A 57671-nucleotide genomic window follows, 5' to 3' on the forward strand; every position below is an offset into this window, starting at 1 on the left:
CAGGTGCAGGGCGGCCCGGAAGAGCGGGCCCGTGTAGAGGTCGACGAGGGCCGCCACCACCTCGCTCCGGTCCCCCACCGCGCCCTGCGGGAACAGGGCGCGCAGGGCACCGGAGCGTTCCTCCGCGACGTACTCGACCGCCGCCGTGAACAGGTCCTCGCGGGTCGGGAAGTGGTGCTGGGCAGCGCCCCGGGAGACTCCCGCGCGTTCGGCGACGACGGAGACCGTGGAGCCCGCCCAGCCGTGTTCGGCGAGGCAGGCCACGGCGGCCTCCAGCAGCCGCTGCCGAGTGGCCCGGCTGCGGTCCTGCTTGGGGGCGCGGTCGCGTTCGGCCGTGGTCACAGCACCCATGCGGGATCCCGTCGTTCGAGGAAGGCCGTCATCCCCTCCCGCGCCTGCGCGGAGGAGAACAGCCGGGCCGAGAGCGCGGTGAGGTCGGTCGCGTCCCGGTCGAATGCCTCCAGCACCCTAGCCGTGAGCAGCTGTTTCGTCTCGGCCAGCGCCTGCGGGGCGGCCCTGCGCAGACCGTCCAGGACGGGCGCCAGTACGTCGTCGATGTCGTCCGCGGCGTCGCCCGCCGCCGTCAGCAGGCCGATGCGGGCCGCCTCGGCGGCGTCGAGGCGTTCGCCGGTGAGGTAGTAGCGGGCGAGGGCGCGCGGGTCCGTGCGGGAGAGCAGGGTGAGCGAGATGACGGCGGGCGCCACCCCGATCCGCACCTCGGTGAACGCGAACGTGGCCTCGCTCGACGCGAGCGCGATGTCGCAGGCGCCGAGCAGGCCCAGGCCGCCCGCGCGGACGTGTCCGGTGACCCGGGCGACCACCGGTCTGGGCAGCTCGACGATCTGCCGCAGCAGGCCGACCAGCGCGTCCGGATGCGGCGGGTCGCGCAGGTCGGCGCCGGCGCAGAAGGTGTTGCCGGTGTGGGTCAGGACGACCGCGCGCACGTCGGTGTCCTTGGCGCAGTCGGTCAGGGCGTCCGCGAGTTCGCCGACGAGCGCCGCGGAGAGCGCGTTGCGGTTGGCGGTGGCGTCGAGGCTGAGCGTCTCGACGCCACGCGCGCGTGTACGGCCGACCAGTGTCACGTCCGCTCCCTCAGCTCTCGGCGCAGTATCTTCCCGGAGGCGGCCCGCGGCACCCCGTCGATGAAGGTGACCTGCCGGACGCGCTTGTAGGGGGCGACGCGTTCGGCGACGTACATCATGACCTCGGCCTCGGAGAGGTCGGCGGCGGCCTGCTGGCGGACCACGTACGCGTGCGGGACCTCGTTGCCGTCGTCGTTGTAGGCGCCGATGACGGCGGCGTCGGCGATGCCGGGGTGGGTGAGCAGCAGGGCCTCCAGTTCCGCGGGGGCGACCTGGAAGCCCTTGTACTTGATGAGTTCCTTGACCCGGTCGACGACGAACAGCCAGCCGTCGGCGTCTACATGGCCCACGTCTCCGGTGTGCAGCCAGCCGTCGGCGTCGATCATGTCGGCGGTGGCGTCGGGGCGGCCCAGGTAGCCCTTCATGACCTGGGGTCCGCGGATCAGGATCTCGCCGGGCTCGCCGATGTCGAGGTCCTTGTCGGGATCGTCGAGGGAGACGATCCGCATCTCGGTGCCGGCGATGAGCCTGCCGACGGTCCCGGCGGGCGCCTCGTGCATCGCGTCGAGGGGGACGACATGGGTGCCGGGCGACAGTTCCGTCATGCCGTAGGCCTGGCCGACGGGCGGCAGGCCCAGGCGCCGGGAGCAGGCGGCGGCGAGTTCGGCGTCCAGGGGCGCGGCGGCGCTGACGATGTACCGCAGCGACGACAGGTCGAACTGCGCGACGGCCGGGTGCTTGGCGAGGGCGAGCACGATCGGCGGCGCCACGTACAGGCCGGTGATGCGGTGGTTCTGGATCGCCGCGAGGAAGCTCTCCAGCTCGAAGCGCTGGAGGACGACGATGGTGGCGCCCTTGCGCAGCGGCGCGTTCATCAGGGCCGTCAGACCGTAGATGTGGAAGAACGGCAGCACGGCGAGGATGCGCTCGCCGGGGCCGGTGTCGACGGCCGGTTCCAGCTGGGCCAGGTTGGTGGCGATCTGGCGGTGGGTGAGCATCACCCCCTTGGGTATGCCCGTGGTCCCGGACGAGTACGGCAGGGCGGCGACGTCCTGCGCGGGGTCGATGTCGACCACCGGGTCCGGCGCCGTCGAGGCGAGCATGTCGATCAGGGAGCGGTGTCCCGGCGCGCTGTCGCAGACGAAGATCTCCTGGACGCCGCCCGCGAGTTCGGCGGCCCGGCGCGCGCTCGCCAGCAGCGGCGAGACGGTGACGATCCAGCGGGCCGCCGAGTCGCGCAGCTGCTTGGCGAACTCCTCCGGCGTGGCGAGCGGGTGCACGGTGGTGACGGAGGCCCCGGCACGCGTGGCGCCGTAGAACGCGACGGGGAAGGCGACCGTGTTGGGGCTGTGCAGGGCGAGCACGTCGCCCTTGCGCACGCCCGCCTCGGCGAGAGCGGCGGCGACCCGCCGGTGGAACCGGTCGACCTGTTCGTACGTGAGGGTGGTGCCGTCCGTGCCGTCGACGAGCGCGGGCGTGTCCCCGAACTCGGCGGCCCGGCCCAGTACCGCTTCGTGGATGGGGAGTTCGACGACAGGGACGTCTGCGTACTCGCTGCGGAACACGGTTCCTCCTCGCACAACGGTGTGCTGGATCAGTACGACTTGGGCAGACCCAGGGTCTGGTGGGAGACGTAGTTGAGAATCATCTCCCGGCTCACCGGAGCAATACGAGCCACGCGCGAGGCAGTTATCAATGTCGCGAGGCCGAATTCGCGCGTGAGGCCGTTGCCGCCGAGGGTGTGCACGGACTGGTCGACGGCCTTCACACAGGCCTCCCCCGCCGCGTACTTCGCCATGTTGGCTGCCTCGCCCGCTCCGACGTCGTCCCCCGCGTCGTACAGGTACGCGGCCTTCTGCATCATCAGCCGGGCCAGTTCGAGGTCGATGTGCGCCTGGGCGAGGGGGTGGGCGATGGCCTGGTGGGCACCGATCGGGGCCTTCCAGACGGTGCGGTCGCGCGCGTACTCGATCGCCCGGGACAGTGCGTAGCGCCCCATGCCGATGGCGAAGGCGGCCGTCATGATCCGCTCCGGGTTGAGGCCGGCGAACAGCTGGAGCAGACCGGCGTCCTCGTCGCCGACGAGGGCCTCGGCGGGCAGCCGCACCTCGTCGAGCACGAGCTCGAACTGCTTCTCCGCGCCGTGCAGTTCCATGTCGATCGGCCGCCGGGAGAAGCCCTCGGCGTCCCGCGGGACGATGAACAGGCAGGGCTTGAGGCTGCCGGTACGGGCGTCCTCGGTCCGGCCGACGATGAGGGTGGCGTCGGCGATGTCGACGCCGGAGACGAAGACCTTGCGGCCGGTGAGCAGCCAGTCCCCGCTGTCGCCGTCCCGGCGGGCGGTGGTCGTGATGCGGTGCGAGTTGGAACCGGCGTCGGGTTCGGTGATGCCGAAGGCCATCGTGCGGCTGCCGTCGGCGAGGGCGGGCAGCCAGGCCCGCTTCTGCTCCTCGGTGCCGAAGCGGGCGATGACCGTGCCGCAGATGGCCGGCGAGACGATCAGCATCAGGAGGGGGGAGCCGGCCGCGCCGAGCTCTTCGAGGACGATGGAGAGCTCGGCGATGCCGCCGCCTCCACCGCCGTACTCCTCCGGCAGGTTGACGCCGAGGTAACCGAGTTTGGCGGCCTCCTGCCAGAGCTCGGTGGGATAGCGGCCCTCCGCCACGACGGACGTGAGGTACGCGCGGCCGTAGCGGGTGCCGAAGGCGGCGACGGCCGCGCGGAGGTCCTTGTGCTCTTCGGGCTCGATGAGGGTGCTCATGGTGCTCCTTCGAGTGCGGGTTCGTCGGGGCTGGTCGCGCTCGGGCCGCGGGGCCGCGTTCGGATGCGGCGCCGCGCCCTCAGTCGGGCTGTACCACTGCCAGCAACGTGCCTACCTGCACCTGCCGGCCCACGGTCACGGGGAGGGCGGTGAGGGTCCCGTCGGCGGGTGCCGAGATGTGGTGCTGCATCTTCATCGCCTCCAGCCACAGCAAGGACTCACCGGCTCGCACCGCCGCCCCTACGGTCAGCCCCTCGGCGATCCGCACGACCGTGCCCGGCATCGGGGCGAGGAGGGAGCCGGGGGCCTGTTGCGCGGTCGGGTCGGGGAAGCGGGGCAGGACGGTCAGGGTCGTGGCGTTGACGTGGATCTGGTCGCCGTAGCGGGAGACCTCGAACCTGCGCCGCACGCCGTCCACTTCGAGGACGACCAGACGCGCGTCGGCGTGTACGACGCGCACACCGTCCGCGGCCAGGCCGTCCCGGGTGTGGCTGTAGTGGACCTCGTGTTCCTCGCCCGCCATCGCGTAGCGCTTGGTCTGGGGCTGTGCGGGCAGGTTGCGCCAGCCGCCGAAGCGGGAGCGGCCGTGGGCGTCCGCGAGGGCGGCGGCCAGCGGGGCGTGCGGGTCGGCCGGCCCGGCGGCGGTGAGCGCGGCGAGGTGGCGGTCGTAGAAGCCGGTGTCCATGCGTCCGGCGGTGAACTCCTCGTGGCGCAGGGAGCGGACGAGGAGGTCGCGGTTGGTGGCGGGGCCGTGGACCGCGGCCCGTTCCAGGGCGCCGGCGAGGCCGCGGACCGCCTCCGCGCGGGTGGGGGCGTGGGCGACGACCTTGGCGAGCATGGGGTCGTAGTGGACGCCGATCTCGTCGCCGTCGGTGTAGCCGGTGTCGAGGCGGACGCCGTCGGGGACGGCGAGACGGTGCAGGGTGCCGGTCTGCGGGGCCCAGTCACGGGCGGGGTCCTCGGCGTAGAGCCGGGCCTCGACGGCGTGACCACGCGCGCGTGGCGGGTCCATCGCCAGGGCCTGCCCCTCGGCGATCCTGATCTGCTCGGCGACCAGGTCGACACCGAACACGGCCTCGGTGACCGGGTGTTCGACCTGGAGGCGGGTGTTCATCTCCAGGAAGTGCGCCGTGCCGTCGGCGACCAGGAACTCGACCGTACCCGCGCCCACGTAGTCGACGGCGCGTGCGGCGCGCACGGCGAGGGTGTGCAGTTCCCGCTCCAGCTCCTCGGGGAGCCCGGGCGCCGGCGCCTCCTCGATCACCTTCTGGTGGCGGCGCTGGAGGGAGCAGTCGCGGGTGCCGAGCGCCCACACCGTGCCGTGGGTGTCGGCGAGGATCTGCACCTCGACATGGCGCCCGTTCTCGACGTACGGCTCGACGAAGACCTCGCCGTCCCCGAAGGCGCTCGCGGCCTCGGCCCGCGCGCCCGCCAGCGCGGCGTCGAGGTCGTCCAGTCGGCGCACGATCCGCATCCCGCGCCCCCCGCCGCCCGCCGCCGCCTTCACCAGCACCGGCAGGTCGGACGCGGTGACCTCGCGCAGCGGGGCGAGGCCCATCAGTTCCTTGGCGCGGGTCTTGGACGCCATGGCCTCGATCGCCTCGGGGGGCGGCCCGATCCAGGCCAGCCCCGCGGCGAGGACGGCGCGCGCGAAGTCGGCGTTCTCGGAGAGGAAGCCGTAGCCGGGGTGCACGGCGTCCGCGCCGGCGGCGACGGCCGCCTTCACGATCAGGTCGCCGCGCAGGTACGTCTCGGCCGGGGTCGCCCCCGGCAGCCGTACCGCCGCGTCCGCCACGCGCGCGTGGAGGGCGTGCTCGTCGGCGTCCGAGTGCACGGCGACCGTCCGGATCCCGGCCGCACGGCAGGTGCGGAAGACACGGCAGGCGATCTCGCCGCGGTTGGCGACGAGGACGGAAGAAATCACGTTCGGGACCTCACATCCGGAAGACGCCGAAGCCGCCGCGCGCGCCCTCGTAGGGCGCGGTGTGGACGGCCGACAGGCACATGCCGAGGACGGTGCGGGTGTCGCGCGGGTCGATGACGCCGTCGTCGTACAAGCGCCCGGACAGGAACATCGGCAGCGACTCGGACTCGATCTGCTGCTCGACCATGGCGCGCAGGGCCGCGTCGGCGTCGTCGTCGTAGGGCTGCCCCTTCGCGGCGGCCGACTGCCGGGCGACGATCGAGAGCACACCGGCCAGCTGCTGCGGGCCCATCACCGCCGACTTCGCGCTGGGCCAGGAGAACAGGAAGCGCGGGTCGTACGCCCGTCCGCACATGCCGTAGTGCCCGGCGCCGTAGGAGGCGCCCATGAGGACGGACAGATGGGGCACCTTCGAGTTGCTGACCGCGTTGATCATCATCGCGCCGTGCTTGATGATGCCGCCCTGCTCGTACTCCCGGCCGACCATGTAGCCGGTGGTGTTGTGCAGGAACAGCAGCGGGATGTCGCGCTGGTTGGCCAGCTGGATGAACTGGGCGGCTTTCTGGGACTCCGCGCTGAACAACACGCCCTGGGCGTTCGCCAGGATCCCGACGGGATAGCCGTGCAGGGTGGCCCAGCCGGTGGCGAGGCTCGTCCCGTACAGCGGCTTGAACTCGTCGAAGTCGGAGCCGTCGACGATCCGGGCGATGACCTCGCGCGGGTCGAAGGGGATCTTGAGGTCGCCGGGGACGATCCCGAGGAGTTCCTCCGGGTCGTACTTGGGCGGAGTCACCGGGCCCGGATCGCCGTACGCCTTGCGGTGGTTGAGCCGGGCCACGACACGGCGCGCCTGGCGCAGCGCGTCCCGCTCGTCGACGGCGAAGTAGTCCGCGAGACCGGACACGCGCGCGTGCATCTCGGCACCGCCGAGCGACTCGTCGTCGCTCTCCTCCCCGGTGGCCATCTTCACCAGCGGCGGACCGCCGAGGAAGACCTTCGCCCGCTCCCTGACCATGATCACGTGGTCGGACATGCCGGGGACGTAGGCGCCGCCCGCGGTCGAGTTGCCGAAGACGACGGCGAGGGTGGGGATCCCGGCGGCCGACAGCCGGGTCAGATCCCGGAAGATCGCGCCCCCGGGAATGAAGATCTCCTTCTGGGACGGCAGATCGGCGCCGCCCGACTCGACGAGGCTGATGCAGGGCAGCCGGTTGGCGAGCGCGATGTCGTTGGCGCGCAGGGCCTTCCTCAGGCTCCACGGGTTGCTGGCGCCGCCGCGCACGGTGGGGTCGTTGGCGGTGATCAGGCACTCCACGCCCTCGACCACTCCGATGCCGGTGACCAGCGAGGCACCCACCGTGTACTCGCTGCCCCAGGCGGCCAGCGGCGACAGCTCCAGGAACGGCGTGTCGGGGTCGAGGAGCAACTCGATGCGCTCCCGGGCGAGCAGCTTGCCGCGGCCGCGGTGCCGGTCGACGTACTTCGGGCCGCCCCCGGCCAGCGCCTTCGCGTGTTCGGCGTCGAGGTCGGCGAGCTTGGCGAGCATGGTCTCGCGGTGGGCCCGGTGGTCCGGGCCGTCGACGTCCAGCGCGGACGGAAGGACCGTCACAGCAGAGCCTCCGGTATGTCCAGGTGACGGGAGCGCAGCCACTCGCCCAGGGCCTTGGCCTGCGGGTCGAAACGATGCTGGGCGGCGACTCCGGCGCCGAGGATGCCCTCGACGACGAAGTTGAGGGCGCGCAGGTTGGGCAGGACGTGCCGGACGACGGCCAGCCCGGCGGTCTCCGGCAGCAGCTCGCGCAGCCGTTCGACGGTGAGGGTGTGCGCCAGCCACCGCCAGGCGTCGTCGGTCCGGACCCAGACGCCGACGTTGGCGTTGCCGCCCTTGTCGCCGCTGCGGGCCCCGGCGACGAGCCCGAGCGGGGCCCGCCGGGTCGGAGCCGTCGCCGGCCACGGCTCGGGCAGGGGTGGTTCCGGTACGTCGTCCAGTACGAGGGTGTCGTGGGCGGCGGGCACCGGGATCCGGCGTCCGTCGGGCAGGACCGCCAGGTGGCCGACGGTGTCCTGGGGCACGTGGTCGGCCTCGAAGACCCCGTAGGGCGCGCCCTTCCCGGGCGGTGCCAGCACATGGAAGCCCGGGTAGCTGGCGAGCGCGAGCTCCACCGCCGCCGCGCTCAGGGCCCGTCCGACGGCCGTCTGGTCCGGGTCGCGCACGACGAGCCGCAGCAGCGCGCTTGCGGTCTCCTCGGTGTCGGCGTCCGGCCGGTCGGTGCGGACCAGGTCCCAACGGATCTCTGCGGGAGGTGCCTTGGCGAACGCGTCCGCCATCTGCTCCCGCACCAGCGCGGCCTTCGCCTCGATGTCGAGGCCGGTGAGCACGAAGACGACCTCGTTGCGGAAGCCGCCGAGGGTGTTGAGGCCGACCTTGAGGGTCGGCGGCGGGGCCTCCCCGGTCACGCCCTCGACGCGCACCCGGTCGGGTCCGTCCTGGGTGAGCCGTACGGTGTCCAGCCGGGCGGTGACGTCGGGGCCCGCGTACCGGGCGGGCCCGGTCTCGTAGAGGAGCTGGGCGGTGACCGTGCCGACGTCGACGAAGCCGCCGGTGCCGGGGTGCTTGGTGATCACGCAGCTGCCGTCGGCGTGGAGTTCGGCGAGCGGGAACCCCGGGCGGCGGATATCGCCGCCGCCCAGGCCGCCTTGTTCGGGCCGGGCGCCGTGGTCTGCACGGGCGCCGTGGTCGGCGTTGTCGGTGCCCCGGTGGAAGAAGGCGTAGTTGCCGCCGGTGGCCTGTGTCCCGCACTCCAGGATGTGCCCGGCGACGACGGCTCCGGCCAGTTGGTCGTGGTCGTCCGCCGTCCAGCCGAAGTGGGCGGCGGCGGGTCCCGTGACCAGGGCCGCGTCCGTCACCCGGCCGGTGACCACGATGTCGGCGCCCTCCCGCAGGCAGGCGGCGACACCGAAGCCGCCGAGGTAGGCGTGGGCGGCGAGGCGGTCGGGATAGCGGGCCCGCAGATCGTCGCCCTCGACATGGGCGACGCGGACCGGGATGCCGAGCCGGTCGGCCAGCCGGCGAACGGCGTCCGCCAGTCCGGCCGGGTTCAGCCCGCCCGCGTTGGTCACCACGCGTACGCCCCGCTCGTGGGCGAGACCGAGGCACTCCTCCAGCTGCCGCAGGAAGGTGCGGGCGTAGCCGGCCGCCGGGTCCTTCAGACGGTCGCGGCCCAGGATGAGCATGGTCAGTTCGGCGAGGTAGTCGCCGGTCAGTACGTCGAGTTCGCCACCGGTGAGCATCTCGCGCAGGGCGTCGAAGCGGTCGCCGTAGAAGCCGGACGCGTTGCCGATGCGCAGGGTCGTCACCGGGCGGCCGCCTCGCCCGTCGGCGGACGGCCGGCGCCGGGCGGGCCCGCGAAGGCCTGCGCGATGTCCAGCCAGCGGTCGGCGTCGGGGCCCTCGGCGCGCAGCGCCAGGTCGAAGCGGTGGGCGCGCTGGGTGACGAGGAGGCAGAAGTCGAGGGCGGGGCCGGTGACGCGCTGCGGGGCGTCCTCGGGGCCGTACGTCCACAGCTCGCCGGAGGGCGAGACGAGTTCGACGCGGAAGGCGTCGGCGGGCGGGGTGACTCCGTGGACGCCGAAGGCGAAGTCCCGGGTGCGCACCCCGAGCCACACCACCTGCCGGATCCGGTCGGTGAGCGGGCGCGCCGCGCCGAGGGCGTCCGCCACGTCCTGGCTGTGGGCCCAGGTCTCCATGAGCCGGGCGGTGGCCATGGAGGCGGCCGACATGGGTGGGCCGTACCAGGGGAAGCGGGCGCCGGGCGGGGCGGCGCGCAGCGCCTTGTCGAGTGCGGCGCGGCCGTCCCGCCACTGTTCCAGCAGTTCGGCGGGCGGGACGAGGGCTCCCTCCCGCGCCCCCTCGTCGACGAACGACTCCGGCGCGGCGAGCGCCTTCTCGACGAGCCTGCGGAAGCCGTCCTCGTCGGTGACGGACAGCAGGGCCGAGCGGTCGGTCCAGGCGAGGTGGGCGATCTGGTGGGCGACGGTCCAGCCGGGCGCGGGGGTCGGGAGCGCCCACTCGCGCGGGCTCAACCCGGCCACGAGCCGGTCGAGTTCCTCGCTCTCCTCGCGCAGGTCGTCGATCACGGGCGTCGGGTCGGACACGATGGCGCTCCCCTCGGGCACGGCGGTGTGCGGCGCGGTGTGGTGAGGAGCATGGCAGCGTGCCAATAAACAATCAAGCACGCTTGCATGAATTGAGCCGGACCCTGTCGGCGGGCGTCCGGGCCGTCCGGTCTGCTCGGTCTGCCCGGCCCGTCAGGTCCGTCAGGCCCGTCGCATGGTCGGGCGCGGTGGGTGGGGGATCTGCCGCGCGCCGACGGGCTGCACGGCGACCGCACTCAGGCGGCCGTGCTCAGGCGACCGTGCTCAGGCGACCGGCTCCAGCCGCTTCGGCCGCGCGCGTCCCACCTGTGTGCGCACCGCGCCCATGCTCGCCGCGACGACCAGGGCGATCGCCGCCGCCTGCAGGGCGGAGAGGGCCTGATCCAGGACGAGGAAGCCGGCCGTGGCCGCGATGGCCGGTTCCAGGCTCATGAGGATCGCGAAGGTGGAGGCGGGCAGGCGGCGCAGGGCGAGGAGTTCGAGGGTGTAGGGGAGGACGGAGGAGAGCACGGCCACGCCGGCGCCGAGGCCGAGGATCACCGGATCGAGAAGCTTCGTGCCCGACTCGGCGAGCCCCAGCGGCAGGAACAGCAACGCGCCGACCGCCATCGCGAGGGCGAGTCCGTCGGCCTGCGGGAAGCGGCGGCCCGTACGCGCGCTGAAGACGATGTACGCCGCCCACATCGCGCCCGCGCCCAGGGCGAAGGCGACACCCGCGCGGTCGAGGTCACCGAAGCCTCCGCCGCCGAGCAGGAAGACGCCCGCGAGGGCCAGTCCCGCCCAGACGACGTTGATCGCACGCCGGGAGGCGAAGACCGAGAGGGCGAGCGGCCCGAGGACTTCGAGGGTGACGGCGGGGCCCAGCGGGATGCGGTCGACCGCCTGATAGAAGAGGCCGTTCATCGCCGCCATCGTGACGCCGAAGACGACGACCGTGCCCCAGTCGGTACGTGAGTGCCCGCGCAGCCGAGGCCGGCAGACCAGGAGCAGGACCACCGCCGCCACCAGCAGGCGCAGGCTCACCACACCGAGCGCGCCGGCCCGCGGCATCAGGGTCACCGCCAGGGCTCCGCCGAACTGCACGGAGACCCCGCCGGCGAACACCAGCCCGACAGGGCCGAGGGAGCCCCCGCGACGCACGGAGGAGGCGACCCTGGTCGGGGACGGGGTCGACGTCGGGGCGGGGGTCGGGCTCACGGGCGGTCCAGGTGCTTGACTCGGGGGTTTGTTCATCGTGGTGTACTACCGAGTCCAGGGTAATGGACTCGGTCAGGCGTGTGAACCCTGTGTGGGGCTGTCCTGGAAGCCCGGCCGGATGCCGGGCGAGGACGGTGGCGCTGTGCGTGATGCTGCCCGTGGTGCTCGTGGTGCGCATGTCGCTCGCGGGCCTGGGAGTTGGTCCGAGGACCTGAGAATCCGATGCCGAACGCCCTCAGCGGCGGGCCAGATACAGTTCCAGCGCCTTGTGCAGCAGCCGGTTGAGCGGGAAGTCCCACTCGCCGAGGTATTCCACGGCCTGGCCGCCGGTGCCCACCTTGAAGCGGAGCAGACCGAGCAGGTGGTTGGACTCCTCCAGGGTGTCGGTGATTCCCCGCAGGTCGTAGACGGCGGCCCCCAGTCGGTGGGCGTCGCTCATCATGCGCCACTGCATGGCGTTGCTGGGCTGCACCTCGCGCCTGCGGACCGTGGAGGCGCCGTAGGAGTACCAGACATGGTCACCGACGGTGAGCATGGTGGCCGCGGCGAGCACCTCGCCGTCGTGGTGGGCGAGGTAGAGCCGCATCCGGTCGGGGTCCTCGGCGGTGAGCGCGCTCCACATGCGCTGGAAGTAGGACAGCGGGCGCGGGACGAAGCGGTCGCGCTCGGCGGTCTCGGTGTACAGCCCGTAGAACACCGGCAGGTCCTCGGGGCCGCCGCGCACGACCTTCACGCCGGCCTTCTCCGCCTTCTTGACGTTGCGCCGCCACTGCTGGTTGAGACCGGCGTGGATGTCCTCCAGCGACCGTCCGGCGAACGGCACCTGGAAGACATGGCGGGGCTGCCCGACCGCGAACCCGTCCTCGCCGCCGGGTTCGGTCCGCCGCCAGCCCATACGGCGCAGCCGGTCCGCGAGGTCACGGGCGCGCGGTTCGTCCGACGTCGCCCGCGCGTCCCCCAGCCGCCGCGCGCCCGGATCCGCGATCGCCGCCTTCACCGCGTCCGCGCTCCAGCGGCGTACGACGACGGGCGGGCCCATCTTGACCGAGAACGCGCCCCGCGCCTTGAGATGGGCGAGCATCGGCTCCAGCCACCGCTCCAGGTCGGGCGCGAACCAGTCGATCACCGGCCCCTCCGGCAGATACGCGAGATACCGCTTCAGCCTCGGCAGCGGCCGCAGCAGCACCAGGCCCGCCCCGACCGGCCGCCCGCTCTCGTCGAACCAGCCCAGGCTCTCCGCCCGCCAGTCCTGCTTCACCTCGCCCCAGGCGGGGATCTGCATATGGCTGACGGAGGGGCGGGCCGCGACGAACGCCAGGTGCTCGGCGCGGGTGATGGGCTGGACGCGGATGGTCATGCGCGGGGCTCCCTCGGGCGTTCTGGTAGGTGATCGACCAGCCTAGGAGGGCTTGCCCACACAACCCGGCACCACGCGGCCGACCCACTCCGCCGGTCCGGACACCAAGCTCTCCGCCGCTCCGAACGCCGCCTCTCCCCCCGAGCCGGTCCGGGCATCGCCCGCTCCCGCCGCCGGTCCGGCGTCGTCCCCTGTCGCTCAGCCGGGCCGCCCCTCCTCCAGTCCCTCCGCGAGCACCTCCGCGAGCACCTCCGCCAGATGCCTCCCCCGCACCCCCGCCAGTTGCTCCAGCTGTGTCCGGCAGGAGAAGCCGTCCGCCAGGACCACCGCTCCGGGCTCCGCGGCGCGCACCGAAGGCAGCAGTCGCTCCTCCGCACAGGCCGTCGACACCTCGTGATGCCCCTTCTCGAAACCGAAGTTGCCGGCCAGACCGCAGCAGCCGCCGCTGAGTTCGCCCTCCAGGCCGGCGGCCGCGCGCAGCCGGCGGTCCGGGGCGTCGCCGAGGACCGCGTGCTGGTGGCAGTGGGTCTGACCGACGGCGGGACGGTTCACGCGGGGCGGCCTCCAGTCGGGGGCATGGCGTTCGAGGACCTCCGCGAAGGTCAGGACGCGGGCGGCGAGACGGGCCGCGCGCGGATCGTCGTGCAGCAGCTCGGGCAGGTCGCCGCGGAGAGCCGCGGCGCAGCTCGGCTCCAGGACCACGACCGGGGCGGCGGTCTCCAGGACCGGCGCCATGAGGTCGAGGGTGTCCCGCAGGACTCGGCGGGCGCGGTCGAGCTGGCCCGTGGAGAGGTACGTCAGACCGCAGCAGACGCGGCCGTGACGAGCCGTCAGCAGGGCGGTCGGCGCCTTCGACCTGCCGTCCCCGACCGGGCTCCGGCGCAGCCGCAGCGTCGGCGGCAGCGCCACCCGCAGCCCGGCCGCCTCCAGCACCCGCACGGCCGCCTGTCCCACCGTCGGCGAGAGGTGCTCGGTGAAGGTGTCCGGCCACAGGACGACGAGATCACCGGCGGCGCCGGGCGCCGACGAGGTCCCGCCTGCCGCGGCGGGCCGTGCCCGGCGCCGCCACCACCGGCTGAACGTCAGCGGGGCCAGCCGCGGGATCTCCCGTTCCGGCGCGATCCCGCCCAGCCGCTTCGCCGTCCACGCCAGCGGCCGTACCGAGGCGAGGGCGTTCACCACCCGCACCGCGCGCGTACGGGACGCCCAGCGCAGCCACACCGGGAGCCGTCCCATCGTGTAGTGGGCGGCGGGACGGCGCCGGCCGGCGTAGTGGTGGTGCAGGAACTCCGCCTTGTACGTGGCCATGTCGACCTCGACCGGGCAGTCCGAGCGGCACCCCTTGCAGGACAGGCACAGGTCGAGCGCGTCCCGGACCTCCGTCGACCGCCAGCCGTCCGTCACCACCTCGCCGGCCAGCATCTCGTGCAGCAGGCGGGCGCGCCCGCGCGTGGAGTGCGCCTCCTCGCCGGTCGCCCGGAAGGACGGGCACATCACGGCGGACCCGGACGCCTCCGTCGTACGGCACTTCGCGACCCCCACGCACCGCCGCACCGCCGCCGAGAAGTCGCCGCCGTCCGCCGGGTAGCCGAAGGCCACGTCCACGGGGGTGCGGGGCAGGACGGAGAAGCGGAGGTTGGTGTCCAGAGGGGCGGGGCGCACCAGCATCCCGGGGTTGAGCAGGTCGTCCGGGTCCCACACCGCTTTGGCCCGCTCGAACAGCGCCACCGTCTGCGCGCCGTACATCCTCGGCAGCAGCTCGGCACGGGCCTGCCCGTCCCCGTGCTCCCCGGACAGCGAGCCGCCGTGCGCCACGACCACGTCCGCCAGTTCCTCGGAGAACCGCCGGAACCGGCCGACCCCCGCCTCGGTCAGCAGGTCGAAGTCGATACGGACGTGGATACAGCCGTCCCCGAAGTGTCCGTACGGCGTGCCGCGCAGACCGTGCGCGGTCAACAACCGCCGGAAGTCGCGCAGATACGCGCCGAGCCGGGCGGGCGGCACCGCGCAGTCCTCCCAGCCGGGCCACGCCTCGGAGCCGTCCGGCATCCGGGTCGCCGTACCGCTCGCGTCCTCCCGGATCCGCCACAGCGTCCGCTGCCCGGCCGGGTCGGTGACGACCCGGGCGTCGACCACGTCCGCGCCCCGCACGACGGCCTGCGCACGCGCGCGTGCCTCCGACGCCGTCTCCCCGCCGGTCTCCACGAACAGCCAGGCGCCGCCCCGGGGCAGGTCGGTCGTCGACGGCACCAGATCGGCCGCCATCCCCTCCACCGTGAGCGGCCCGTGGGGCAACAGGCCGGCCGCGGCCTCGGCGGCGGCGCCCTCGTCGGCGTATCCCAGCACGGCGAGCGCACGCGCGCGCGGCGCCTCGACGAGCCGGACGACCGCCTCGGTGAGAATCCCGAGGGTGCCCTCGCTCCCGCAGAAGGACCGGGCGACATCCGCGCCCCGCTCGGGCAGCAGCGCGTCCAGGGCATACCCCGAGATGCGGCGGGGCAGGTCGGGGAAGCCGGTCCGCAGCCGCGCCAACTCGCCCTCCGCCAGCGCCCGCAGGCCCTCGGGCGCCCCGGCCCATCCCGTTCCCGGCCGCAACCGCTGCCCGCGCGCGGTGATCACGTCCAGCTCCCGCACGCTGTCGGCGGTCGTCCCCCAGGCCACGCTGTGCGACCCGCACGAGTTGTTCCCGATCATCCCGCCGAGGGTGCACCGGCTGTGGGTGGACGGGTCGGGGCCGAAGCGCAGCCCGTGCGGCGCGGCGGCCTCCTGGAGGCGGTCCAGGACCAGCCCCGGCTGGACGACGGCCGTGCGCGTGTCCGGGTCCAGCGCCACGAGCCGGTTCATGTGCCGGGTGAAGTCCAGCACGACACCGGTGCCGGTGGCCTGGCCCGCGATGGAGGTCCCCCCGCCGCGGGCGACGACCGGCACGCCCCGCTCACGGCAGACCGCGAGGGTCGCGGCCACGTCGTCGGCGTCTCTCGGCGCCACGACCCCGAGCGGGACACGCCGGTAGTTGGACGCGTCCATGGTCACCAGCGCCCGGGAGGTGACGTCGAAACCGACCTCCCCCCGGACGACCCGGCGCAGTTCCGCCTCCGTACCCGCGAGCGCATCGAGATCCGTCATGCGTCCAGGATGCATCCGACCACTGACAGTGACGATCCGGCCGCCGGTCCTGTAGGTACTCACAGGTCCAAAAGCCGGAGAAGTCGTCTCATCGAACGGACACGTGCCCGTCCGGTTTCGCCGAGGGGATACCCTCCGGCTCGTGGCTGAGATCCAGATTCCTGCTGACATGAAGCCCGCGGACGGTCGTTTCGGCGCGGGTCCCTCCAAGGTGCGGGTGGAGGCGCTGGACGCCCTGGCCGCCACCGGCGCGTCCCTGCTCGGCACCTCCCACCGCCAGGCCCCGGTGAAGAACCTGGTCGGCGAGGTGCGCACGGGCATCGCCGAACTGTTCCGGCTCCCGGACGGCTACGAGGTCGTCCTCGGCAACGGCGGCTCCACCGCGTTCTGGGACATCGCGACCCATGGCCTGATCGAGAACAAGTCGCAGCACCTCACCTTCGGCGAGTTCAGCTCCAAGTTCGCCAAGGCCGCCAAGCTGGCCCCCTGGCTGGCCGAGCCGACCGTGATCTCCTCCGACCCGGGCACGCACCCCGAGCCCGAGGCCGAGGCGGGCGTCGACGTCTACGCCTTCACCCACAACGAGACCTCCACCGGTGTCGCCGCGCCCCTCAAGCGTGTGCCGGGCGCCGACGAGGGCTCCCTCGTCCTGGTGGACGCCACCTCCGGCGCCGGCGGCCTCCCGGTCGACATCGCCGAGACCGACGTCTACTACTTCGCCCCGCAGAAGTCCTTCGCCTCCGACGGCGGCCTGTGGATCGGCATCTTCTCCCCGGCCGCCATCGAGCGCGCCGAGCGCGTCCACGCGTCCGGGCGGCACGTCCCGGAGTTCTTCTCGCTCCCGACGGCGATCGACAACTCCCGCAAGAACCAGACGTACAACACCCCGGCCCTCGCCACCCTCTTCCTGCTCAACCAGCAACTGGAGTGGTTCAACGGCCAGGGCGGCCTGGACTGGTCGACGGCCCGCACCAAGGACTCCTCGACCCGGCTGTACACCTGGGCCGAGGACTCCAAGTACGCCACGCCGTTCGTCACCGACCCGGCCAAGCGCTCCCAGGTCATCGGCACGATCGACTTCGCGGACGAGATCGACGCGGCCGCCGTCGCCAAGGTGCTGCGCGCCAACGGCATCGTCGACACCGAGCCCTACCGCAAACTGGGCCGCAACCAGCTGCGCGTCGCGATGTTCCCGGCGATCGACCCGGCGGACGTCGAAGCGCTCACGAAGTGCATCGACCACGTGATCGAGAAGCTGTAACGGCTTCCGCCACGACGACGAGGGGCGCCCGGTGTTCGCCGGGCGCCCCTCGCGCGTCCCAGGCGCCCGGCGTCACGCCCGGGCGTCCTCGTCACGTCTCAGGTCACCGTGCAGCTCACGCTCGGTACACCCCCGCCTCCGGGTACGCCCCCGAAGCCGAAGCTGCTCGAACCGCCCACCGGGACGGCGCCGTCGTGGCCGGCGTCGACGGCGGTCACCGTCGCGCCGGTCTGGGTGAACGACGCGTTCCACATGTTCGTGACCTGCTGCGAGCCGGTCCAGCACGTCGGTCCCGGGCGCCACCTCAGCCCCGCCGCCGCAGCCTCCGTACGCCGAACAGCGCGGCACAGACGACGGCGACGGCGAGGGCGCCCACCTTGAATCCGCTGCCGCCGGACCCGCCGCTCGCCGTGGAGTCCGCCGAACCGCTGCTTCCGGTGGGCGACTTGGACGCTGAGGCCCCCTCGGGCGCGTCCTCCGCCTTCACGGAGCTGCCGGCGCCCTCGCTGCCGTACATGAGCTTGGTGCCGTCGGCGGAATAGGTGACGGACTCCCCCTGCCCCTGCAACGGCACGTCGAGGCGGCCCAGCCGCTTGATCCTCCCGCCGTTCCAGTCGTAGGCGATCCCGCCGAAGTAGCCGCGCACGGCGAGCTGTTCGCCGTTCGGGGAGAAGGCCGCGTCGGTGGCCCAGAGGTCGACGGTCGCGACGGGCTTGAACAGGTTCGTGCCGGAGGAGGAGAGCTCGGCCGGTCCCGCGTAGAGGTGCCCGCCGTCCTCGTTCTTGTCGATGATGTAGACCCGCCCGGTCCTGGGGTGCACGACGAGCGACTCGGCGTCCCGCGACCCGCCCTCGTACTTCACGACGTACTGCGTGGCCCGGATCGTCCGGTCCTCGAGCACCTTGGGCTCGGGCAGGCGGTAGACCCAGACGTAGGGCCACGCGACGCCGTCGTTGTCGCCGATGTCGCCGACGTAGATCTGGTTGTCGGGGCCGATGGAGACGGCCTCGACGTCGCGGGGCGCGCCGACCCCGCTCATGGTGATCCGGGCGACCGTCTTCCCGGTGGCGCTGTCGACGGCGTACAGGTAGGGGCCGTCGTCGCTGTCGTTGTGCGTCCAGTAGACGCCGGGGTGCAGGCGGGAGGCGGCGAGGCCGCTGGACTCGGTGATGCGCGGGTCCTTCAGGGTGAACCCCTCGTCACCGTCGGCGGCGGAGGCGGGCACGGTGAACACACCTACGAGCAGGGCCCCGGCGAGGAGGGCGAACGGTCGACGCATGCCCCCAAGACTGCCATCCCCGACCGGGTGGCACGCGCGCGTGGCGGGCCTCACACCCCGCTCGTTCCGCCGATCGTCCGCCGATCGTCCATCATGAGCGGATGCTCAGGTTCATGCCCGTCGGCGACTCCCAGACGATCGGAAGCGCCGGCGAACACACATGGCGTTACCGGATGTGGCAGCACCTGCGCATGACGTACGGCCGCCCGTTCGCCATCGTCGGGCCGCGCGAGACGCTCTACGACAAGGCGATGGACGCGCCCACCTCGTACGAGTACGCCGACCCGGACTTCCCGCGCGCCCATCTGGCCGGCTGGGGCGAGGGCTGGCAGCACATGGCGCCGCTGATCGGCGAGGCGGTCCGCGCGCACCGGGCCGACGTGCTCCTCGTCGCCCTCGGCCTGATCGACCTGGGCTTCTACACGAACGCGGAACAGACCGCGGCCAACGTACGGTCCTTCGTGGCCGAGGCGCGACAGGCGAACCCGCGCGTGCGGATGGTCGCGCTGCCGGTGATCCCGAACTCCCGCGCGCTGTCGGACCCCGGCTTCGCCGCCGAGGTCGCCGCTTTCAACGAACTCCTGGCCAAGGCCGTCGCCGACCTCGACGAGCCCCGCTCCCCGCTGCTGCTGGCCTCGCCCCCGCCGGCGTACGACATCAACCTCGACACCTACGACGGCACGCACCCGAACGCGAGCGGCGAACACCGGATCGCGGAGGCGTTCGCGGAGGCGATGCACCAGGGGTGGGGGCTGGGCGGGGAGTACGAACGGGACTGAGACCCGCCCGCTCCGGCATGTTCTTCTCCTCCCGAGACCCGGTCACCGTGCGTGTCGTTGCACCGCGCGGCGGCACTGGCCCCTGGGGCCGCCGGGCAGGAGCGCCACGATGACCGTCCTCGAAGACAGGATCGCGAGGGCCGAGAGCGACAACACGGGCACGCTCGGACATCGACCTCACCGCGACCCCCGTCGGCCTCACCCTCAACACCGAAGAGTTCCCCGGCGGCTGATTCCCCTTGCCTAGAACGCACTCCAAGCCGTTGGCTTGGAAACCATGAAGTACACGCAGCTCGGACGCACCGGACTCCAGGTCAGCCGACTCGTCCTCGGCACCATGAACTTCGGCCCGCTGACGGACGAACCCGACAGCCACTCGATCATGGACGCGGCACTGGACGCGGGTATCAACTTCTTCGACACGGCGAACGTGTACGGCTGGGGCGAGAACAAGGGCCGTACGGAATCGATCATCGGAAGCTGGTTCGCCAAGGGCGGTGAGCGGCGCGACAAGGTCGTCCTCGCCACCAAGGTCTACGGCAACATGGCTGGGGACGGCGACGCCTGGCCCAACCACCACAAGCTCTCCGCGCTCAACATCCGGCGGGCGGTGGACGCGTCGCTGAAGCGGCTCCAGACCGACTACATCGACGTCTACCAGTTCCACCACATCGACCGGAACACCCCGTTCGAGGAGATCTGGCAGGCGATCGACGTCCTGGTCCAGCAGGGCAAGATCCTTTACGTCGGGTCCTCCAACTTCCCCGGCTACAAGATCGCCCAGGCCAACGAGATCGCCGCCCGCCGCGGCGGCACGATCGGGCTGGTCAGCGAGCAGTGCCTCTACAACCTCGCCGAGCGCCGCGCCGAGATGGAGGTCATCCCGGCCGCGCAGGAGTACGGCCTCGGGGTCATCCCCTGGTCGCCGCTCCAGGGCGGTCTGCTGGGCGGGGTCATCAAGAAGGAGGTCCAGGGCGGACGCCGCGCGTCCGGCCGGGCCGCCGACACGCTCGCCCAGCCCGCCGCGCGCGCGCAGGTCCAGGCGTACGAGGACCTGCTCGACAAGCACGGCGTGGAGCCCGGCGAGGCCGCGCTGGCCTGGCTGCTCACCCGGCCCGGCGTGACCGGCCCGATCGTCGGTCCGCGCACCGCCGAGCAGCTCGACTCCGCCCTGCGCGCGGTCGAGCTGGAGCTGAGCGACGAGCTGCTGGAAGGACTCGACGAGATCTTCCCGGGCCCGGGGCCGTCGCCGGAGGCCTTCGCCTGGTAATCACCCGGTCACCGGGTGTCGGGGCAGGTGTCGCTGCCTGGCGGCCGTGCTCACCTGCCGAGCGCGGCCGCCAGGGCGACGACGACGAACAACATCACAAGCGCACCGGCCATGATCCGGTTCCGGGTTTTCGGGTCCACGCCTCCGAGCCTAACCGGCGTCGTCGCCGGCCTCGGAACCGGTCCGCCCGCCGGGCCCCAGCGGCCAGCGGCCGACGGTCTCGTAGCGGGGCTGCTCGCCCGGCACACCCGACCTCGGCAGGCTGCTGCGCACCAGGCACAGGTCCGTCACCGTCCAGGTGCCGCTGGTGAAGCCGGCGAGGGCGTCGACGTACGGGCGGGCGTCGATCGCGTCGCGGCTGCGGGCCACCGTCAGGTGGGCCTTGTAGCGGCGGTGCTCCCCCGTCGGCACCCCGGCCTTGCGCGCGGCCGCCTCGCTGCGGTCGGCCAGCAGCCGCAGCGCCTCCAGGTCACCGGCCGCGCCCGCCCACAGCGCCCGCCCGTGCCCGAACTGACCCCCGCCGCGCACCGCCAGCGGGAAGGGCGCCGCACGATGTGCCGCGCGCTCCAGACGGACGGACAGCTCCGGTACGAGGTCGTCGTCGACCTCGCCGTAGAACGCGAGCGTGAAGTGCCAGCCGGGGCGGCCCGTCCAGCGCAGGCCCTGCGCACCGGGCAGCTCCTTCAACACGGCGACCTCGGCGGCCAGTTCGCGGGTGACGTGCTCCGGGGGAAGCACGGCGGCGAAGAGTCTCATGAACGTCACCCTTGCAGGGAACGGAGCGTCCGGCGAGCGGCCCGCTCACGCTCGCCCCGTCGCCCACCACAAGGCGAACGGCTTCACCCCGGCCGAGGCCTTCACGGCCGGCGGGACGAAGCGGCCGGGGCGGGGGCCGACCCGGCGGGTGCGGGGACGGGAAACGGGCAGGGGCCCGGTGGACGTGTGTCCACCGGGCCCCTGCCCGGCACGTTCCCTGAACGTCCTCGGGCGCGGACGTCCTCAGGCACGGCTCACGCCGCCGCGGCCAGTTCCTCCTGGCGTTCCCGCGGGACGAAGCCCACCCGGGGGTGGCCGTGGTTCCAGCCGACCGACAGGCGCAGACCGCCGATGCGAGCCACGACCAGGCCGATGGTCACGGCCGCGGCGGCCGCGATCGCGCCGCCCACCGCCAGGCCCGCCCGGACGCCGTACGTGTCCGTGATCCAGCCGGCGATCGGCGCGCCCACCGGCGAGCCGCCCATGAACACCATCATGTACAGGGCCATCACCCGGCCTCGCATGGCCGGGTCGGTGGCCATCTGGACGCTGGTGTTGGCGGTGACGTTGACCGTCATGCCGAACATCCCGATCGGGGCCATGAGCAGGGCGAACAGCCACAGGGAGGGAGCGAGGGCCGCCACGATCTCGACCGCGCCGAAGACCACCGCCGCCGCGACCAGCACCCGCATCCGGGCCGTGCCCCGGCGGGCCGCGAGCAGCGCGCCGGCCAGGGAGCCGACCGCCATCAGCGTGTTGAAGAGGCTGTACGAGCCCGCTCCGGCGTGGAAGACGTCGTCGGCGAAGGCCGAGAGGTACACGGGGAAGTTGAAGCCGAAGGTGCCGACGAACCCGATCAGGACGATCGTCCAGATCAGCTCGGGGCGCCCGGCGACGTAGTGCAGGCCCTCGCGCAGCTGGCCCTTGCCGCGCGGCGCGCGCTCGACGACGTGCAGCTCGCGGGCGCGCATCAGCAGCAGGCTCGCGATGGGCGCGACGAAGGACAGGCCATTGGCGAGGAACGCCCAGCCGGTGCCCACGCCGGTGATCATCAGGCCCGCGACGGCGGGGCCGACCAGGCGCGCGGACTGGAAGTTGGCGGAGTTCAGGCTGACCGCGTTCTGGAGCTGGTCGCGGCCGACCATCTCGGTGACGAAGGACTGGCGGGCCGGGTTGTCGACCACCGTGGCGAGGCCGGCGGCGAACGCGGCGAGGTAGACGTGCCAGACCTGGACGTGGCCGGAGAGGGTGAGGAAGGCGAGCGCGAGGCCGGTGACGGCCATCGCGGACTGGGTGACGAGCAGCGTGCCGCGCTTGGGCAGACGGTCGACGAGGACGCCGCCGAAGAGACCGAAGAGCAGCATCGGCAGGAATTGCAGAGCCGTCGTGACACCGACGGCCGTGGAGGAGCCGGTGAGGCTGAGTACGAGCCAGTCCTGGGCGATGCGCTGCATCCAGGTGCCGGTGTTGGAGACGACCTGGCCGACGAAGAACAGGCGGTAGTTCCGGACCTTGAGGGAGCTGAACATCGAGGATCTGCGGGTCCTCCCGGGGGAGGTGTCGTGGGTGGTCGGTGCGGGGGCGGAAGGTGCTCCGGATCCCGTACTCAAAAGGGGTCGCCTCCTTGCGGCTGTGCTTACAGGTGTGCGAGCTTCTCCAGCACGGGGGCGGCGGCGCGCAGTTTCGCCCACTCGTCCTCGTCGAGGCCCTCGACCAGGGAGGCCAGGAAGGCGTTCCGCTTGCGGCGGCTCTCCTCGAGCATCTCCATGGCCTGTTCGGTCTGGGTGACGACCTTCTGGCGCCGGTCCTCGGCGTGCGGCTCCAGTCGGACCAGTCCCTTGGCCTCCAGCAGCGCGACGATGCGGGTCATCGACGGCGGCTGGACGTGCTCCTTACGGGCGAGCTCGCCCGGGGTCGCGCTTCCGCACTGGGACAGGGTGCCCAGCACCGACATCTCGGTCGGGCTGAGCGACTCGTCGACTCGCTGGTGCTTGAGCCGACGGGACAGCCGCATGACGGCAGATCGCAGGGAGTTCACGGCGGCAACATCGTCGCCATGGGTAAGGTCCGACATGTTCTTTAGCGTAACTCATTACCCTCGCTAAAGACCACTTGGGACACGCAGAGATGCCCGTGAGCCGGGCCACTCAACCCGGATGTCACTCATATGGGTGATGCCCCTGCGGAACGTCACGCCCCGCACGGCAGCGTGCCGCGACTCTCGTGCACATGGGGACCAGCGTGCTCAGCCTGCGGATAGACGGGGAGCTGCTCGAACGGCTCCGGCATCACGCGGCGAAAAGGGGAATGAGCGTCCAGGACTATGTCGTCCGGACGCTCATTCGGGATGACTTCGACGAGCGGTTCCAGACCGCCGTCGACGAGACGGAGAAGTTCTACGGGGTCACGTGACGACCCCGGGCATCAGACCGGACCGGACAGCGGCAGCACCGGCAGCGGACCAACCCGACCGGGACCACCGGCATCAGGTCAGACCGAGCGCCGGCATCAGGTAGTAGAAGGCGAACACCGCCGACACGACGTACATCGCGACCGGCACCTCCTTGGCCCGGCCGGCCGCCAGCCGCAGCACCACGAAGGTGATGAAGCCCATGCCGATGCCGTTGGTGATCGAGTAGGTGAACGGCATCATCACCATCGTGATGAAGGCGGGGATGGCGATGGTGTGGTCGGCCCAGTCGATCTCCTTGACGGAGCCGGCCAGGATCAGGAAGCCGACCGCGAGCAGGGCCGGGGTGGCCGCCTGGGACGGGACCATCGTGGCGACGGGGGTCAGGAACAGGGCCACGGCGAACAGCGCGCCGGTGATGACGTTCGCGAAGCCGGTGCGGGCGCCCTCGCCGACGCCGGCCGTCGACTCCACGAAGCAGGTGGTGGCCGAGGAGGAGCTGGCGCCGCCCGCGGCGACCGCGATGCCGTCGACGAAGAGGACCTTGTTGATACCGGGCATCTGGCCCTGCGCGTCGGTCAGCTTGGCCTCGTCGCCGACACCCATGATCGTGCCCATCGCGTCGAAGAAGCACGACAGCAGGACCGTGAAGACGAACAGGACGCCGGTCAGCACGCCGACCTTGTCGAAACCGCCGAACAGGCTGAACTTGCCGATCAGGCCGAAGTCGGGGGTGCCGACCGGGTTGCCCGGCCACTTGGGCGTGGTCAGACCCCAGGACGGCACCTTCGCGACCGCGTCGATGATCAGCCCGAGGACGGTCATGGCGACGATCGAGATCAGGATCGCGCCGGGGACCTTGCGCACGATGAGCGCCAGCGTGAGCAGGGCACCCAGGACGAAGACCAGCACCGGCCAGCCGTTGAGGTGACCGTCGGCGCCCAGCTGGAGCGGGACGGTGGTCTGGGCGGCGTCCGGGATCCGGGAGACGAAGCCGGAGTCGACCAGGCCGATCAGCATGATGAACAGGCCGATACCGATGGAGATGGACTTGCGCAGGCCGTAGGGGACGGCGTTCATGACGCGCTCGCGCAGACCGGTGGCGACGAGCAGCATCACGATGAAGCCGGCCAGGACGACCATGCCCATGGCGTCCGGCCAGGTCATCCGCGGGGCGAGCTGGAGCGCGACCACGGAGTTCACGCCGAGACCGGCGGCGAGCGCGATGGGCACGTTGCCGATCACACCCATGAGCAGCGTGGTGAACGCGGCCGTGACCGCCGTGGCCGTGACCAGCTGGCCGTTGTCGAGCTGGTGCCCGTACATGTCCTTCGCGCTGCCCAGAATGATCGGGTTCAGCACGATGATGTAGGCCATCGCGAAGAAGGTGGCGAAACCGCCGCGGATCTCGCGGGACAGCGTGCTGCCGCGCTCGGAGATCTTGAAGTAGCGGTCGAGGGCACCGTACGCGGGCGTGCCGCTCGGCTGTTCGGGCGCGGGGACCTTGGCGGGAGCCGAGGTGGACATGCGGGACCTCAGAGGATGCAGGGGGTGGGGAACATGATCGAGCCTCGCCGCCTCCAGGTCACCAACAGGTCTCCCCCACGTCGCTGTTGGAGTTTCCTACGACTGGAAGTAGCCAGACTCGGACCGTTTCAGTATGAACATATGAAGTCGAATTGGCCATCTCCGCGCGTAGACCACTGGTACGCAAGGGATCCACGGGCGCGGGCGGGGACCGGCCGCGCGCCTCGTAAGCTGTGCACATGGCCAAGTGGACCCCCAAGCACGAGGCGCCCGAGCCCCTGGAGGGCCCCGTGGTCGCCACCATCACCGGCGGCACGATCATCTGGTTCGCCCTGTTCCTCGTGCAGCTCCCGTTCTACGGCTGGTTCGAGGACCGCGGTCAGGCGTGGTGGGTCTGGACCTGCCTGGCCGGCGGCGGACTGGGCCTCATCGGCATCTGGTACGTACGGAAGCGGGACGCGGCGATCAAGAGGGCGGCCGCGGCGGCCACCGACCCGGTACGGTCGGCCGAGCGGTAGCGGACGAGGGACCGCCGGCACGACCGGACCGTAGACGCGCGGAGGACCGGTGAGGGCGACCTGGCCGTGGACGTACGGGGGACACGGACGCGCCGGACCTGCGACCACGGCATCATCCCCCCACCCACCTCGTCCCCTGGTCGGATCCTCCGCCCGCCCGACGGGTGAAGCCCCAGAACCGCACGTACCGTCGAATGCATGACGCACATCGACGCCGGCGCCGAGCTCGATCCCGTGCACCCCGTCCCCATGCCCTCGCCTCCGGCGATCGGCCTGAGCACGGCCCAGGTCGCGGAGCGCGTGGCACGCGGTGAGGTCAACGACGTCCCGGTGCGCAGCAGCCGCTCCCTGTCCGAGATCGCCCGTGCCAACGTCTTCACCCGGTTCAACGCGATCATCGGCGCGCTGTGGCTGGTCATGCTGTTCGTCGCGCCGTTCCAGGACAGCCTGTTCGGATACGTGATCATCGCCAACACCGGGATCGGCATCATCCAGGAGTGGCGGGCGAAGAAGACCCTGGACTCGCTCGCCGTGATCGGGGAGTCCCGGCCGACCGTACGGCGGGACGGCGCGGCCGTCGAGATCGGCACCTCGGAGATCGTGCTCGACGACCTCATCGAGATAGGGCCGGGCGACAAGGTGGTCGTCGACGGCGTCTGTGCCGAGGCCGACGGACTGGAGATCGACGAGTCGCTGCTCACCGGTGAGGCCGACCCGGTCGTCAAACGGCCGGGCGACAAGGTCATGTCCGGCAGCTTCGTGGTGGCCGGCGGCGGGGCCTTCAAGGTCACCAGAGTGGGGCGCGAGGCCTACGCGGCCCAGCTCGCCGAGGAGGCCTCACGCTTCACGCTCGTCCACTCCGAGCTGCGCTCCGGCATCTCCACGATCCTCAAGTACGTGACGTGGATGATGATCCCGACCGCGATCGGCCTGATCATCAGCCAACTCGTCGTCAAGCAGTACGGGCTCAAGGACGCCATCGCCCGCACGGTCGGCGGCATCGTCCCGATGGTCCCGGAGGGGCTCGTGCTCCTCACCTCCGTCGCCTTCGCCATCGGCGTCATCCGGCTCGGCCGAAAACAGTGCCTCGTCCAGGAGCTGCCCGCCATCGAGGGCCTCGCCCGCGTCGACACCGTCTGCCTCGACAAGACCGGCACCCTCACCGAGGGCGGCATGGACGTCACGGAGCTGCGGACCCTCGACGGCCACGACGAGACCTACGTACGCCAGGTGCTCGGCGCGCTCGGGGAGTCCGACCCGCGGCCCAACGCCTCCCTCCAGGCCGTCATCGACGCCTTCCCGGACACCGAGGAGTGGCGCTGCACCGAGTCGCTGCCCTTCTCCTCCGCCCGCAAGTACAGCGGCGCCTCCTTCAGCGAGGGCAACGGGGAGTCCAGCACCTGGCTGCTGGGGGCGCCCGACGTCCTGCTGACCGACGGCGACCCGGCCCTCGAGGAGACCGGGCGGCTCAACGAGGAGGGCTTGCGGGTGCTGCTGCTCGCCCGGGCCGCGCGCGACCTCGACGGTCCCGACGTGGCCAAGGGCGCCCGGCCCGCCGCCCTCGTCGTCCTGGAACAGCGGCTGCGCCCGGACGCGGCCGACACCCTGCACTACTTCGCCGAGCAGAACGTCCACGCGAAGGTCATCTCCGGCGACAACGCGGTGTCCGTCGGGGCGGTCGCGGGCAAGCTCGGGCTCACCGGCGTCACCGTCGACGCCCGCCGGCTGCCCGCCGCCAAGGAGGACATGGCGCGCGCCCTGGACGAGGCCACGGTGTTCGGGCGGGTCACCCCGCAGCAGAAGCGGGACATGGTGGGCGCTCTCCAGTCCCGCGGCCACACGGTCGCGATGACCGGCGACGGCGTGAACGACGTGCTCGCCCTCAAGGACGCCGACATCGGCGTGTCCATGGGGTCGGGCTCCGAGGCCACCCGGGCCGTGGCCCAGATCGTGCTGCTGAACAACAGCTTCGCCACGCTGCCCTCGGTGGTCGCGGAGGGCCGGCGGGTGATCGGCAACATCACCCGCGTGGCCACGCTGTTCCTGGTCAAGACCGTCTACTCGGTCCTGCTGGCCGTGCTGGTGGTGTGCTGGCAGGTCGAGTACCCGTTCCTGCCCCGCCATCTGACCCTGCTGTCCACCCTGACCATCGGCATCCCGGCGTTCTTCCTCGCCCTCGCCCCCAACAAGGAGCGCGCCAGACCACACTTCGTCCGGCGGGTGATGCGGTACTCGATCCCGGGCGGGGTGGTGGCCGGGGTGGCGACCTTCGTGACCTACCTGATCGCCCGCCACCACTACACCGGAGCGGGGTCGCTGGACGCCGAGACCAGCGTGGCGACCCTGACGCTGTTCCTGATCTCGATGTGGGTGCTGGCGATCGTCGCCCGCCCCTACACCTGGTGGCGGGTCGTCCTGGTGGCCTCGATGGGCGCGGCGTTCGTCCTGGTCCTGGTCGTGCCGTGGCTCCAGCACTTCTTCGCGCTGAAGCTGGTGGGGATGCAGATGCCGTGGATCGCGGTCGGCATCGCGGCGGTGGCGGCGGTCGCCCTGGAATTCCTGTGGAGATGGGTCGGCCGCCGCTTCCCCGCGTAGCGGTACCGCCGCCGCGGTACCGCTGCGTCCGGCTTACTTCACGTCGACGAAGTCACCCATGGCGTTGACCGCCGGGGTGGTCGTGCTGCCCGCGAAGACGTAGCGGAAGTAGCCGTCGACGGAGGCCTTGACCGTGGTGCTCAGGTTGCCCACGGAGCTGGTCTTGACGGTCTTGACCGTGGTGTAGGTGGTGGAGCCCTTCTTGCGGAACTGGAGCTTCACCGGCTGGGCGGCGTAGCCCGTGTAGTTCTTGCCGTCCCAGTTCGCGCGGGTCAGCTTGCCGGTGACCGTGATGGTCTTGCCCTTCTTCACGGGCTCCGGCGCGGCGTTCACCGTCAGCTTCGACAGGCGCTGGACCTTCTGGGCGCCGAGGTCGCCCTGCCACTTGATGTTGCTGCCGTCGCCGACCGCGAGGGCGCCGACCTTCCAGGCACCGGCCTGGACGTTGCTCAGGTCGTCGAACTCGTCGGTGGCCGCAGGACGGAACTGGATCTTGGCCGTGCAGTGCAGCACGGTCGTGGAGGCGGCGGTGCAGGTGCCCGCGTCGTCGCCGCCGAGGAGGTCGGTCGGCGCGGTGATCTTGGTGCCGCGGTAGAGCAGCGGGCCGGTATCGAAGGTGCTCGCGCCGACGTTCGCGGGGTGCGTCACGGTGTAGGTCGCGGTGACGGTGACCTGCCCGGTCGGGCCGACCACGATGTTCTTGCCGCTGTTGACCTTGACGTTCGAGAAGGTGACGCCGGACAGCGGGTTGTCGACGGCCTGCGCGGCCGGGACGGCGAAGGCGGAGAGGGCCAGGGCGCCGGTGACGGCGGCCACGGTGGCACGTATACGCATGGATTCCCCAGATGGGAGAAAGGGGGTCCCGGCGGTGGTCGTTCCTCACGGCTCGTCGTCGGCTCGGGACCCGAAGTGATCAGTGAGCCTGCTGGCTCGACGAGTGAGATTCGTGAAGGGTGCGATTGGTTGTACGGGTGATGCGGGAGAGTCGCAAATTTTATGCGTTCATGACCCGCCGGTGACCGGCCGGGGCGAAGCGGGGCACGGGGCCCGGGGCCCGGGGGCACGACGAGAACGCCCGGCCCCGGGATGATCCGGGACCGGGCGCACGCGTGCACGGCTGTCGCCTACTTCACCTCGACTACCTCACGTCGACGAAGTCACCCGCGGCACTGACCGCCGGCGTGGTCGTGCTGCCCGCGAAGACGTAACGGAAGTAGCCGTCGACGGACGCCTTGACCGTGGTCTTGAGGTTGCCCGTCGTGTTGGTCTTGACGGTCTTGACCGTGGTGTAGGTGGTGGAGCCCTTCTTGCGGAACTGGAGCTTCACCGGCTGGGTGGAGTAGCCCGCGTACTTGAAGGTGTCCCAGTTGGCGCGGGCCAGCTTGCCCGTGACCGTGATCGTCTTGCCCTTCTTCACCGGCTCCGGTGCCGCGTTCACCGTGAGCGTCGAGGCGCGCTGGACCCGGTGGGTGGTCTGGTAGTCGTTCCAGTACATGTCGACGTCGTCGCGGGCGAGCACACCGACCGACACGTGCCAGGTGCCGGCCAGCAGGCTGGTGGACAGGTCCCGGCCGGGAGCGGCCGTGATGGTGAGCTTGCAGGTCGACGTGGTGGCGCTCGCGGCGGTGCAACTGGCCGCGTCCTCGTTCGGCAGCAGCAGACCGTCGAGGCCCGACTCGAAGTTCGTGCCGTGCCACAGGCTGACGAAGGCGTCCGCGATGCCGGTGGAGTGGCTCGCGGTCACCGACACGGTGAACTTCTTGGCGGCCGTGGTGCCGACGACGATGTCCTTGCCGGAGTTGACCGTGACCTTGGAGACCTTCGGCAGCTCGCCCGCGGCGGCCGTGGCCCGCAGTCCCGATCGGGCCGACGGGACCCCGAAGCGCTCGGCGGCGGTCGGCCGGGACAGACCCCCGTCACCCTGTGGTCCGGCCTGCGCGGCGGGCACGGCGAGAGCGGACAGGGCGAGGGCGCCGGACACGGCGGCCACGGTGACTCGGATGCGCATGCGCTCCTCCGATGAGGTCAGGAAGCGATCACTGAACCTGTTGGTTCATGTGATCAGAGCTGTGACAGGTGTGCATGGTTGCATGAACCGAGGAAATTCTCCGACGGGTTCGCCGAAAGGGAGATCTCTTCGCCCGCGCGTGCGGGCACGTACACGCGGACGAGGCCTGTACGCGCCCTGCCGGCAGGGGTCGGGTCGTCGTCGGGGTCAGTCGAACCAGCGGTCCCGGGCCAGTTCCTCGGTACGAGACGGGTCTTCGAGAAGGGCCGCGACCTCGAAGCGGCGGGGCCACTGGCCGGCCGCCCACGACAGGCCCGCGGCCACGCCCTCCAGGGTCGAGGCGTGCAGGACCCCGTCGTCGGTGAGACGCCAGTCGATCTCCACGCCGTCGACGAGGAGTTCCTCGTGCTCGACGTACGACCGCGGGGTGCGCGGCCCGAGCAGGATGCGTACCGACTCCGGTACGTCGTGTTCGGCGCCCTCGGAGCCGACCTCGCCGGTGACGGACTCGCTCAGCCGCCGCACCTGGAACAGCTCGGCGAGCTGGGCGGCCAGCGCCGGACGCACCGGCAGCAGCGGGACGCCTTCGGTGAAGGGCAGCAGGTCGGGTGAGTCGACCACCACGGCGTCGGCCGCGTCCACGACCTCCACCCGGCCGTCGACGACCGCCCGCAGCTCGTCGGGCAGCGTCACCTGCTCGGGGTCCAGTTCGCCCAACGCGCTGTACAGACCGTTCAGTTGGGCGGCAGTGACGGGGCGCTCCGGGTCGGCGAGCCGGTCGAGCAGCTCGGCGGCGCCGCCCGGCTCGTCGAGCAGCGCGGCCACGGAGGTGCGTACGCCCAGCGCCCGCAGCACCTGCTCGTCGTCGAATCCGGTCGCGTCGGCCTCGTCGTACAGTCCGCGCAGCAGCGGGTCGCCGCCGGCGGAGAGCAGGCCGGCCGGGCGGCGGCCGTCGATCACCGGATGCCCTCGCAGCCACCAGGCCGTGTACGGCCGTACGACCTCGTGGGTGCCGTCGGGCAGCAGGATCCGCAGCGGCTGGATCAGCGCGTCGCGCAGCGGGGGCCGGGCGAGCAGGGCGAGGGCCTGCGGCCAGCGGTCCTCGTCGACGAGGTCGAGATCGCGTACGGCGACGAGTTCGGTGGCGACGGGCGGCACCGGCGTGTCCGGGAACCGGTCGAGGATGTCCTCGCACCACACGTCCACGGCGTCCAGCAGCCCGGCGTCGTCGGGTTCGGCGAAGTCCCCTTCGCGAGGCTCCAGTTCGTCGGGGTCGAGGACCACGTCCGTGGCCCGGACCAGGGCGAAACCGGCGAGCACGCCACAGGCGGCCAGCGGCTGTTCGCCCCACTTCTGGGCCAGTTCGGCGTCGACGAAGGCCAGTTCGTCCTCGCGCATCACCTGCGCGAAGGCGCTGCCGGACAGCACCAGCTCGCCGGCGGGAGCCAGTTCGCCGTCCTCGTCGGGCAGGGCCAGCGCGCCGAGCCAGGGTTCTTCGCCGGGGTCGAGACCGGCGTCCCGGACCAGGGCGAGGACGATGTCGGCGAGTTCCTCGGCGTCCGGGGTGTCCTCCTCCCAGGCCCCGCCCTCGTCGTCGAGGGAGGCGGCGACGGCGGCCCGGACCTGAGGCGTGGTCAGGACGGCGCGGGAGGTGGCGGGCAGGGCGCCGAGCTTCTCCAGCAGCGGGTGGGCGGCGTCCGGGTGGGCGACCTTGAGGCCGAGCCGGGCGAGCACCTCGGGGTCGATCCGGGCGCCGTCCGGGGTGGGCAGCAGCACCTGCCGGGGGCCCACGGTCGTGCGGCCGTCGGCCAGCGGCACGGGCAGCCCGGACAGCCGGTCGGGGTCGACGCCGGCCAGGCTGTCGTACAGCCGCCGCCACCAGTCGGCCTCCTTCTCCAGCCCGGCCAGCCGGTCGACCGCGTCGGCGAGCGGCACCCGGGCCACGCCCAGCGTGCGCAGTTCGACACGGCGTTCGAGGCCGGCGGGCAGCAGGGTGGGGAGCACCTCGGCGAGGACCTGGACGGTCTCGCCGCCGGCGCTCTCGACCACTTCGGCGTCGCGCGGGCGCAGGGCTTCCGGAAGGTCGGAGTCGGGGGTGCCGTCCGGTGCGAGAGCGGGCGGCAGGAAGGCCGTGCGGGGCAGCCGTTCGAGGATCGCCTGGCGCAGGGCGCCGTCGAGTTCGCCCTGGCCGAGCGGTCCGGGCACGAGGTCGATGACGCCGTCGCTCACCGGGCGCCAGCCGGCGAGGAGTTCGGTGTACGCGTCGGCCGCGCGCTGCACGAGGTAGTCGGTCAGCGGGCCGGGGGCCGCGTGGCGCCGGGTGGTGTCCAGCGGGAAGGAGGCGATGAGCAGGGCGGGGACGCCCAGGGGCTCGTCGCTGGGGGTGGGGGCGTGGACGTAGGGGCTGGTGCGGGGGCGGGCGGGAGTGCCGTCGCCGTCCACGGGCACGGCCCAGGTGACCGACCACTGGGGGCGCAGCCGCTCCTCCACGGGACGGTCGGCGAGCAGGTCCGGGGTGAGCGGGCCGTGGGCGGCGACGGTGCGCCAGCGGGTGGTGCCGTCACGGGAGTCCGCCACGACGGTGTGGTCGCCGTCGGTGCGGCGCTCCAGGGTGCGGGGGCTGCCGTCGCCGATCTCGACCACGACCTCCGCCAGGCCGGGCAGGGCGAGGAGGAGGGCGTCGTCGACGGCGTCGAGGAGGCGTTCGGCGAGGTCGGCGGCGGCCGTGTCGCGCAGCGGGAGGACGACGACCGTGTCGTAGGGGTCGGGGGCGGTGCCCTCGGCGGGGAACGGCAGGCGCAGCAGGGGGACGTGACCGTCCCGGCGGCGGATCTCGTCGCCGAGGCCGGGGCTGTGCCGGGCCACGTCGGAGGCCAGCTCGCGGGCCTCGGCCAGGGACCAGCGGACCCCGCCGTGGCGGGCGAGGACCGCGGGTTCGTCGGTGACGGCGAGGACGGCGGCGAAGCCGACGCCGAAGCGGCCCACCGCGGTGTCGTGGGCGCCGCGCTTCGCGGAGGCGCGCAGCGTCGACAACGACTCGGCGCCGGCCGCGTCCAGGGGCGCGCCGGTGTTGGCGGCGGCGAGGACGCCGTCGCGGAGGGTGAGCCGGAGGCGGCCGGGGACGCCCGCGCGGGCCGCGGCGTCCGCGGCGTTCTGGGCGAGCTCGACGACGAGCCGGTCGCGGTAGCCGCCGAGGACCAGGTCCTCCTCGGCGTTGGCGTCCTCACGGAAGCGGGCGGGGCTGGTGGCCCAGGCGTCGAGTACACCGCGGCGCAGACGGGCCGTTCCGAAGGGGTCCGCGCCCTCGGGTGCCGGCCGCACGAACTTGCTCACGTTCACACTCTCCTCATCGGCGTGGGGTCGAAGGTACCGCGAGGTCGAGGGCGCTCCCGCCGTGCCGACGAGCGTCGCTGAGCCAGTCCGGACCGATTCAGCCGGTCCGGGACTCATTCGGCCCCTCCGGGGCTCACCCAGGCGGTCCGGGACTCGTCCGGCCTGCTCCGGACTCATGCGGCCGGTCGGGGACACATCCGGCCCGGCCGTCGTTCGAGGACGAGGCCTTCGGGCCGAAGCGGGGGTCCGGGGGCGGCAGCCCCGCCCCAGGGGCGGGAAGGAGCGGCGGGGGCGAAGAACCCCCGCGCCCACGGCAACCCTACGAGTGCCCCAGCTCCGCCGTCTCCTCGTCCGCCGTCACCGCCGGCACCGATCCCGAATCCGGGGCCGGCCGCAGCGGGAAGGGGTCCACCCGGGTCTCGTCGATCACCGGCTCCGCCGGGCGCGGCGGTGTCGGCATGACCGCGGCTTCGGAGTGACCGCCGCAGCCGTAGGCGAAGGAGACGACCCGGCCGTCGGCCGGGGAGAACTCGTTGGCGCAGACACCGAACGCCTGCCCGAGGGAGCCACCGATGGGCAGCAGGAAGCCACAGCTCACACAGGGCGCGGGAGCCGCCTGGGCCATGGGGGTCTTCGGGCCGAACGAATCCTCCCAGCGGTCGGCGCCGATGTGCAGGCCGTAGCGGGACAGCACCCGCGCCCGGCGCATGCCGAGCTCCTCGGCCACCGAGGCGAGGGAGCCGCGGGAGGGCGCGGTGGGCAGCGTGGCCGGGGTGCCCGCGGTGACCTCCGCGTCCTCGGCCTCGGCCAGTTCGGCCATCTCCTCGGAGACGGGCGCGTTCGGCGGGAGCTCGTCCTCGCCGGTGTAGCCCGGCTCCAGCCGGAGGTCGTCGGCGTCGGTCGGCAGGAGGTCGCCGGGGCCCATGTCCCCGGGGCGCAGCCGCTCGCTCCACGGCACCCACTCCGGTGCCAGCACCGCGTCGGGTCCGGGCAGCAGGACCACCTCGTCGAGGGTGACGATCTTGGCGCGCGACGCGCGGGCCACCGTCACCGCCCAGCGCCAGCCCCGGTACCCGAGTTCCTTGGACCCGAAGAAGTGCGTGACAACGCGGTCGCCCTCGGACTCCAGCCCCACGTGCTCGCCGACCACCCCCGGTGCGGCGGCCTCCTCGGCGGCGGCACGGGCGAGGTCGACCGCCTCGGCGCACAGACGGTCGGGGGTGCGGCTTCGCGTTGTCGCTGCGCTCACAGGTATCGCTTCTCTCCTACGCCGTCTCTCGGGTGCGCCGGCCTGAAGGCGGCAGGGCGAACGGAGCGGACCGAAGGGCCGCGTCGACGTCCGCGCCCGACGCGCTCGGGCGCACCTACGTCATCCATTCTGCGGGATGTCCGAGAGGCGCGCGGCCGAGAACGTTCGCCACGGCGCGCTACGCACGCTACCTGTTCGCGTGCGCTTGGCCTACACCGACGGGACTGTTCGCCGCTTCACGATGATGTTTCGTGCTGTTTCCCGGCCGCCCGACCGTGCCGTCCGGCCACAAAGTGCGCGCCCATACGCGCGGTAACCGCACTACGCACGGCTTTATCGGGGCACTATGACGTACGTGGCAGCCGCGAGGTCGTCCCAGGGCGCCACCGGGACCGGTGGGGTGAAGGGCAGCAGTCGAGGTGGCGGTTCGGGCCGGGTCAGCGGGTCCGTCCGCGCGGTCGGCCGTGCCCTGCATCTCCCCTTCACCGGAACCGCCCGCGGCATCCGCAAGGCCACGCACGCGCACGGCGCGGGCGAGTCCGGCCTCGGCAAGCTGATCGAGCTGCACGGCGTGAACGGCGCCGGCGACGTCATGATCACCATCGCCCTCGCCTCCACCGTGTTCTTCTCGGTGCCGACCGACGAGGCGCGCGGGCGGGTCGCGCTCTACCTCGCGATCACCATGGCGCCCTTCACGGTCCTGGCGCCCGTGATCGGGCCCCTCCTGGACCGGCTGCCGCACGGCCGCCGCGCGGCCATGGCGGGCGCGATGCTCGCCCGCGCGCTGCTGGCCCTGGTGCTGTCGGGGGCGGTGATCACCGGCAGCATCGGGTTGTACCCGGCCGCGCTCGGCGTGCTCGTCGCGTCGAAGGCGTACGGGGTGGTCAGGAGCGCGGTCGTGCCACGGCTGCTGCCGCCGGGGTTCTCCCTGGTGAAGGCGAACTCCCGGGTCACCCTGGGCGGACTGCTGGCGACCGGTGTCGCCGCGCCGATCGGGGCCGGGCTCCAGGCGGTGGGCCCGCGCTGGCCGCTCTACGGCGCCTTCGCGATCTTCGTCGCGGGGACCTTCCTGTCCTTCTCCCTGCCGCCGAAGGTCGACTCGGCGAAGGGCGAGGACACCGCGCTGCTGGCCTCCGGCGAGGAGCAGCTGTACGGGCCGTACCGCAAGCCGGTCAAGCGCCCCGGCCTGCGGACCGTCGGACCGGCCGTCACCCACGCGCTGGGCGCCAACGCCACGTTGCGCTGCCTGACCGGCTTCCTGATCTTCTTCCTGGCCTTCCTGCTGCGCGAGCATCCGCTGACCGGTCAGAGCGCGGCCGTGTCGCTGGGGACGGTCGGTGTCGCGGCGGGCGCGGGCAACGCGCTCGGCACGGCGGTCGGGGCCTGGCTCAGATCACGGGCGCCGGAGATCATCATCCTCACGGTGGTCGCGTTCGTGCTGGGCGTGGCGATCACCGCGGCGGTGTTCTTCGGGGCGTTCCTCGTGGCCTGTCTGGCCGCGGTCGCCGGGTTCGCGCAGGCCTTGGCCAAGCTGTCGCTGGACGCGCTGATCCAGCGGGACGTGCCCGAGCCGGTGCGTACGTCGGCGTTCGCGCGCTCCGAGACGCTGCTCCAGGTGTCCTGGGTGTTCGGCGGCGCGGTGGGGATCGTGATGCCGCTGAACGGCTCGCTGGGCCTCGCGGTGGGCGCCTGCATCGTGGCCGTCGGCTGGCTGGCGACCGTACGGGGACTGCTGTCCTCGGCGCGGCGCGGGGGCCACACCCGGTCGCGAGTGGCGTAACCCCCGGCCACGCCGCACCCCACATGGGGGGAGCGTCGGAGGTGCCCGATAGCCTTCGCCCATGAAGACGCTGCAATCCGTTGTGCGACGCCGCCGCGCCGTCGCAGCCGCCGGCGCCGTTTCCGCCGGACTGCTCGTTCTGTCCGCCTGCGACAAGCCGACCCCCATCTCCACGATCACCGTCGGCACCAGCTCGGTCAACGCCCAGGCCACCTGCTACAACGACGGCAAGACCCTGGACACCAAGACGCTGGCGACCTGCCTGAAGGACTCCGGCATCAAGTCCATCAAGGTCGATCCCGACGAGACCGTGCGCTTCGGTGTCGACCCGGAGATCGCGGACAAGGGCTGGACGATCCTGATGAACGGTCAGCCGCTGACCGACTCCAGCACCAAGACCTACCGCACGATCCCCGGCAGCGTGTTCTTCAACGCCCAGTACGGCGCCAGCGGCAACTCCACGCTGGTGTCGATCAAGGAGGGCGAGAAGGACGTGACGGGCCTGTGGTCCTTCAAGCTCAAGAAGGACGCCTGACCACGTCTTCCGTACGTGTCCTCGTGACCACCGCGGTTCCCGCCGAACGGGACGCGGTGGCACAGGCGTTCGCCGGAGCCGTCCGTGAGGAGCGCCTTCCCGGGGTGACCCTTCGGCAGGTGGCCGGAGGGTACGACCTGCTGGCCGCCGGGGTCGGCCCCGCCCTCGCCGCCGCCTCCACCGCGACCGCCCTCACCGCCGCCGCCCTGCGCGGCGCCCCCTACGCTCTCGTCGTCTGCGCCGGTATCGGCGGCGGCTTCCAGCCCGCGGCACCGGTCGGCTCGCTCGTCGTCGCCGACGAGATCACCGCCGCCGACCTGGGCGCCGAGACCGCCGACGGATTCCTGCCGGTCACCGAACTCGGCTTCGGCACCGTCACCCACCGTCCGCCGGAAACACTCGTACGAGCCCTCACGGCGGCGCTGGGCGCCCGCTCGGGGGCCGTCCTGACCGTCTCGACGGTGACCGGGACCGCCGAGCGCGCGGCGGGACTCCGCGCCCGGCACCCCCGGGCGCTCGCCGAGGCCATGGAGGGGTTCGGGGTCGCCGAGGCGGCCGCCGCGCACGACACGCCCGTGCTGGAGATACGCGCCGTCTCCAACCCCGTCGGTCCGCGCGACCGCGCCGCCTGGCGCATCGGCGACGCCCTCGCGGCCCTCACCGAGGGTTTCGGGAAGCTCGCACCCGTTCTGGAGAGGTGGAACCCACATGACCGGTGAGCCCGCGCAGCCCTCGCTGCGGATCGCGTACTCCCCCTGTCCGAACGACACGTTCGTCTTCGACGCCCTCGCCCACGAGCGCGTCCCCGGCGCCCCCTCCCTCGACGTGACCTTCGCGGACATCGACATCACCAACGGCATGGCCGAGCGCGGCGAGTCCGACGTGCTGAAGGTGTCGTACGCCGTGCTGCCGTACGTCCTCGACGAGTACGCGCTGCTGCCCTGCGGCGGCGCGCTGGGACGGGGCTGCGGGCCGCTGGTGCTCACCCGGGAGGCGGGCACCGACCTGACCGGCCTTACCGTCGCCGTGCCGAGCGAGAGGTCGACGGCCTACCTGCTGTTCCGGCTGTGGGCCGCGGACACCGTTCCCGGCGGGGTCGGGGAGATCGTCGTGATGCCTTTCCACGAGATCATGCCCGCCGTGCGGGACGGGAAGGTCGACGCGGGACTCGTCATCCACGAGGCGCGTTTCACCTACCAGAACTACGGGCTGCACAAGCTCGCGGACATGGGCGAGCACTGGGAGAACACCACCGGGCTGCCGATTCCGCTGGGCGCGATCATCGCGAAGCGTTCGCTGGGCGCGGAGACGCTGACACTGCTCGCGGAATCAATTCGCACATCCGTACGTGCGGCCTGGGACGAACCCGAGGTCTCCCGCCCGTACGTCATGGAACACGCCCAGGAAATGGACCCGGCCGTCGCCGACCAGCACATCGGGCTGTATGTGAACGAGTTCACCGCCGGACTCGGCGAGGACGGCTATGCGGCGGTGCGAGGACTGCTGACGCGTGCGGCGGCCGAGGGACTGGTGCCGCCCCTCGGCCCGGACGCGCTCGTCTTTCCCTAGCGGAGGTCTCACTCCTCGGGAGGTCTTACTCCTCGGGGAGGTCTTTCTCCCGGTGGACGTCACACATCCAACTGGTCGGCGACCGCGCGGAGCAGGCCGGCGACCTTCTTGCCCGCGGTCTTCTCGGGGTAGCGGCCGCGCTCCAGGGTCTGGGTGACGTTCTCCAGGAGGGTCGTCAGATCCTGGACGATGGAGGCCAGTTCGTCCGGCTTCTTTCGCTGCGCCGCCGCGACGGACGGGGTCGGGTCCAGGATGACGACCGAGAGGGCCTGGTCGCCGCGCTGTCCCGCGACGACTCCGAACTCCACGCGCTGTCCCGGCTTGAGTGCCTCGACTCCGTCGGGGAGGACCGAGGAATGGACGAAGACGTCACCGCCGTCGTCACGGGAGAGAAAGCCGAAGCCCTTCTCGCTGTTGAACCACTTGACCTTGCCGGTAGGCACGTCTGTCCTCGTCCTCGTACTCGTCGGAAAACTGCTTCTGGAAACGGCTCTTGATAGCACTGGGGCGGGTCGTCGGGACCCGCCGGTACCAAGGCTAATGGTCTTCAGGCCGGTGACAAGACGTCGCCCGGTTGTTCCTTCGGGCTGGGAACTACCCTGGTCGGGTGCGTGACAAAACCCAAACGAATTCCGCCGTGCCCGGCGACCGTCTGATCCGTGCCGGTGCCATCGTCTTCTTCGTCGGCGCCGTGGCCACTCTGGTCACGGTGGCCCCGTTCCTGCTCGGAACGACGCCTTTTCCGACGTACATGTTCGGATTGAGCATGCTGATGGGCGTCGGGTTCCTGATCGCCGGAGCGGGGGTGTTCCAGTCGGTCGCGGCCGGGCGCCGTCAGGCGCGGGCCGCCGGGCGATAGGCCGAAAGCCACCGCGGGAAGTGCGTGAGGTCCGGCAGGACGACGTCCGCGCCGGCCTCCCGCAGTTCCTCCGTGCCGCACGGTCCGGTGACGACCGCGACCGACAGCGCGCCGGCGGTACGGGCGCCGCGTACGTCTCCGACGTGGTCGCCGACGTAGACGCCCGCGCCGTGCGCGCGCAGCGCCCGCGCCTTCTGCTCGGCCCACAGGTCGCCGATCACCTCGTCGGCGTCGATGCGCAGGTGCTCCAGGTGCAGCAGGGCGTTGGGCTCGTACTTCGCCGTGACCACGATCGCCCGCCCGCCGGCCGCCCGTACGGCCTCGATCGCCTCACGGGCGCCGGGCAGCGCGGGCGTCGCGCCGACCGCGATGGCCGGATACATCTCCCGGTACAGGTCCGCCATGGCCGGCACCTCCGCCGCCGGGAACCAGTTGACCAGCTCCTCCGCCAACGGCGGCCCGAGCCGGGTGACCGCCAGATCGGCGTCGATGTACGTCCCCGTCCGCTCGGCCAGCGCCGTGTAGCAGGCCCGGATCCCGGGCCTGGAGTCGATCAGCGTCATGTCCAGGTCGAATCCGACGGTCAGCACGGGCGCGGTGGTAAGGGCCATGCGGCCCATTGTGCCGAGACCGGGCCGGCGGCCGGGGGCGGGGGCGCCGCCGGGCGCAGCGGAGGGCGGAGTGGCGACGGGCCAGGGCCGGGGCGGCCATGAGGCAGGGCCGCCATGAGGCAGGGCGGCCACGGGGCTGTCGCCGGGTGCGTCGGTGGGCACAGGTCCGGCGAGTGGAGGTCCGGGGGCAGGGGGACCGGTCGGGGCAGAGGGGTCGAGGGAAAGGGGGACTATCGGGGCAGAGGGGCAGAGGGGTCAGCGTTGGCGTTGGGAGCGCCAGACCAGGAACAGGGCCGAGGTGACGGCCGCGCCGCGGACCACCCAGGGCCAGGTCTGGGCGAGGGCGTCGTTCATGTGGCCGTCGGCGATGGGGGCGCCCCAGCGGCCGTCGGTCCTGCCCCACAGCCAGACGACACCGGCCGCGACCGCGAGGCCGGGCAGGCCCATGACCGCCCACTTCGTCTCCGCCTGGGACAGCCGGCGCGAGGCGTAGGCGATCAGCCAGCCGAGCAGCAGCACGAACCAGTTGCCGAGCACCGCGCCGACGACGAGACAGCAGGCGGCGACCAGCAGGAGCGGGTTGCTCCAGCCGCCGGTGGGCAGGGACGGCAGACGGCGGCGGGCGGGCGCCGGTTCGTCCACGGTCCGCGCCGCCGGATCCTCGGCCTCGACCGGCCCGGCCGGCTCGAGACGCTCCTGCGGGTCCCTGCGCGGCGGCGGCTTGAGCAGCTCCGGGATCTCCACCCCGCCGACGAAGCCGGGCACGTCCTCGCCGACCCCGAAGGGGCTGCTGTCCGTCCGCCACCAGTCGGGCTGCGTCGCGCTGTCGCCGAGCTCGTGCGCCGACGCGAGATGCGGCGGCGACGGGGCGTCCGGCGCGGCGGGGTGGTCCGTCCGGGGGCGCGGTACGACCCGGCGCAGCCTCTTGGACCGGCCGTCGCCCTGCGGCGCCAGCCGGTCGCGCTGGACGGGCAGGGAGGTCTCCGGTGCCTGCGGGGCACCCCCGCCGCCGTCCCCGGCGGCCGCGACGACGTCGTCCGGGCTGCCGAGGCGGTCCAGGATGCGGCGCACGGCGGCGGGACTGTCGACCGGGGTTCTGGCGCGCCGCCGGTCGATCTCGTTGCGCAGCTCCGACACGAGCCGCATCCGCGCGGACGACGGCAACTGCCGCCGGTGCGCCACGTCTCCGACACGGCTCAGATACTCGTAGACGACCTGGTCGCTCTCGATCCCCACGAAGTCCCCTCCGGGGCGGGTGTGTTGGCTGACCCCGTGGTGGGAGACGTTACCGCTCCCGACACGGGCCGGGCATCTCCCGCCCCGCGGGGGCGTCGGCCACAACCGGCCCGCACCCGGGTCTACCGCCGCAGGTGACCCGCTACCGTGGGTCAGATGAGCACCGCGGACCACCCGGCCCCCCGCTCCCTCGCGGAAGCGCTCCGCGTCAGGGACGACTCCTCCCTGGCCGCCCTCCTGCGCAGCCGCCCCGACCTCATCACCCCCGTGCCCACCGATCTCACCCAGCTCGCGACCAGGGCGGGCACCCGCGCCTCCGTGGTGCGCGCGCTGGAACGGCTGGACCGGTTCGCACTCCAGACGGCGGAGGCGCTCGCCGTCGCGCAGGACCCGGCGTCGTACGACGAACTGCTCGGTCTGATGGCCGGCGACGACGGCGACCCGGCCGTCGCCACGGCCCTGCCCGGTGCCGTGGCCGTCCTGCGCGAACAGGCCCTCGTATGGGGCGACGACGACCGGCTGCGACTGGTGCGCACCGCCCGTGAGCTGCTCGCGCCCTCCCCGCAGCACCCGTCCCCGACCGGGCTGGGCCCGACCGTGCAGGAGGCGACCGCGGCCATGTCGCCGGGCCGCATCCAGGAGATCGTCGCCGCCGCCGGGCTGGCGTCGACGCACGACGCCGTGTCGGCTGCCGCCGCGCTCACCGGCCTGTTCACGGACCGCGCCCGGATGGACGCCCTGCTCGGCGAGGCGCCGGCCGACTCGCTCGACGTACTGGACCGCCTGGTGTGGGGGCCACCGTACGGGCAGGTCACGGCCGACCCGGCGGCGCGGCTGCGGTGGCTGCTGGACCGCGGGCTGCTGCTGCCGACCGCGCCGGGGACGGTGGTCCTGCCCCGTGAGGTCGCGCTGCATCTGCGCGCCGGGCGGGCGCACCACGCGCCGGAGCCGGTGCCGCCCGCCGTCGAGCCGGCCGCCGCGCACGCCCCGGCGGTGGTGGACGCGACCGCGGCCGGACAGGCGTACACCGCGCTGACGACCGTGGAGGAGCTGCTGAAGGACTGGGACGAGGGCGGGCCCACGGTGCTGCGGGCGGGCGGCCTGAGCGTGCGCGACCTCAAGCGCACCGCCGTCGCCCTCGACGTGGCCGAGCCGGTGGCCGCGTTCTGGGTCGAACTGGCGTACGCGGCCGGACTGCTGGCCTCCGACGGCGAGGCCGACGAGCGGTACGCGGCCACCCCGGCCTACGACGAGTGGGTGGAGCGGCCCCCCGCCGAGCGCTGGGCACGGCTCGCCGAGGCGTGGCTGTCGGCGACCCGCACGTCCGGTGTGGTCGGCGGGCGGGACATGAAGGAACGGGCGCTGTCCGCGCTGGGGCCGGGCCTCGACCGGTCCGCCGCGCCCGAGGTGCGGCACCGGGTGCTGACGCTGCTGGCGGGGCTCCCGGAGGGCGCCGCGCCGACCCCCGGCACGGTCCTCGCCCGGCTGCGCTGGGAACGTCCGCTGCGCGGCCGCGGCACCGCGGGCACCCCGCGCGCGAGCGACACCGAGGGCGAGGGGGACGACCTGCGGTCCCGGCTGGCGCAGTGGACGCTGTCCGAGGCGGAGACGCTGGGCGTGACCGGCCGGGGCGCGCTGTCTGCGCACGGGCGGGCGCTGCTGGGGGCGCCCGAGCCGAAGGCGGCCCCCGCCGACGCCTCCGCGGGCCCGGGCGGCAGGCTGCCCTTCCCCCACCACCGGGCCGCCCCCCTCGAACCCCTCTCCCCCGCCGCGCAGGCCGTCGCCACCGCGGCCGCCACCCGGCTGCTCGCCCCGCTCCTTCCCGAGCCGCTGGACCACGTCCTGCTCCAGGCCGACCTGACGGCGGTGGCGCCCGGCCCGCTGCGACGCCCGCTCGCCGACACGCTGGGCGTGCTCGCGGACGTCGAGTCGAAGGGCGGGGCGACGGTGTACCGGTTCACGCCCGGCTCGGTGCGGCGCGCGCTGGACGCCGGCCGGACCGCGTCCGACCTGCACGCCTTCCTCGCCACCCACTCCCGTACGCCGGTCCCGCAGCCGCTCGCCTACCTGATCGACGACGTGGCCCGCAGACACGGCCATCTGCGCGTCGGCGCCGCCTCGGCGTACGTCCGCTGCGACGACGACGCCCTGCTGAACGAGATCGTCGCCGACAAGCGTGCCGCCGGCCTGCGGCTGCGCCGTCTCGCGCCGACCGTGCTGGCCACCCAGGCCGATCCGGCGACCCTGCTGGAGGGCCTGCGGGCGATGGGCTACGCGCCGGCCGCCGAGTCCGCCGAGGGCGATGTGCTGATCGCCCGCGCGCACGCCCACCGCACCCCGCCGCGCACGGCCCCCGAGCCGGTCCCCGACGGCCCGCCGGTGCCCGACGGGACACTCCTCACAGCGGCGATCCGCGCGATCCGGGCGGGCGACCTGGCCTCCACGGCCCCCCGCAAGCCCACGGCCGCCGGCGCCCCGCTGCCCGGCGGCGCGCTCCCCCGCACCGGTTCCGCCGAGACGCTCGCCACCATGCAGGCCGCCGTCCTCACCGGCGAGTCCGTGTGGATCGGCTACGTCAACGCCGAGGGCGCCGCGAGCCAGCGGGTGATCGCGCCGGTCCGGGTCGAGGGCGGCTACGTCACGGCCTACGACCACACGGCGGACGAGGTCCGTACGTATCCGCTGCACCGGATCACGGGGGTGGCGGAGCTGGCGGACGACGAGCGGTGACCGCCGGGCGGCCCGGTCAGCAGTCCTGGACGGGAGCGTTCGCGGGCAGCCCGAAGCTCTCGCGGGCCGCGGCCTCCAGAGCGGCGGCCGGGGCGTCGTCGTCGAGCTCGGCCCGGCTGAGGAAGCCGAAGCGGCTCTTTGCCCACTCCGCGTACCCGGCGCCGTCCGGCGGCTGGTCCCGGGAGAGGACGCGGTAGCCGCCGTCGGTGTCCCGCTCCAGCCTCACCACCTGCGGAATCCGCGCTCCGCCGCACTCCACCAGGGCGCCGTCGCGCACCCCGTACTCCACGCAGAGCGTGTCGACGCCCGCCCGTATCCGGCCCCCGCTCTCCTCCAGGTCGAGCGCACGGGCCCGGCAGAACCACCGCGCGCCGAGTCCGGGCACGCTCTCCCCGTATCCGCTCCCCCGAGAGTCCGCGACCAGCCGGGCCTCGATCACCGGCCGTACCTCGCCCCACAGCCGGGCGTCGACGCCCGCCGGCCACATCACCCAGGTGCCCGTCGCGACCAGCACCACCACGGCTCCCACGCCGGTTCCCCACCTGTGTGCCGACATACCGTGCGCTCCTCACCGCGCCGCGCGGGCTGCGCCGCTCCCCTCCCGGTCAGACTCGCGGCGGGGGCACACGGTTGCCCGCGAGACCGGGAGAACGCGCGGACCGCCCGCGCCGACGGGTTCGGACGCGTCCGCCGGCCGCCAGCGGGAGCGGCCGACGGCCCACCCGGTGCCGACCGCTCCCGCGGGAACACCACCGTCGGCTCCCGCCGGGAGACATCGACCACCGTCAGCTCCCGCCGAGCGCCACCGGCCGCGGCCGCCCGCCCGGCCGCTCCCGCCGAGCGCCACCCGCGGCCGCCCGCCCGACCGGCCGCTCCCGCCGAGCGCCACCCGCGGCCGCCCGCCCGACCGGCCGCTCCCGCCGAGCACGACCGGCCACTCGGGCGGCCGGTAGGGCACACTGGACGTTTGGCCATGCAGCGCCATCCAGAAAGGCAGCCCCGAGTGAACGGTCCGCTGATCGTCCAGTCCGACAAGACCCTGCTCCTCGAGGTCGACCACGAGCAGGCCGACGACTGCCGCCGGGTGATCGCCCCGTTCGCCGAGCTGGAGCGGGCACCGGAGCACATCCACACCTACCGGGTGACGCCGCTCGGCCTGTGGAACGCGCGGGCGGCCGGCCATGACGCCGAGCAGGTCGTGGACGCGCTCGTGCAGTACAGCCGCTACCCCGTGCCGCACGCGCTGCTCGTCGACATCGCCGAGACGATGGACCGCTACGGACGGCTGACGCTGTCCAAGGACCCGGCGCACGGGCTCGTCCTGACGACCACCGACCGGCCCGTGCTCGAAGAGATCCTGCGCTCCAAGCGGATCGCGCCGCTGGTGGGCAACCGCATCGACCCCGACACCGTCGCCGTGCACCCGTCCGAGCGCGGGCAGATCAAGCAGACGCTGCTGAAGCTGGGCTGGCCGGCCGAGGACCTCGCCGGGTACGTCGACGGCGAGGCGCACCCGATCGACCTGGCCGAGGACGGGTGGGCGCTGCGGCCGTACCAGAAGCAGGCCGTGGAGAACTTCTGGCACGGCGGCAGCGGCGTCGTCGTCCTGCCGTGCGGCGCCGGGAAGACGCTGGTCGGGGCGGGGGCGATGGCGCAGGCCAGCTCGACCACGCTGATCCTCGTCACCAACACCGTCTCCGCCCGGCAGTGGAAGCACGAGCTGGTCAAGCGGACCTCGCTCACCGAGGACGAGATCGGCGAGTACAGCGGGACGCGCAAGGAGATCCGCCCCGTCACCATCGCCACCTACCAGGTGCTCACCACCCGGCGGAAGGGCGTCTACCCGCACCTGGAGCTGTTCGACTCCCGGGACTGGGGGCTGATCGTCTACGACGAGGTGCATCTGCTGCCCGCGCCGGTCTTCAAGTTCACCGCCGACCTCCAGGCCCGGCGGCGGCTGGGGCTCACCGCGACCCTGGTGCGCGAGGACGGCCGCGAGTCCGACGTCTTCTCGCTCATCGGGCCGAAGCGGTTCGACGCGCCGTGGAAGGAGATCGAGGCGCAGGGCTACATCGCGCCCGCGGACTGTGTCGAGGTCCGGGTGAACCTCACCGACTCCGAGCGGCTGGCGTACGCGACCGCCGAGGCCGAGGAGAAGTACCGCTTCTGCGCCACGACCGCGACGAAGCGGAAGGTGACGGAGGCGATCGTGCGGCGCTTCGCGGGCCAGCAGATCCTCGTCATCGGCCAGTACATCGACCAGCTCGACGAGCTGGGCGAGCACCTGAACGCGCCCGTGATCAAGGGCGAGACGTCGAACGCGCAGCGCGAGAAGCTCTTCGACGCCTTCCGGGAGGGCGAGATCAGCGTGCTGGTGGTGTCGAAGGTCGCCAACTTCTCGATCGACCTGCCGGAGGCGACCGTCGCCGTCCAGGTGTCGGGGACGTTCGGGTCACGTCAGGAGGAGGCGCAGCGGCTGGGGCGGGTCCTGCGGCCGAAGGCCGACGGCCACAAGGCCCACTTCTACTCCGTCGTCGCCCGCGACACGATCGACCAGGACTTCGCCGCGCACCGGCAGCGGTTCCTCGCGGAGCAGGGGTACGCCTACCGGATCGTGGACGCGGACGAGCTGCTGACGGAGGGCTGACGGGACCGCTCCCGGTCCCGACCGGGTGTCACGGGCGATCGGTCTCGGTGAGCGGGACAGGGAGCTCCGCCTCACCTCGCGGATCGTGGCGGAGCGCATGGTGGACCGGCTGCGGCTGCGGCTGCGGCTGCGGCTGCGGCTGCGGCTGCGGCTGCGGCTGCGGCTGCGGCTGCGGCTGCGGCTGCGGCTGCGGCTGATCATGCCGCGCCTCCTCGGCGACGTGGACAGCCCGCTGCCCGACGTGGACCGAGCCCACCAGCAGCGCGAGGCCCAGGAGCGGATACGGCGCCGCCAGTGGCTGCTGCCACCAGGGCAGCCGGAGGTCCAGGTCGCCCTCGTGCGGCAGCAGCCACATCGTGCGGGCGGTGAACAGCACGGCGGTCAGGACCGCGGTGCGGGAGTGGCCCTCGGCCAGCAGGACGGCGATCAGCGGGACGCACCACACCCAGTGGTGGGACCAGCTGACGGGCGACACGAGCAGCGCGGTGAACGCGGTCAGCAGGACACCGTGCCGTTCGTCGGCGGCGCGCGCGGCGAGCCACAGCCCGGCTGCGGCGACGGCGAGCGCCGGGAGCAGCCAGGCGGCGCCGGGAGCCTGATCGCCCAGGACGCGGGCGGCCAGGCCCTGGAGGGACTGGTTGTCGACGATCCACACCTTGCCGACGCGGTCGGTCTCGTAGAGGCGGCGGGTCCAGAATTCGGCGCTGGCGGCGGGCAGGGCGAGGGCGCCGAGCAGCAGGGTGCCGCCGAAGGCCGCCGTCGCGGCGGCCGCCTCCCGGCGCCTGCCGCGCAGCAGCAGGTACACGACGAAGAGCGCCGGGGTGAGTTTGATCCCGGCCGCGATCCCGAGGGCGACGCCCCTGCCGGGGGCGCCCGGCGGGCGGGCGAGGTCCCACAGCACGAGGCAGGTCACGGCGAGGTTGACCTGTCCGAACAGCAGGGTCTGGAAGACCGGCTCGAGCCAGACGGCCAGGGCCGTGGCGGTGCACAGCGCGGGCAGGGCGAGCGGGCGGCCCGCGAGGCGGGCGGAGAGCCGGACGAGACAGGCGAGCAGCAGCGCGTTGCCCGCGAGGAACACCGCCTTCAGGGCGGTCTCGGGAAGCAGTGCCGCCGGCGAGAACAGCAGGGCCGCGAACGGCGGGTAGGTGGCGGGCAGCCGCCACCGGGTGACGGTGAAGCCGTAGAGGTCGCCGCCGCGGAGGACGGCCTCGCCCTCGGCGCGATAGACCAGCGCGTCGGCCATCGGGGCGCGCTGTGCGACACACAGGGCGGCGAAGGCGGCGAAGGAGGCTGCCAGGAGAAGCAGAGGGGTCACGGAGAGTGAACGGCGGGTCACGCAGTGACCCTAGGGGGTCACCTGTGGCGGACGCCCGCCTCCTCGCCGTACTCCCCGAGGATGATCACGTCGAAGGCCGCGCCCACGAAGACCTTCACGGCGCGCAGGGCGTCGCCGAGGCGGTGGGGGTGGCTGCCGGTGACCGGGGTCGCACCGGCGGGGCGGATCGGGTGGTGGGGGTGGATGGTTGCTGCGCTCATGTCTCCATGGTCGCTCTCCTGGCGGAAAAGCCACATCGGTCCCGGGGCCGAACCCGCGGGGTCACCGGGTCCTCCCGTGGACCGACCCGCTCCCCCCAGGGCGGGAGGGGGCGTCCCCTAGGGGACGGAAAACCGTTCGCGTCCCCGCCAGCGTTCGCCTAGAATCTCCGCTCTTGCCCGCCTCCCTCACGGAGCGCAGCCGACCGGACGGAAACCGGGCGGCACCCCCGCGGCCGACCGCACGCCGCGCGCACCAGCAGTCCTTCCCGCAGCAGGCCCCCGGAGGCACCCCCTTGTCCACTCCGCCCGCCGACGATCCGCTCGCCCGTGAGCTCTCCCACCTCACCTCGTCCCGTGCCGCGCTGCGCGCGATGCGCGAGGACGTCGAATCCCTCGACATCAGCAACGTCACGGCGAACTGGGTCAACGCCGAGGTGCTCGCCCGCCAGATCGACGAGCGCATCAAGGCACTGGCCGACCTGAGCGACACCCCGCTGTTCTTCGGCCGGCTCGACTACCTGCACGCGCCCGGCGCCGAGCGGGCGGAAGGGGCGGAGGGCGAGCGGTTCTACATCGGGCGCCGGCACGTGCACGACGGTGACGGCGATCCGATGGTGATCGACTGGCGTGCGCCGGTCTCGCAGCCTTTCTACCGGGCGTCGAAGAAGGACCCGATGGACGTCGGGCTGCGCCGCCGCTTCGGGTACACGGGCGGCGACCTCACGGCGTACGAGGACGAGCACCTCTCGGACCCGGCCGAGGAGGCGCGCACCAGCAAACTGCTCCAGCGGGAGATCGAGCGCCCGCGCGTCGGTCCGATGCGGGACATCGTGGCCACCATCCAGCCCGAGCAGGACGAGATCGTCCGCAGCGGGCTGGGCGGGACGGTCTGTGTGCAGGGCGGACCGGGGACCGGGAAGACCGCCGTCGGTCTGCACCGCGTCGCCTACCTCCTGTACGCCCACCGTGAGCGGCTGGCCCGCACCGGCACCCTGGTCATCGGGCCGAACCGGTCGTTCCTGCACTACATCGAGCAGGTGCTGCCCGCGCTGGGCGAGCTGACGGTCCGGCAGGCCACGGTCGACGACCTGGTGGCCCATGTGGAGGTGCGGGGCGCGGACGAGGCGACGGCCGCGGTGGTCAAGGGTGACGCCCGGATGGCACGGGTGCTCAAGCGGGCGGTGTACGCCCACGTCACCCTGCCCACCGAGCCGGTCATGGTGGTGCGCGGCTCACGGCGCTGGCGGGTGCCCGCGTACGAGCTGGAGGGCATCGTCCGCGAGCTGCTGGACCGCGACATGCGCTACGGCGCCGCCCGCGAGGCCCTGCCGCAGCGCGTCGCGCACGCCGTGCTGGTCCAGATGGAGCGGTCGGGCGAGGCGCCGGACGACCGGGTGCAGGACGCGGTGGCCCGCAACAGCGCCGTGAAGGCGGCGGTGAAGGAGATCTGGCCGCCGGTCGATCCGGCGAAGCTGGTACTGCGGCTGCTGACCGACGCGGACTTCCTCGCCGCGCACGCGGAGGGCATCCTCACCGAGGAGGAGCAGAAGACGGTCCTGTGGGCGAAGCCCGTACGGAGCGTGAAGTCGGCCAAGTGGTCCCCGGCCGACGCCGTGTTGATCGACGAGGCGACCGACCTGGTGCAGCGCACGCACTCGCTCGGGCACGTGGTGCTGGACGAGGCGCAGGACCTCTCACCGATGCAGTACCGGGCCGTCGGCCGGCGGTGCACCACCGGCTCGGCGACCGTGCTCGGCGACCTGGCGCAGGGCACCACGCCCTGGGCGACCCGCAGTTGGGACGAGGCGCTGACCCACCTGGGCAAGTCGGACGGGGTGATCGAGGAGCTGACGGCCGGTTTCCGCGTGCCGACGGACGTCATCGGCTACGCCTCCCGGCTGCTGCCGCACATCGCGCCGGGCCTCGCCCCGGTGGCGTCGGTCCGGGAGAACCCGGGCTTCTTCGACCTGCGCCCGGTCGCCGGTTCCGCCGAAGTGGTCGCCGCCTGCGAGGAGTTGCTGCGCAACGAGGGCTCGACCGGTCTGATCGCGGCCGACGTCCGCGTCCCGGCGCTCGCGCAGGCGCTCACGGCGGCCGGGATCGCGTACCTGGCCCCGGGCGAGGAGACGACCCGGGAGACCCGGCTGACCCTGGTCCCGGCCTCGCTCGCCAAGGGCCTGGAGTACGACTACGTGGTGCTGGACGAGCCACAGGCCCTGGTGGACGGCGAACCGGACGAACGCACCGGCCTGCGCCGCCTGTACGTGGCGCTGACCCGAGCGGTGTCGGGCCTGATCGTCACCCACTCGGCTCCGCTGCCGACGCAGCTGGCCCGGTAGACCGGCAAGAGGGATTCGCTCCGGGGCGCCCCGACCGGGCGCCCTTTCCCCGGAGCCCTTTCCCCGGCGGTCACCCGCCGACGGTCACGCATCGTCGGCGGCGCACCGCCGGCCGCCCGCCCACGGTCACGCGACTTCGGTCACGCGACTTCGGTCACGCGACTTCGGTCATGCGCCGACCGTCATTCGCCCACGCCCACGGGCCACCCGCCGTCAGTCACGCGCCGGCAGAACACCCGCCCACAGGCGCCCACCGGCACTCACGTACGACGCTCACCCGCCCACAGCCACCCACCGACACTCGCGCACGACACTCACGCACGACACTCACCCGCCGTCGATCACCCGGCGCCACTCCGCGACCGCGGTCGACGACACCGGTCCCGCCCAGCCGTCCGGGCGGGCCGCGCCGCCGATGTGGAAGCCGTCGATCCCGGCGGACAGCAGCGCCGGCACATGGTCGAGGCGGAGGCCGCCGCCGACGAGGAGCCGCTGCTCGTAGCCGGGCTCCCCGCACCGCGCCGCCTCGGTGAGCAGTACGGGCAGCCCTTCGTCGACACCGGCCGGCGAGCCGGCGGTGAGATAGGTGTCCAGGCCGGGCAGGCCGTCGAGCTGCTTGCGCAGGGCGTCCCGGTCGGCGGCGCGGTCGATGGCCCGGTGGAAGGTCCAGGGAGCGCCTTCCAGTTCGGCCACGATCCGCTCGACCGCACGCAGGTCGACGCTGCCCTGCGCGTCGAGGAAGCCGAGCACGAACTCGGTGGCGCCGGCCGCCCGCATCGCGCGGGCGGCGCGCACCAGCCCCTCGACGTCGCCGGCGCCGAACCCGTCGGCGAGCCGCAGCATCACGCGCAGGTCGATGTCGACGGCGGCCCGGATCCCGGCGAGGGTCGCCGCCGACGGGGTGAGCCCGTCGGCGGCGATGTCGGTGACCACCTCGAGGCGGTCCGCGCCTCCGGCCTGGGCGGCGACCGCGTCCACGGCGTCGAGGGCGATCACCTCCAGGACTGCACGCGTGCTCATAGGACCCCTTCCCTTGGATTCCCTGGTTCCCCTGGAGTGCTACAGGTCTAGTCCAATCTCAGGGTACGCCCACGGGCCCCGGGGCCGCGAGATGGTCGGCGACCTGCGCCTACGCGCGCGTCAGCCGAAAAGGTTCAGTTCTCCCGCCTGCGCTCCGGCCAGTTCGTACCCGTCGGCCCGCACCGGACGTCCCGCGTACAGCCGTACGAGGGTGGGGGCGTCGCCGATGTAGCGCGCGGGGGGCCGGCCGGCGCGGTAGTCGCCGAGGGCCAGCGGATCGTCGAGGTCGTCGAGGTCGGCGTGCAGCGGCAGCCGGCCGCGCTCGCGGCTGATCCGGGCGAGCAGCGCGAGCGCGTACGGCAGCCCGTCCCCGGCGTAGGCCCCCGGCTCCCCGAGGGCCTCCCGCACGTCCCCGGCATGCACCCACTCGCCCAGCGCGATGCCGTCGAGCCCGCCGTCCGCCCTCGCGATCACCGGCCCCGCCTCGGTCATCCCGTACTCCAGCTCGTCGACGACCCGGGCGTTCGTCCACCCGGCCCGCTCAGCGATGTCGCGGTCGTTGGCCTCGGGCGAGAACACGCCCTCCTCGAACCTGCGCTCCACCACCCTCGTCAGCGCGGCCGAAGAGTGCGCCAGCACATCGCGCACCGTCCAGCCCGGACACGCCTCGCTGCGCAGCGCGAAGTCGTCGTCCGCCCTGGCCCGCAGCAGCGGGATCAGCGCGTCCCGCTCGATCGTCAGGAGCCGCCCGGGCAGCTCGGGGTCCCGTTCGTCAGAGGTCCGCTCAGTCATGCGCTCCACGCTAGTGCCGCAACAGGCAACAGGGGCATGGCGGCGACGGCGGGAGAATGGGGGCATGGCCGATCATGTCGATCTCGACGCGCTGCGTTCCCGCTGGCTGCGCACCCTGCTCGCGGCGCGCGAGGGCGCATGCCACCCCGACCCGTACCGGTACGCCGACGACCTGCTGCGCCGCTGGTCGGAGCCGCAGCGGCGGTACCACACGGTCGCCCACCTGGTCGCGGTCCTGGACCACGTCGACGTACTGGAGAAGGACGCGGACGACCCCCTCGCGGTGCGGCTGGCGGCGTGGTTCCACGACGCGGTCTATCTGCCGGAGCGCTCGACGAACGAGGAGCGCTCCGCCCGCCTCGCCGAACGCGCGCTGCCCGAGGCGGGGGTCGGTGCCGAGCGGACGGCCGAGGTGGCCCGCCTGGTCCGCCTCACCGTCGGGCACGACCCGGCCGACGACGACCGCAACGGGCAGGTCCTGTGCGACGCCGACCTCGCGGTGCTCGCCGGCCCGCCGTCCGCGTACGCCGCGTACACGGCCGCCGTCCGTCAGGAGTACCACTTCGTCCCCGACGACGCCTTCCGCGCGGGCCGGTCGGCGATCCTGCGCCAACTCCTCGAACTGCCAAGGCTGTTCCACACCCCGCACGCGGTCGCGGAGTGGGAGGCCACGGCCCGCTACAACCTGCGTGCCGAGCTGGAAATGCTGTCGACCTGACAACCCCGGCCCGCCTACGCTGCCCCGCATGCGTGAAATGGGCGGGGAACAGGTGGAAGAGGCCGTCGCGGGCTGTGTCGCGGCACTGCGGCCGGCGGTGGACCGGGACTGGGCCGGGGTGAAGGCCGGCCGGCTGGAATGGAGCTGCCGGGAGACGGCCGCGCACATCGCGGGCGATCTCATCGCGTACGCCGGTCAGTTGGCGGGGCGGGCGCAGCACGCGTACGTCCCCTTCGAGATCACCCTCGAAGGCAGTGGCGACGGCCTCGACGCGGCCGACAACCCGGGCATCCTGCACGTCATCGAGACGACCGGCGCCCTGCTCGCCGCCGCCGTTCGCACCACCCCGCGCGAGGTCCGCGCCTTCCACCCCTACCCGTTCCGCAGCGCGAGCCGCGAGGGTTTCGCCGCGATGGGCATCGCCGAGGTACTGCTGCACACCCACGACATCGCCGAAGGCCTCGGGCTCGCCTACGAGCCGTCCGCGGAGCTCGCCGAGAGCGTCCTCACCCGGATCTTCCCGCACGTCCAGCCGGGTCCGACCCCGTGGGCCACCCTGCTGTGGGCCACCGGCCGCGGCGACCTGCCCGGCCGCGCCCCCGTCACCGCCTGGCGCTGGAACAACAACCTCGTCCTCCCCGCCGGACGCCTCACCCTCCAGGGCGTCACCCCGGCCGCCGCCCGCGACCTGAGCCTGGGCGGCGACGGTGGGTTCGAGTGGATCGACGGCGGCCCGTTCGAGGGCACGCGGGAGGCCGCCGGGATGCTGGTGAAGGCGTACGAGGCCGGCGTGCACCGGCCCGAGTGGGGCGTGTTCGCGCTCGTCCGCACCGAGGACGGCCGCGCGGTCGGCGGCATGGGCTTCCACGGCGCACCCGACGAGGAGGGCCGCGCGGAGGTCGGCTACGACCTCGTCGAGGCCGCCCGCGGCCAGGGCTACGCGACCGAGGCGCTGCGCGCGCTGGCGCGGTGGGCGCTGGCGCGCGAGGACGTACGGTCCCTGTTCGCGACCGTCGAGCGCGACAACATCGCGTCGCAGGCCGTGGTGTCCCGGGCCGGGTTCACCCGGGTCGACACGGACGACGAGGAGTTCGCCTACGAGCTCCTCGGCTGAGGACGGCCCTTGGGCCTGCGCAGCCCCGAGGCGTGCAGCAGCCGCACCACCTCGCGGCTGCTGACCTCGACCGCCCCCGCGGCGACAGCGTCGGCGTACCGCTGCGCGGGCAGGTCGTAGTGGTCGCGTTCGAAGGCCCGCCGGGGCACCCCCAGCCCGTCGGCGAACAGATGCAGTTCGTCGTAGGAGACGTCGCTGACGACGTGCGACCACAGGCGGCCGTGGCCGGGCCAGGTGGGCGGGTCGATGTAGATCGTCACCGGAGTACCGCCGTCACGAGGACGGTGTCCCGCCGGCGGCCGAACCCAGCGCTCCCACCGGCGCGACCTTCACGCCCGCCTGGTGGCACACCCAGTGCGGGTCGGGGCCGAGCTCCGGCTCCACGTCGAGGGCGTGCGGATCGCCGGAGCCGCAGACCGGGCACAGCGGCCAGCGGCCGTGGCGCTCCAGCAGCGCGTCCTGCACGTCCTGCGCGACCAGCCCGGCCACGTACTCCGCGCCCTCCGGCCACTGCTCCACCCACCAGCGCCGCTGCACCACCGAGTCCTCGACCAGCGACACCACGTCCGCCTCGGCCACCTGTCGGGCGACCAGATCGGCGAGCACGAGGGCACGCGCGGCATGCAGAGCCTGCTCCACGGGGCTGATGGGATCCATGCACCCATTGTGCGCACTCTTGACCCCGACACCGAGCTGAAAATATCTTTCAAAGGTGACCCAGAAAGTGAAGGAAATTTTCGGCAGCCCCGGTTCGCCCGTCGGCAGCCCGCCCGCCCCCGCCGCCCTCGCGGCCAAGGTCCGCACGCTCGCCCCGTCGATGACCCGCTCCATGCAGCGCGTCGCCGAGGCCGTCGCGGGCGACCCGGCCGGCTGCGCCGCCCTCACGGTCACCGGCCTCGCCGAACTCACCGGCACCAGCGAGGCCACGGTCGTACGCACCGCCCGCCTCCTCGGCTACCCCGGCTACCGCGATCTGCGCCTCGCCCTCGCGGGCCTGGCCGCGCACCAGCAGTCGGGACGGGCGCCCGTGATCACCACCGACATCGCGGCCGACGACCCGATCGCCGACGTCGTGGCGAAACTCGCCTACGACGAGCAGCAGACCCTCGCCGACACCGCGGCCGGGCTCGACACCGCCCAGCTCGGCGCGGCGGTCGCCGCGGCCGCCACCGCCCGGCGCATCGACGTGTACGGCATCGGGGCGTCCGGCCTGGTCGCCCAGGACCTCACCCAGAAGCTGCTGCGCATAGGGCTGATAGCGCACGGGCACAGCGACCCGCACCTCGCCGTCACCAACGCGGTGCAGCTGCGCGCGGGCGACCTGGCCATCGCGATCACGCACTCCGGGTCCACCGGCGACGTCATCGAACCGCTGCGCGTCGCCTTCGAACGCGGGGCGACGACGGTGGCGATCACCGGACGGCCCACCAGTGCGGTCACCCAGTACGCCGATCATGTGCTGACCACGTCCACGGCCCGGGAGAGCGAGCTGCGGCCGGCCGCGATGTCGTCCCGCACCAGCCAACTGCTGGTGGTGGACTGTCTGTTCGTGGGCGTGGCGCAGCGGACGTACGACACGGCCGGACCGGCGCTGGCCGCCTCGTACGAGGCGCTGGCCCACCGGCACCGCTGAGCGGCCCCCCTGCGGCATGCCGCACGACCCCACGACTGGAAAGCACCCGGAAAGAGCCACCGCCCATGACCTCCGCCTCCCGTCCCCGTGATCTCCTGACCGAGCTGGAGACCCTCACCACCGAAGCCTTCCGTCCGGAACTCGCCGAGATCGACCGGCTCCCCACCCTCGAGATCGCCCGCCTCATGAACGGCGAGGACACCACCGTGCCCGCCGCGGTCACCCGGCGGCTGCCGGAGATCGCCGCGGCGATCGACGCGGTGGCGGAGCGGATGGCCCGTGGCGGGCGGCTGATCTACGCCGGAGCGGGCACGGCGGGGCGGCTGGGCGTGCTGGACGCCTCCGAGTGCCCGCCCACCTTCAACACCCGGCCCGGACAGGTCGTCGGGCTGATCGCGGGCGGCCCCGACGCCATGGTCACCTCGGTCGAGGGCGCGGAGGACTCCGGCGACCTGGCGGGGGCCGACCTGGACGCCCTCGGCCTGACCGCCCACGACACGGTGGTCGGCGTCTCGGCCTCCGGACGCACGCCCTACGCGATCGGCGCGGTGGCCCACGCCCGGACGCGCGGCGCGCTGACGATCGGGCTGGCCTGCAACGCGGACAGCGCGCTGGCCGCCGCGGCCGACCACGGCATCGAGATCGTCGTCGGGCCCGAGCTGCTCACCGGTTCCACCCGGCTGAAGGCGGGCACGGCGCAGAAGCTGGTGCTCAACATGATCTCGACGATCACGATGATCCGGCTGGGCAAGACGTACGGGAACCTGATGGTCGACGTACGCGCCTCGAACGAGAAGCTGCGCGCCCGTTCGCACCGGATCGTGGCCCTCGCCACCGGCGCGGACGACCAGGAGATCGAGGAGGCGCTGGCGGCCACCGGCGGCGAGGTGAAGCACGCGATCCTGACGATCCTGGCCGGGGTGGACGGCCCGACGGCCGCCCGCCTGCTGGAGGAGTCGGACGGCCGTCTGCGGGCCGCGCTGGCGTCGGCCGCGGGCTGATCCGCCGCCCGGCGGGAGCGCGGCCGGATCGGCCGAGACCTACGTCTTCGGCTTCACCGACCGCGCGAGGGCCCCTGCCGCAGAGGCGTCAGTTGGAGAAGTACAGGTACTTCCACGCCCCGTACGTCGTCGAGTTCACGCTGTCGCCGGACGAGCCGTTGACGTACGTCGACCGCACCCGGGCCCGGATGCCGGACTCGCCGGGCGCGCCGAGCTGCACGGCGCTCCTGCCGCTCGTACCGAGGGCGAAGTACTGCGAGTCCGCGGCGTACCAGCGGCCGCCGTAGTAGACCTCGAGGTCGAACCGGAACTGACGGCCCTTGTAGTAGGTCATGCTCGTGGTCAGCACCGGGTCGGTGTTCTTGTGGAACCAGTAGTACGACGTCGAGCCGATCTTCGCCGTCCTGTAGTGCCGGGAGACGGCCGTGGAGACCTTCACGCGGGCGTAGCCCGTGACCTTCACGGACTTCGACGCGTAGCGGGCGTCGCCCTTGAACACCGCGGTGACCGCCGTGTCCCGGGTCATGTCCAGCGTCACCGAGATGTCGCCGTGGGAGTTGACCTTGCCGGTCTTGACCAGCTTCTTCGGCTTGTCGCTGCCGAACGGGTCCGACCAGAGCTCGACCGTACGGTTCTTGTACGTCGTGCCGAGGTGCGCGGTGAACTTCACGTCGGCGCCGTAGTTGTACAGCTTGCCGTTGTTGTTGAGGGTCAGCTTGGTCGCCGCCCGGGAGACGGAGACCGCGTCGGAGGCGGAGGCCGCGGTGTGCTGGGCGTCGCCCGCGTAGGCGACCTTGTACGTGACCGTACCGCCGGCCGGCGGGGTGTCGGTGAAGGAGTACGTGCCGTCCGCCTTGACCGTGACAGCCGCGAGCGCCTTGCCGCTCGGGCTCTCCAGGTCGGTACGGGTGACCGCGATCCTGGTGCCCGCCGGGAACGGGACGGTGGCCGAGAGCCTGCCGGTG

Annotated in this window: 49 protein-coding genes and 1 pseudogene (2 of these 50 cut by a window edge); 18 read left to right on the forward strand and 32 right to left on the reverse strand. The window is 72.9% G+C overall.

The features are described from left to right. From ACFV0T_RS17630 to ACFV0T_RS17680, 11 genes are all read right to left on the reverse strand, one after another. Positions 1-351, reverse strand: the 5' portion of a protein-coding gene (locus ACFV0T_RS17630; RefSeq protein WP_385779444.1) for a TetR/AcrR family transcriptional regulator. Its footprint begins 333 nt before the window's first position; 351 of the gene's 684 nt are visible here — the first part of the coding sequence; its start codon is at positions 349-351; the stop codon falls past the left edge of the window. Next, the gene (locus ACFV0T_RS17635) at positions 339-1082 is read right to left on the reverse strand and encodes an enoyl-CoA hydratase family protein (RefSeq protein WP_385779446.1); all 744 of its coding nucleotides are present in this window, start codon (positions 1080-1082) and stop codon (positions 339-341) included. The genes ACFV0T_RS17630 and ACFV0T_RS17635 overlap by 13 nt, the downstream gene beginning before the upstream one ends. After that, entirely contained in the window at positions 1079-2647 is a 1569-nt protein-coding gene (locus ACFV0T_RS17640; RefSeq protein WP_385779448.1) for a 4-coumarate--CoA ligase family protein, read from the reverse strand. Before ACFV0T_RS17640 ends, ACFV0T_RS17635 begins: the two co-directional genes overlap by 4 nt. Before the next feature lie 29 nt (positions 2648-2676). Further along, positions 2677-3843 carry an acyl-CoA dehydrogenase family protein gene (locus ACFV0T_RS17645; protein ID WP_385779450.1) on the reverse strand — a complete coding sequence of 389 codons (1167 nt, stop codon included), beginning with the start codon at positions 3841-3843 and terminating at the stop codon, positions 2677-2679. Between the two features lie 79 nt (positions 3844-3922). After that, complete coding sequence (locus ACFV0T_RS17650; protein WP_385779452.1) at positions 3923-5767, reverse strand: biotin carboxylase N-terminal domain-containing protein; 1845 nt, start codon at positions 5765-5767, stop codon at positions 3923-3925. Positions 5768-5777: 10 nt separating this feature from the next. After that, positions 5778-7376 carry an acyl-CoA carboxylase subunit beta gene (locus ACFV0T_RS17655; RefSeq protein WP_385779454.1) on the reverse strand — a complete coding sequence of 533 codons (1599 nt, stop codon included), beginning with the start codon at positions 7374-7376 and terminating at the stop codon, positions 5778-5780. Then, positions 7373-9124, reverse strand: a complete 1752-nt coding sequence (locus tag ACFV0T_RS17660; RefSeq protein ID WP_385779456.1) for an acyclic terpene utilization AtuA family protein — start codon at positions 9122-9124, stop codon at positions 7373-7375. Before ACFV0T_RS17660 ends, ACFV0T_RS17655 begins: the two co-directional genes overlap by 4 nt. Next, complete coding sequence (locus ACFV0T_RS17665; RefSeq protein ID WP_385779458.1) at positions 9121-9921, reverse strand: TIGR03084 family metal-binding protein; 801 nt, start codon at positions 9919-9921, stop codon at positions 9121-9123. The genes ACFV0T_RS17660 and ACFV0T_RS17665 overlap by 4 nt, the downstream gene beginning before the upstream one ends. 264 nt (positions 9922-10185) lie before the next feature. After that, positions 10186-11061, reverse strand: coding sequence for a DMT family transporter (locus tag ACFV0T_RS17670; protein ID WP_385779606.1), 876 nt, complete (start codon positions 11059-11061; stop codon positions 10186-10188). 292 nt (positions 11062-11353) lie between these two features. Next, positions 11354-12475, reverse strand: coding sequence for a lipid II:glycine glycyltransferase FemX (locus ACFV0T_RS17675; RefSeq protein WP_385779460.1), 1122 nt, complete (start codon positions 12473-12475; stop codon positions 11354-11356). Between the two features lie 198 nt (positions 12476-12673). Continuing rightward, positions 12674-15601, reverse strand: a complete 2928-nt coding sequence (locus ACFV0T_RS17680; protein ID WP_385779462.1) for an FAD-binding and (Fe-S)-binding domain-containing protein — start codon at positions 15599-15601, stop codon at positions 12674-12676. Positions 15602-15743: 142 nt separating this feature from the next. On the opposite strand from ACFV0T_RS17680, the gene serC reads away from it, so the two are divergent. Next, positions 15744-16862 carry a phosphoserine transaminase gene (gene serC, locus ACFV0T_RS17685; protein WP_385779464.1) on the forward strand — a complete coding sequence of 373 codons (1119 nt, stop codon included), beginning with the start codon at positions 15744-15746 and terminating at the stop codon, positions 16860-16862. Between the two features lie 98 nt (positions 16863-16960). Here the strand turns inward: serC and ACFV0T_RS17690 are convergent. Together ACFV0T_RS17690 and ACFV0T_RS17695 are read right to left on the reverse strand one after the other, a co-directional pair. Then, positions 16961-17143: pseudogene (locus ACFV0T_RS17690) on the reverse strand (cellulose binding domain-containing protein); the annotation flags it as partial. A 23-nt stretch (positions 17144-17166) separates the two neighbouring features. Continuing rightward, positions 17167-18141, reverse strand: a complete 975-nt coding sequence (locus ACFV0T_RS17695) for a WD40 repeat domain-containing protein (RefSeq protein ID WP_385779466.1) — start codon at positions 18139-18141, stop codon at positions 17167-17169. Positions 18142-18242: 101 nt separating this feature from the next. On the opposite strand from ACFV0T_RS17695, the gene ACFV0T_RS17700 reads away from it, so the two are divergent. Both ACFV0T_RS17700 and ACFV0T_RS17705 read left to right on the forward strand, forming a co-directional pair. Beyond that, positions 18243-18920 carry an SGNH/GDSL hydrolase family protein gene (locus tag ACFV0T_RS17700; protein WP_385779468.1) on the forward strand — a complete coding sequence of 226 codons (678 nt, stop codon included), beginning with the start codon at positions 18243-18245 and terminating at the stop codon, positions 18918-18920. A gap of 277 nt (positions 18921-19197) precedes the next feature. Continuing rightward, positions 19198-20190, forward strand: coding sequence for an aldo/keto reductase (locus tag ACFV0T_RS17705; RefSeq protein ID WP_385779470.1), 993 nt, complete (start codon positions 19198-19200; stop codon positions 20188-20190). Between the two features lie 150 nt (positions 20191-20340). Here the strand turns inward: ACFV0T_RS17705 and thpR are convergent, their stop codons facing one another. The 3 genes from thpR to ACFV0T_RS17720 form a co-directional block, all read right to left on the reverse strand. After that, positions 20341-20946: an RNA 2',3'-cyclic phosphodiesterase gene (gene thpR / locus ACFV0T_RS17710; protein WP_385779472.1), complete on the reverse strand. Its 606-nt coding sequence runs from the start codon at positions 20944-20946 to the stop codon at positions 20341-20343. A gap of 254 nt (positions 20947-21200) precedes the next feature. Beyond that, entirely contained in the window at positions 21201-22475 is a 1275-nt protein-coding gene (locus ACFV0T_RS17715; protein ID WP_385779474.1) for an MFS transporter, read from the reverse strand. 107 nt (positions 22476-22582) lie between these two features. Continuing rightward, a complete protein-coding gene (locus ACFV0T_RS17720; protein ID WP_385779476.1) occupies positions 22583-23020 on the reverse strand; it encodes a MarR family winged helix-turn-helix transcriptional regulator in 438 nt (145 codons plus the stop codon). A 149-nt stretch (positions 23021-23169) separates the two neighbouring features. On the opposite strand from ACFV0T_RS17720, the gene ACFV0T_RS17725 reads away from it, so the two are divergent. Then, positions 23170-23358: a ribbon-helix-helix protein, CopG family gene (locus tag ACFV0T_RS17725; protein ID WP_385779478.1), complete on the forward strand. Its 189-nt coding sequence runs from the start codon at positions 23170-23172 to the stop codon at positions 23356-23358. Positions 23359-23431: 73 nt separating this feature from the next. On the opposite strand, the gene ACFV0T_RS17730 is transcribed toward ACFV0T_RS17725, so the two are convergent. Beyond that, complete coding sequence (locus ACFV0T_RS17730; RefSeq protein ID WP_385779480.1) at positions 23432-24883, reverse strand: NCS2 family permease; 1452 nt, start codon at positions 24881-24883, stop codon at positions 23432-23434. 239 nt (positions 24884-25122) lie between these two features. Here ACFV0T_RS17730 and ACFV0T_RS17735 point away from each other — a divergent pair, with 239 nt between their 5' ends. Next, positions 25123-25401, forward strand: a complete 279-nt coding sequence (locus ACFV0T_RS17735; RefSeq protein WP_385779482.1) for a DUF2530 domain-containing protein — start codon at positions 25123-25125, stop codon at positions 25399-25401. Positions 25402-25599: 198 nt separating this feature from the next. After that, positions 25600-27996: an HAD-IC family P-type ATPase gene (locus ACFV0T_RS17740; protein ID WP_385779484.1), complete on the forward strand. Its 2397-nt coding sequence runs from the start codon at positions 25600-25602 to the stop codon at positions 27994-27996. 33 nt (positions 27997-28029) lie between these two features. Here ACFV0T_RS17740 and ACFV0T_RS17745 read toward each other — a convergent pair whose 3' ends face one another. The 4 genes from ACFV0T_RS17745 to ACFV0T_RS17760 form a co-directional block, all read right to left on the reverse strand. Beyond that, complete coding sequence (locus ACFV0T_RS17745; protein WP_385779486.1) at positions 28030-28830, reverse strand: hypothetical protein; 801 nt, start codon at positions 28828-28830, stop codon at positions 28030-28032. Between the two features lie 304 nt (positions 28831-29134). Continuing rightward, positions 29135-30004 carry a DUF5707 domain-containing protein gene (locus ACFV0T_RS17750; RefSeq protein ID WP_385779488.1) on the reverse strand — a complete coding sequence of 290 codons (870 nt, stop codon included), beginning with the start codon at positions 30002-30004 and terminating at the stop codon, positions 29135-29137. Between the two features lie 207 nt (positions 30005-30211). After that, positions 30212-33337 carry a sacsin N-terminal ATP-binding-like domain-containing protein gene (locus tag ACFV0T_RS17755; RefSeq protein WP_385779490.1) on the reverse strand — a complete coding sequence of 1042 codons (3126 nt, stop codon included), beginning with the start codon at positions 33335-33337 and terminating at the stop codon, positions 30212-30214. 319 nt (positions 33338-33656) lie between these two features. Next, entirely contained in the window at positions 33657-34586 is a 930-nt protein-coding gene (locus tag ACFV0T_RS17760) for a DUF3027 domain-containing protein (RefSeq protein WP_385779492.1), read from the reverse strand. Positions 34587-34941: 355 nt separating this feature from the next. Here ACFV0T_RS17760 and ACFV0T_RS17765 point away from each other — a divergent pair, with 355 nt between their 5' ends. The 4 genes from ACFV0T_RS17765 (at position 34942) to ACFV0T_RS17780 (ending at position 38470) form a co-directional block, all read left to right on the forward strand. Further along, the gene (locus tag ACFV0T_RS17765) at positions 34942-36366 is read left to right on the forward strand and encodes an MFS transporter (protein WP_385779493.1); all 1425 of its coding nucleotides are present in this window, start codon (positions 34942-34944) and stop codon (positions 36364-36366) included. Positions 36367-36427: 61 nt separating this feature from the next. Next, entirely contained in the window at positions 36428-36901 is a 474-nt protein-coding gene (locus ACFV0T_RS17770) for a DUF2771 domain-containing protein (RefSeq protein ID WP_385779495.1), read from the forward strand. Continuing rightward, complete coding sequence (locus ACFV0T_RS17775; protein ID WP_385779497.1) at positions 36871-37620, forward strand: futalosine hydrolase; 750 nt, start codon at positions 36871-36873, stop codon at positions 37618-37620. The genes ACFV0T_RS17770 and ACFV0T_RS17775 overlap by 31 nt, the downstream gene beginning before the upstream one ends. Then, complete coding sequence (locus ACFV0T_RS17780) at positions 37610-38470, forward strand: 1,4-dihydroxy-6-naphthoate synthase (protein ID WP_385779498.1); 861 nt, start codon at positions 37610-37612, stop codon at positions 38468-38470. The genes ACFV0T_RS17775 and ACFV0T_RS17780 overlap by 11 nt, the downstream gene beginning before the upstream one ends. Positions 38471-38529: 59 nt before the next feature. Here ACFV0T_RS17780 and ACFV0T_RS17785 read toward each other — a convergent pair whose 3' ends face one another. Next, on the reverse strand, positions 38530-38913 hold the full coding sequence (locus tag ACFV0T_RS17785; RefSeq protein ID WP_385779500.1) for a cold-shock protein: 384 nt from the start codon (positions 38911-38913) through the stop codon (positions 38530-38532). A 164-nt stretch (positions 38914-39077) separates the two neighbouring features. Between ACFV0T_RS17785 and ACFV0T_RS17790 the strand changes: the two genes are divergently transcribed. Next, entirely contained in the window at positions 39078-39329 is a 252-nt protein-coding gene (locus ACFV0T_RS17790; RefSeq protein WP_385779502.1) for a hypothetical protein, read from the forward strand. Here the strand turns inward: ACFV0T_RS17790 and ACFV0T_RS17795 are convergent. Continuing rightward, positions 39305-39949 carry an HAD family hydrolase gene (locus tag ACFV0T_RS17795; RefSeq protein WP_385779504.1) on the reverse strand — a complete coding sequence of 215 codons (645 nt, stop codon included), beginning with the start codon at positions 39947-39949 and terminating at the stop codon, positions 39305-39307. The genes ACFV0T_RS17790 and ACFV0T_RS17795 overlap by 25 nt on opposite strands. A 246-nt stretch (positions 39950-40195) precedes the next feature. After that, positions 40196-41176: a hypothetical protein gene (locus ACFV0T_RS17800; RefSeq protein ID WP_385779506.1), complete on the reverse strand. Its 981-nt coding sequence runs from the start codon at positions 41174-41176 to the stop codon at positions 40196-40198. Between the two features lie 156 nt (positions 41177-41332). Here ACFV0T_RS17800 and ACFV0T_RS17805 point away from each other — a divergent pair, with 156 nt between their 5' ends. After that, positions 41333-43906 (forward strand): helicase C-terminal domain-containing protein, encoded by a 2574-nt coding sequence (locus ACFV0T_RS17805; protein ID WP_385779508.1) that lies wholly within the window; start codon positions 41333-41335, stop codon positions 43904-43906. 16 nt (positions 43907-43922) lie between these two features. Here ACFV0T_RS17805 and ACFV0T_RS17810 read toward each other — a convergent pair whose 3' ends face one another. Further along, a complete protein-coding gene (locus ACFV0T_RS17810; RefSeq protein WP_385779510.1) occupies positions 43923-44462 on the reverse strand; it encodes a hypothetical protein in 540 nt (179 codons plus the stop codon). Between the two features lie 447 nt (positions 44463-44909). Here ACFV0T_RS17810 and ACFV0T_RS17815 point away from each other — a divergent pair, with 447 nt between their 5' ends. After that, a complete protein-coding gene (locus ACFV0T_RS17815; protein WP_385779512.1) occupies positions 44910-46553 on the forward strand; it encodes a DNA repair helicase XPB in 1644 nt (547 codons plus the stop codon). 28 nt (positions 46554-46581) lie between these two features. Here ACFV0T_RS17815 and ACFV0T_RS17820 read toward each other — a convergent pair whose 3' ends face one another. Both ACFV0T_RS17820 and ACFV0T_RS17825 read right to left on the reverse strand, forming a co-directional pair. Continuing rightward, positions 46582-47889 carry a glycosyltransferase 87 family protein gene (locus tag ACFV0T_RS17820; protein ID WP_385779514.1) on the reverse strand — a complete coding sequence of 436 codons (1308 nt, stop codon included), beginning with the start codon at positions 47887-47889 and terminating at the stop codon, positions 46582-46584. 17 nt (positions 47890-47906) lie between these two features. Further along, the gene (locus tag ACFV0T_RS17825; RefSeq protein WP_385779516.1) at positions 47907-48089 is read right to left on the reverse strand and encodes a hypothetical protein; all 183 of its coding nucleotides are present in this window, start codon (positions 48087-48089) and stop codon (positions 47907-47909) included. 293 nt (positions 48090-48382) lie between these two features. Between ACFV0T_RS17825 and ACFV0T_RS17830 the strand changes: the two genes are divergently transcribed. Then, positions 48383-50428: a HelD family protein gene (locus ACFV0T_RS17830; protein ID WP_385779608.1), complete on the forward strand. Its 2046-nt coding sequence runs from the start codon at positions 48383-48385 to the stop codon at positions 50426-50428. 327 nt (positions 50429-50755) lie between these two features. Here the strand turns inward: ACFV0T_RS17830 and ACFV0T_RS17835 are convergent, their stop codons facing one another. Next, the gene (locus ACFV0T_RS17835; protein WP_385779518.1) at positions 50756-51448 is read right to left on the reverse strand and encodes a copper homeostasis protein CutC; all 693 of its coding nucleotides are present in this window, start codon (positions 51446-51448) and stop codon (positions 50756-50758) included. 120 nt (positions 51449-51568) lie between these two features. Further along, on the reverse strand, positions 51569-52240 hold the full coding sequence (locus ACFV0T_RS17840) for a maleylpyruvate isomerase family mycothiol-dependent enzyme (RefSeq protein WP_385779520.1): 672 nt from the start codon (positions 52238-52240) through the stop codon (positions 51569-51571). 64 nt (positions 52241-52304) lie between these two features. Between ACFV0T_RS17840 and ACFV0T_RS17845 the strand changes: the two genes are divergently transcribed. Together ACFV0T_RS17845 and ACFV0T_RS17850 are read left to right on the forward strand one after the other, a co-directional pair. Further along, positions 52305-52958 carry a hypothetical protein gene (locus tag ACFV0T_RS17845; protein ID WP_385779522.1) on the forward strand — a complete coding sequence of 218 codons (654 nt, stop codon included), beginning with the start codon at positions 52305-52307 and terminating at the stop codon, positions 52956-52958. A 28-nt stretch (positions 52959-52986) separates the two neighbouring features. After that, positions 52987-54072, forward strand: a complete 1086-nt coding sequence (locus ACFV0T_RS17850; RefSeq protein ID WP_385779523.1) for a GNAT family N-acetyltransferase — start codon at positions 52987-52989, stop codon at positions 54070-54072. Here the strand turns inward: ACFV0T_RS17850 and ACFV0T_RS17855 are convergent. Beyond that, positions 54054-54332: a DUF4031 domain-containing protein gene (locus tag ACFV0T_RS17855; protein ID WP_385779525.1), complete on the reverse strand. Its 279-nt coding sequence runs from the start codon at positions 54330-54332 to the stop codon at positions 54054-54056. The genes ACFV0T_RS17850 and ACFV0T_RS17855 overlap by 19 nt on opposite strands. Positions 54333-54345: 13 nt before the next feature. Continuing rightward, positions 54346-54729 (reverse strand): hypothetical protein, encoded by a 384-nt coding sequence (locus ACFV0T_RS17860; protein WP_385779527.1) that lies wholly within the window; start codon positions 54727-54729, stop codon positions 54346-54348. Positions 54730-54784: 55 nt separating this feature from the next. On the opposite strand from ACFV0T_RS17860, the gene ACFV0T_RS17865 reads away from it, so the two are divergent. After that, on the forward strand, positions 54785-55705 hold the full coding sequence (locus tag ACFV0T_RS17865) for a MurR/RpiR family transcriptional regulator (RefSeq protein WP_385779529.1): 921 nt from the start codon (positions 54785-54787) through the stop codon (positions 55703-55705). Between the two features lie 65 nt (positions 55706-55770). After that, the gene (gene murQ / locus ACFV0T_RS17870) at positions 55771-56706 is read left to right on the forward strand and encodes an N-acetylmuramic acid 6-phosphate etherase (RefSeq protein WP_385779531.1); all 936 of its coding nucleotides are present in this window, start codon (positions 55771-55773) and stop codon (positions 56704-56706) included. An 88-nt stretch (positions 56707-56794) separates the two neighbouring features. Here the strand turns inward: murQ and ACFV0T_RS17875 are convergent, their stop codons facing one another. Continuing rightward, a protein-coding gene (locus ACFV0T_RS17875; protein ID WP_385779533.1) for an Ig-like domain repeat protein crosses the window boundary here: on the reverse strand, positions 56795-57671 show its final stretch. 1070 nt of this gene lie beyond the right edge of the window; the window shows 877 of its 1947 coding nt (coding positions 1071-1947); its start codon lies beyond the right edge, outside the window; the stop codon is at positions 56795-56797.

Source organism: Streptomyces sp. NPDC059582, from assembly GCF_042735715.1.
Lineage (GTDB): Bacteria > Actinomycetota > Actinomycetes > Streptomycetales > Streptomycetaceae > Streptomyces.

What these genes read in the sequence shown, in the direction of transcription:
- ACFV0T_RS17645 (WP_385779450.1), bottom strand. Translation starts at nt 3,843, where the DNA reads ATGAGCACCCTCATCGAGCCCGAAGAGCACAAGGACCTCCGCGCGGCC.
- ACFV0T_RS17675 (WP_385779460.1), bottom strand. Translation starts at nt 12,475, where the DNA reads ATGACCATCCGCGTCCAGCCCATCACCCGCGCCGAGCACCTGGCGTTC.
- ACFV0T_RS17680 (WP_385779462.1), bottom strand. Translation starts at nt 15,601, where the DNA reads ATGACGGATCTCGATGCGCTCGCGGGTACGGAGGCGGAACTGCGCCGG.
- ACFV0T_RS17695 (WP_385779466.1), bottom strand. Translation starts at nt 18,141, where the DNA reads ATGCGTCGACCGTTCGCCCTCCTCGCCGGGGCCCTGCTCGTAGGTGTG.
- ACFV0T_RS17700 (WP_385779468.1), top strand. Translation starts at nt 18,243, where the DNA reads ATGCTCAGGTTCATGCCCGTCGGCGACTCCCAGACGATCGGAAGCGCC.
- ACFV0T_RS17705 (WP_385779470.1), top strand. Translation starts at nt 19,198, where the DNA reads ATGAAGTACACGCAGCTCGGACGCACCGGACTCCAGGTCAGCCGACTC.
- thpR (WP_385779472.1), bottom strand. Translation starts at nt 20,946, where the DNA reads ATGAGACTCTTCGCCGCCGTGCTTCCCCCGGAGCACGTCACCCGCGAA.
- ACFV0T_RS17715 (WP_385779474.1), bottom strand. Translation starts at nt 22,475, where the DNA reads ATGTTCAGCTCCCTCAAGGTCCGGAACTACCGCCTGTTCTTCGTCGGC.
- ACFV0T_RS17720 (WP_385779476.1), bottom strand. Translation starts at nt 23,020, where the DNA reads ATGTCGGACCTTACCCATGGCGACGATGTTGCCGCCGTGAACTCCCTG.
- ACFV0T_RS17730 (WP_385779480.1), bottom strand. Translation starts at nt 24,883, where the DNA reads ATGTCCACCTCGGCTCCCGCCAAGGTCCCCGCGCCCGAACAGCCGAGC.
- ACFV0T_RS17735 (WP_385779482.1), top strand. Translation starts at nt 25,123, where the DNA reads ATGGCCAAGTGGACCCCCAAGCACGAGGCGCCCGAGCCCCTGGAGGGC.
- ACFV0T_RS17740 (WP_385779484.1), top strand. Translation starts at nt 25,600, where the DNA reads ATGACGCACATCGACGCCGGCGCCGAGCTCGATCCCGTGCACCCCGTC.
- ACFV0T_RS17745 (WP_385779486.1), bottom strand. Translation starts at nt 28,830, where the DNA reads ATGCGTATACGTGCCACCGTGGCCGCCGTCACCGGCGCCCTGGCCCTC.
- ACFV0T_RS17750 (WP_385779488.1), bottom strand. Translation starts at nt 30,004, where the DNA reads ATGCGCATCCGAGTCACCGTGGCCGCCGTGTCCGGCGCCCTCGCCCTG.
- ACFV0T_RS17770 (WP_385779495.1), top strand. Translation starts at nt 36,428, where the DNA reads ATGAAGACGCTGCAATCCGTTGTGCGACGCCGCCGCGCCGTCGCAGCC.
- ACFV0T_RS17780 (WP_385779498.1), top strand. Translation starts at nt 37,610, where the DNA reads ATGACCGGTGAGCCCGCGCAGCCCTCGCTGCGGATCGCGTACTCCCCC.
- ACFV0T_RS17795 (WP_385779504.1), bottom strand. Translation starts at nt 39,949, where the DNA reads ATGGGCCGCATGGCCCTTACCACCGCGCCCGTGCTGACCGTCGGATTC.
- ACFV0T_RS17805 (WP_385779508.1), top strand. Translation starts at nt 41,333, where the DNA reads ATGAGCACCGCGGACCACCCGGCCCCCCGCTCCCTCGCGGAAGCGCTC.
- ACFV0T_RS17810 (WP_385779510.1), bottom strand. Translation starts at nt 44,462, where the DNA reads ATGTCGGCACACAGGTGGGGAACCGGCGTGGGAGCCGTGGTGGTGCTG.
- ACFV0T_RS17825 (WP_385779516.1), bottom strand. Translation starts at nt 48,089, where the DNA reads ATGAGCGCAGCAACCATCCACCCCCACCACCCGATCCGCCCCGCCGGT.
- ACFV0T_RS17835 (WP_385779518.1), bottom strand. Translation starts at nt 51,448, where the DNA reads ATGAGCACGCGTGCAGTCCTGGAGGTGATCGCCCTCGACGCCGTGGAC.
- ACFV0T_RS17840 (WP_385779520.1), bottom strand. Translation starts at nt 52,240, where the DNA reads ATGACTGAGCGGACCTCTGACGAACGGGACCCCGAGCTGCCCGGGCGG.
- ACFV0T_RS17845 (WP_385779522.1), top strand. Translation starts at nt 52,305, where the DNA reads ATGGCCGATCATGTCGATCTCGACGCGCTGCGTTCCCGCTGGCTGCGC.
- ACFV0T_RS17850 (WP_385779523.1), top strand. Translation starts at nt 52,987, where the DNA reads ATGCGTGAAATGGGCGGGGAACAGGTGGAAGAGGCCGTCGCGGGCTGT.
- ACFV0T_RS17860 (WP_385779527.1), bottom strand. Translation starts at nt 54,729, where the DNA reads ATGGATCCCATCAGCCCCGTGGAGCAGGCTCTGCATGCCGCGCGTGCC.
- murQ (WP_385779531.1), top strand. Translation starts at nt 55,771, where the DNA reads ATGACCTCCGCCTCCCGTCCCCGTGATCTCCTGACCGAGCTGGAGACC.